This window comes from Mycolicibacterium sp. XJ662, from assembly GCF_053484035.1.
In genome coordinates this window covers 1-57,140 of sequence record NZ_JBEFTL010000011.1, presented here as the reverse complement: position 1 = coordinate 57,140, position 57,140 = coordinate 1, and the positions used below count along the sequence as shown (strand labels likewise).

Genomic DNA, 57,140 nt, shown 5'->3' with positions numbered 1-57,140 from the left:
CAGGCCAAACAGGCCGATGAGGTGGCGCTGCGCCGCGCCGCCGATGCGTGGTTCCTCGACCACGGGCTGCCCGCCGTGCTGCGGCCGGGCGCCCTGGTCCGGCGGGTGTGGCCGCGCTCGGCGCCCGCGCTGGCGGCGTTCGCGGTGTTCATGCTCAACTCCGCGTTGGTCGTGCAGATCACCGGCAAACACACCATCGACATCGACGGCCAGCCGACGCGCACCGAGTGGTTCGTTCTGGCGCTGGTGATCCTGGTGTTGCCGGCTGCTGCGGTGGTCGGCTGGCTGGTGTCACGCATCGCCACGGTGCCGCGCCGCACCGTGGCGGCGACGGTGTCGCTGGCCGTCGCGGTCGTCGGCGGTATCCTCGGCGGCCCCGGCCCGCGGGTGATCGGAGACCTGATCTTCGAGGCCATCGTCATCGCGATCATTCTGGCGGCCACCGCGTGCGGCGCCGGTTCGATCCTGAGCTGGACGGCGCGAATGACGTTGTCGCATCTGGCCGCTGCCGGTTCGCTGGTGGTCCGCGCCCTTCCGGTGCTGCTGCTGACGTTCCTGGTGTTCTTCAACTCGCCGGTGTGGTTGATGGCGGCCAAGATCTCGCGTCAGCGGCTGTGGCTGGCGCTGTTGTTCCTGTCGTTGATCGCCGCGGCGTTCGTGGTGTCGGTGACCGTCGATAGGTTCCGGCCGCTGATGGAAACCCAGGGTCTGCTCGACGGTCGTGAAGCACAGTTGGACGCAACGCCTTTCGAGGCGATGCCCGATCCGCCGGACAGCCTTCCCCTGCGCCGACCCGAGCAGCTCAACGTGATGTTCGTGCTGGCCGCCTCCCAGCTCGCGCACATCTTTGTGGTGGCCGTCGTGACGGCGCTGATCTTTCTGGTGCTGGGGCTGATCGTGCTCTCCCCCGAGGTGCTGGCCGCCTGGACGCAGCACGGGTCAAGCGACGGAACGCTTCTCGGCATGACGATCCCCGTACCCGAGGCGCTGATCCAGGTCACCCTGTTTCTGGGTGCGCTGACGTTCATGTACGTCAGCGCCAAGTCGGTCGCCGACAGCGCTTACCGGCAGCAGTTCCTCGATCCGCTTACCGACGGTCTGCGGGTCACCCTGGTGGCGCGTGACCGCTACCGGGCCTACGTGTCGGCGCGCTGACCCGCCGGAGCCGTCGCCATCACGCACAATGTGGCGGTGTCCGACATGCGGCATGTTCACCAATGGTTCCTGCATCGCGGCCTGCCGCTGGTCCTGACCCGGCGCGTGCGGTCACGGGCGCTGGTGGAGCGCTCCGCGCCGACGGTCAGCGGTATCGGTGCGCTGATCGCGCTGACGTTTCTGCTCGCCGAACTCAGCGACGGCGATCCCGACTTCGGCCTCGTGACCCGCCTGGCGGTGCTGACGTTGCTGCTGATCGCCGCACCGTTCGCCCTGTATGCGCTGCACCGCGCGGGCACCACCCGCTCTGATGCGGGCCGGCGGTCTGCCGCCCTGCTCGTGATGGCCCTGTTCGTGTTCGGGCTGCCGTTCGCCGACAGCGGCTTTACGGGTATCGCGGCGGCGGAGGCGGTGGGGTTCGCGGTCGTCGTGCTGGTGGCGATCTGGCTGACCTACATCGGGTTCGGCGCGATCGCGCTGTGGGCGCTGCGGTTCGCGTCGGTGCAGTTGGGTGCGCTGGGCACGCTGATGAGCCGCGCCCTGCCGCTGCTGATGATCACCGTGGTCGTGTATTTCACCGGCGAGCTGTGGCAGCTGGCCGCCCGGATGACCCGTCAACGGCTGTGGGAGACAATCGGTTTCCTGGCGCTGGTCGCGCTGCTGTTCATGGTGACCACCATCCGCGACGAGGTCCGCGCCCTGCGGGAAGACCGCGCCGAACGAAACGACCCGGCCAAGCTGCTGGCCGGCACCCCGTTGGCCACCCCGAACGGTCACGAGCCCGAGCGCACCCCGCTGTCCCTGGCCGAACAGGTCAACGTCGTCGCGGTGATGGTGGTGTCACAGGCCATCCAGGTGGTGTTCTTCACCGCGGGTATCTTCGCGTTCTTCCTGGCGCTGGGCATCGTCGCGATCCCCGACGACGTGGCCGTGCTGTGGGCGGCCGAGCAGTCCTGTGCCATCGGTCAACCACCGTGTCCAGGAACATGGTTCGGCGTCGACGTGCCTGTGCCGCAGACCGTCGTGCACGTCTCGCTGTTCGTCGCGGTGTTGTCCGGGTTGTACTTCACCGTGAGCACCAGCGTCGACCCGCACTACCGGGAGCGGTTCTTCGATCCGCTGATCGCCGATGTGGCGGTCAGCCTCGCCGGCCGCGACGCGTACCTGGAGCGCGAAACCACCCACCCGCAATAGACGGCGAGCGTGCGTGTCTGAGGGCGACACGCCGGTCATTTTCACGATTTCACGCACGCTGGTCGCGGCGCCGACGCTACGTTCGCGGGTATGCCCGACGACATGACGACGACGACCGACGTGTTCGGAAAGCGCTACGGCGAGATCCTGCTGGTGCGCTCAGGAACCAACGGCCCGGAAGCCACCGTCTACAACACCTTTCCGCTCAACGACTGCCCGGCCGAGCTATGGGAGAAGCTCGACGCGCAAGCCATCGCCGCGGAGAACGGCGCCGTCGCCGCCCTGCTCAACGGGCCGCGCTACTGGCTGATGAGCAGCATCGGCAAACGCGGCCGAGAAACGCTGGAGCACAAGACCTTCGGCGGTATGGAAATGATCCGCCAGGCGACGGTGCAGCTGGCCTCGATGAACCCGGCGCCCTACAACGTCAACCGGGTGGACCGTAAGGCGGTGTTCACCTTCGACGCCGGCCGCGAAGTCTACGAACTCGTCGACCCCGACGGGCGGCGCTGGGTGATGCAGACCTGGAGCCAGACGGTCGACCCGTCGCTGTCGCTGGCGGACCTGCCCGGGTTGGGCTCGCGGCTTTCGCTACCCGCGGGCTGGCGCTACCAGCCGCGGATGCCGACATCGCCTCTGGTGGTCGACACCGCGACCGAGCACGCGTGCGTCACCCAGGACGACCTGGCCAACAGCTACTCGCTGCAGACGGCGTCGGGATGACCCGTCGACGAGCGTGCGCAAAATCGTCCTGCGCACCGGCGTGTCGCCCGCAGACACGCACGCTCGCCCGTATGGCGGCGCTACAGGTACTGGCCCAGGTTGCTCTCGGTGTCGATCGCGCGCGACGCGCTTGAGCTCTTACCGGTGACCAGCGTGCGGATGTAGACGATCCGTTCGCCCTTCTTACCCGAGATCCGTGCCCAGTCATCGGGATTGGTGGTGTTGGGCAGGTCCTCGTTCTCGGCGAACTCGTCGACGATCGAGTCCAGCAGGTGCTGGATGCGCAGACCGGGCTGCCCGGTTTCCAGCACGGACTTGATCGCGTTCTTCTTCGCGCGGTCCACGACGTTCTGGATCATCGCCCCGGAGTTGAAGTCCTTGAAGTACATGACTTCCTTGTCGCCGTTGGCGTAGGTGACCTCCAGGAACCGGTTGTCGTCGATCTCGGCGTACATCCGGTCGACGACCTTCTCGATCATCGCCTTCAGGCATGCCGACCGGTCGCCACCGAACTCGGCCAGATCGTCGGCGTGCACCGGCAGGTCCTCGGTGAGGTACTTGCTGAAGATGTCTTGGGCCGCTTCGGCATCGGGCCGCTCGATCTTGATCTTGACGTCGAGACGGCCGGGCCGCAGGATCGCCGGATCGATCATGTCCTCGCGGTTGGAGGCGCCGATCACGATGACGTTCTCCAGCCCCTCGACGCCGTCGATCTCGCTGAGCAGCTGCGGCACGACGGTGGTCTCCACGTCCGAGCTCACCCCGGTGCCGCGGGTGCGGAAGATCGAATCCATCTCGTCGAAGAACACGATCACCGGGGTGCCTTCCGACGCCTTCTCGCGGGCGCGCTGGAAAATCAGCCGGATGTGGCGCTCGGTCTCGCCGACGAACTTGTTCAGCAGCTCCGGGCCCTTGATGTTGAGGAAGTAGCTCTTGGCCTCGCGGGCGTCGTCGCCGCGGACCTCGGCCATCTTCTTGGCCAACGAGTTGGCCACCGCCTTGGCGATCAGCGTCTTACCGCAGCCGGGCGGACCATAGAGCAGCACACCCTTGGGCGGGCGCAGCGAGTACTCCCGGTACAGCTCCTTGTGCAGGAACGGCAACTCGACCGCGTCGCGGATCTGCTCGATCTGGCGGCCCAGCCCGCCGATGTCGTTGTAGCTGACGTCCGGCACTTCCTCGAGCACCAGATCCTCGACCTCGGCCTTGGGGATGCGCTCGAAGGCGTAGCCGGCCTTGGTGTCGACGAGCAGCGAATCGCCCGGCCGCAACCGGCGGGGCCGGTCGTCGTCGAGGGGGTCGTACTCGTCGGGCAGATCCTCGACGGACACCAGCGGCTCGGCCAACCAGACGATGCGCTCCTCGTCGGCGTGGCCGACCACCAGCGCGCGGTGGCCGTCGGAGAGGATCTCGCGCAGCGTGCTGATCTCGCCGACCGCTTCGAAGTTGCCGGCCTCGACGACGGTCAGCGCCTCGTTCAGCCGGACCGTCTGACCCTGCTTGAGCATCTTGGTGTCGATGTTGGGTGAGCACGTCAGCCGCATCTTGCGTCCGGAGGTGAAGACGTCGACGGTGTCGTCGTCCTGCACGCCCAGCAGCACGCCGTAACCGCTCGGCGGCTGACCGAGACGGTCGACTTCCTCGCGCAACGCCAGCAATTGCTGACGAGCTTCTTTAAGAGTTTCCATTAGCTTGGCGTTTCGCGCCGCCAAGGAGTCGATCCGCGCCTCGAGCTGATGCACATCGCGTGCGCTCCGCAACCCGCTCGCCGGGCCCACCGCGCTCTCCAACTGCTCCCGCAGAACTGCCGCCTCGCGGCGCAGCTCCTCGAGCTCAGCGGCATCGTCGCTGGACATGCCTGATTCCCGGCTGCCGAAACCATCTGGGTAGGCTTCAGAACGCTCGGATTCACTCATGTTGCGCCCCTTCCCGCACCGGAAGTTGGTGCAGTAACAACTTCAACGCTACCGGCGATTCAGCCATTGTGTGCGGTGTAGGAATCCGACACACCAGCACCACTTGTTAACCTCTCTGCTCAGTTGGTCCCATCGAAAGGACAATCGTGACCCTGAAAACCCTCGTTACCGGCATGGCGGCGGCCGCTGTCGTAGCCGGTGCGGCGGCGGGTGTGACTTCCCTTGCATCCAATGGACATTCTGCCGCCCCGGCCGTGCAACCCGTGGTATGGGACATCCCCATGCCGCAGACGCCGGCGCCGGAACTCGAGGGCCCGCTGCTGACGACGCTCAACGCGCTGGCCGGCGGAGGTTCGTTCGGCGGCTCCAAGGAGGCCTACATCCAGGGCGGCATCGGGCGCATCGAGGCCCTCACCGCCGACCGTGCGTTTAAGAACGCGGCGTCCAACGGCGTGTTCCCGCTGTCGTTCAGCCTGTCCGGCATCGAGCAGAACGGGCCGTCGGCGACGGCGAACGTCACCGCCTCGGCCGCCAACGGTTCGGTCGCGACGCAGAACGTCCTCTTCGTTGCGGGTCCGAGTCCCACCGGCTGGCAGCTGTCGAAGTCCTCGGCCATGGCCCTGCTTTCGGCAGCCGGCTGACCGATTCCGGTGCATCGCACCACGCAGTCCGTCGTCCTGGGCGCCGTCGCGATAGCGGCGGCGCTCGGGCTAGGTGCGTGTGGCGCCGACGAAACACCCCGGCCGCCGGCCAACGAGACGCTGCCGCCGATCACCAAACCGCCGACGGTGCCGCCGTCTGAGCCGTCGCCGGCGGTGGCCCCGCTTCCCCCGGACACCGCGCTGACCGACGTGATCTACCGGCTCGGCGACCCCAACGTGCCCGGCGCCGAGAAGCTCACCCTGGTGCAGCACGCCACCCCCGACGACGCGGCCGCGCTGGACAAGTTCGCCCGCGCGCTCGCCGACGGCGGGTTCGCCCCGCTGACCGTGGAGGCGCACGATATGAATTGGTCGCAGGGCGGCACCGGTGACATCGTCGCGCGCATCGTCATCAAACCCGCCGACCCGCAGGGCGGCGACTTCGCGTTTCCGATGGAGTTCACCCCCGGCCCCGACGGCTGGCAGCTGACCCGTCAGACGGCCGACGTGCTGCTGTACGCGGACAAGGAACCGTCGCCGACCCCGACGCGCTGACCGCGATGTGGATCGGCTGGCTGGAATTCGATCTGCTGCTCGGCGACGTGCGGTCGCTGAAGCAGAAGCGCTCGCTGGTCCGACCGGTCATCGCCGAACTGCAACGCCGGTTCAGCGTGTCGGCGGCCGAGACCGGGGCGCAGGAGCTGTACCGCCGCGCCAACGTCGGCCTGGCGGCGGTGTCCGCGGACCGCGGACACGTCGTCGACGTGCTCGACGCCGCCGAACGGTTGGTTGCGGCCCGCCCGGAGATGGAACTGCTGTCCGCGCGGCGGGGTCTGCTACGCAGCACCGACAACTAGTCACCGAGTCGGCGTTTGCGCCGGCTCGGCAGCGGCGCCACCGTCCCCGGCGCCAGCCTGCGCGCGCTGATCAAAAATGCCGTGTGTCCGCGCATCGTGTGTTCCGGACGCACCGCAAGGCCGACGACGTGCCAGCCGCGTTGCATGCCCTCCCAGGCCCGGGGCTCGGTCCAGCACTGCTGCGCGCGCAGCGCCTCCACCGTGCGCGAAAGCTGGGTCACCGTCGCGACGTAGACCATCAGCACCCCACCCGGGATCAGCGCACCCGCCACCGCCTCAAGCACCTCCCACGGCGCCAACATGTCGAGCACCACCCGGTCGACTTCGGCGCCCGCGTAGTCGGCGAGGTCGCCGATCACCAAGTCCCAGTTGTCCGGTCGCTCACCGAAGAAGGTGGCCACATTGCGGGCCGCGTGCTCGGCGTGGTCCTCACGCACCTCGTAGGAGGTGACCCGGCCCTCGGGGCCGACGGCGCGCAGCAGCGAGCACGTCAGCGCGCCGGAGCCCGCACCGGCCTCCAGCACCCTGGCGCCCGGGTAGATGTCGCCTTCGTGCACGATCTGCGCGGCGTCCTTGGGATAGACGACCTGCGCGCCGCGCGGCATCGACATCACGTAGTCCACGAGCAGCGGGCGCAGCACCAGGAACTGGTCGCCGCTGGTTGACTTCACCACGCTGCCCTCCGGCAGGCCGATCACGGTGTCCAGCGAGATGATGCCGCGATGCGTGTGGAACTCACCGCCGGGGGTGAGCAGCATCGTGTAGCGCCTACCCTTTGCATCGGTGAGCTGAACCCGATCGCCGACGGCGAACGGACCGGTCCGCGAGTTGCCTGCCACAGCCGTTCAGCGTGCCAGTCGACTCGCCGCCACGGCTGTCCGGGGTTGTCGGAGCTCAGTCATAGGCTGCCTCTATGACCGACGTGCCGGACGAACGGGCGGCCCGGCGTCCGGCGCTGTCGCCGTCGCGGGCCGCCGACTTCAAGCAGTGCCCGCTGCTGTACCGGTTCCGCGCCATCGACCGGTTGCCCGAGCCGCCGTCGGCCGCGCAGGTGCGCGGTTCGGTGGTGCACGCCGCGCTGGAACAGCTCTACACGCTGCCGGCCGATCAGCGGCGCCCGCAGACGGCGATGACGCTCGTCGTGCCGGCCGCCGAACGGCTGGTGGCCGCCGAGCCCGAGCTCGCCGATCAGATCGACCCGGCGCTGCTGGACGAGGCGCGGGCGCTGCTGGCGGGCTATTACCGACTCGAGGATCCCACCCGGTTCGACCCGCAGAGCTGCGAACAACGCGTCGAGGTCGAGCTCGAGGACGGCACGCTGCTGCGCGGGTTCGTCGACCGCATCGACGTCGCGCCCACCGGCGAGCTTCGGGTGGTCGACTACAAGACCGGCAAGGCCCCACCGGAGGCGCGCGCACACGCCGAGTTCAAGGCGATGTTCCAGATGAAGTTCTACGCGGTGGCGCTGCTGCGCTCGCGCGGGGTGGTGCCCGCCCGGCTGCGGCTGCTGTATCTGGCCGACGGTCAGATTCTGGACTACACGCCCGACGTCGAGGAGCTGCTGCGGTTCGAGAAGACGTTGTCGGCGATCTGGCGGGCCATCCAAACCGCGGGGGCCACCGGCGACTTCCGGCCGAGCCCGTCGCGGATGTGTGACTGGTGCGCCCACCACGCGCACTGTCCGGTGTTCGGCGGGACACCCCCGCCGTATCCGGGTTGGCCGCAGACGCCCGATGAAGGCCGCGGGTCCAGTGACGACGTGGTGCTGCGTGGCGCGGAGCCGGCCGCGTGATCGACTGCTATTTCCGCCGCGTCGGCGTCGACGGCGAGTACGCGGTCTTCGACTCCACCGACGGCACCCGCAGCAACTGGGATCCCGAAATCCAGCACGGCTCTCCGCCGCTGGCGTTGATGACCAAGCACATCGAGGCGCTCGTCGGCGATTCCGGGTTGCGGATCGGCCGGTTGACGCTCGACATCCTCGGCGCGATTCCGGTGGCGCGGGTGCGGGTGCGGGCGTGGGTGGACCGCCCGGGCAGGCGGATCTCGTTGATGGTCGCCGAAATGTCTGCGGCGCAACCCGACGGCACGTACCGGGTGGTGGCGCGCGTCACGGCGTGGCTGCTGGCCACCAGCGATACCGCCGACGCGGCGACCGACCGCTATCCCCCGCTGGTCGAGGGTGAGGCGTTGTCGGTGCCGCACGGGTGGCACGGCGCACCGGGCTACCTCGAGACGGTCAGCTGGCGTCGACAACCCGACACCGGTGACACCGGAAACGTCATCTGGCTCAGCCCCCTTGTGCCGCTTGTGGACTCCGAACCGACGACGGATCTGCAGGCGCTGGCGATGGTCGTCGATTCGGCCAACGGCGCAGGCGCAGCGCTGGATCCCCAGCAGTTCGTGTTCATGAACACCGACACCGCGGTGCATCTGCACCGGCTGCCGGTGGGCACCGACTTCGCGCTGCGCGCCCGCGGTTCGATCGGCCCCGACGGCCTCGGCGTGACCACCGCGGAACTCTTCGACCGCCAGGGTTTCATCGGCACCTCGGCGCAGACGCTGCTGGTGCAACGCCGGCCCTAGATATATGTTGTTGCATCTATATAGATGGGATGCAATACTGCTGGCATGGACGTCTTCGAAGCAGTGGCCGAACCGAGTCGGCGCGCTTTGCTCGACGCGCTCATCGACGGTGAGCGCACCGCGGGCGAACTGGTGGCGACGCTGCCGGAGCTGACCCAGCCGACGGTGTCACGGCATCTTCGGGTGCTGCGCGAGGTCGGACTGGTCGAGGTACGACCGGACGCGCAGCGGCGGATTTATGCGCTGCGCGCCGACGGCCTGGTCGCCATCGACGAGTGGATCGATCGCTATCGGCGCTACTGGGCCGGCCATCTGGACGCCCTGGAACGCCATCTGCACGACGCGCACCGGGACCGGACATGACCGGGAGCGACGGGAAAATCATTGTCGACGGCGACCGCGCGGTGCTCACCTTCGAGCGGCGCCTGCCCTACCCGGTCGACGCGGTGTGGTCGGCGATCACCGACCCCGCCAAGCGTGCGCAGTGGTTCGGTGAGACGACCATCGACGCCCGCGAAGGCGGCTCGATCGAGATGGTCGCGGCCGGCCCACCGCTGCCTCCCGAGCGCAAACGGATGACCGGTCGCATCCTGGTGTGGGATCCACCCAATGTCCTTGAGCACGAATGGAAGCAGCCGATCGTCGAAGACGGCGTCGTGCGCTACGAGCTGATCCCCGACGGCGACGGCACCCTGCTGCGGTTCACTCACCGCGGTCTCGGGGTGCGCAGCGCTTCGGGTTTCCGCAGCGGCACCCACGCCTTCCTGGACCGACTGGAAGCCCACCTTGCCGGGGAGAAGTTGCCGGACTGGGCGACCCGTCGTCAAGAAATCACTGGTTCGACACGGCTGGAGTTCAATTGAGATGAGACACAACGGTTCTGACATCGCAGCGCCCGCACTGACGGTCGCCTACCATTCCGGGTTCGGGCACACCGCGGTGCTCGCCGACGCCGTCGCGGCCGGCGCACGCGGAGTCGGCGCGGACGTCAGGGTGATCGCGCTCGACCGGATGACCGAGACCGACTGGGACGCGCTGGACCGCGCCGACGGCATCGTCTTCGGCAGCGCCACCTACATGGGCAACGTGTCCGCCGGTTTTCAGGCGTTCGCCGAGAAGACCGGCAGGCGCTGCATCGAGGGCGCCTGGCGGGACAAGGTCGCCGCGGGCTTCACCAACTCCGGGGCCAAAAGCGGCGACAAACTCGGCACGCTGACATCGCTAGCCCTGTTCGCCGCACAACACCACATGCACTGGGTCAATCTGGGCCTGCCGCCGGGGTGGAACAGTTCGCGCGGCAGCGAGGACGATCTGAACCGGCTGGGCTTCTGGCTGGGGGCGGGTGCGCAGACCGACGTGGACGCCGGAGTCGATCAGGTGCACGCCTCCGATGTGCAGACGTGCCGTCATCTCGGCGCGCGGGTGGCGCTGGTGGCGTGGCAACTCAACGTCGGGCGCTCGGCTACGTCAGCGGTGTCATCTCCTGCAGCATCGTCGGCACCAACTCGCTGACCGTGGGGTGGATGTGCATCGTGCGCGAGATCGCGGTGTAGGGCTCGTCGGCGGTCATGATGTCGAGGATCGCGTGAATCACCTCATCGCCGCCGACGCCGAGGATCGCCGCACCGAGGATCTTCTCGGTCTCGGCGTCGACCACCACCTTCATGAACCCCTTGGTCTCCCCCTTCTCGACGGCGCGGCCCACCCGGGTCATCGGTCGCTTGCCCACCAACGCCTTTCGGCCTGAGCGGCGGACCTGCTCCTCGGTCATCCCGGCGCGGCCCAGCGGCGGATCGGTGTAGAGGGCGTAGGTCAGCACTCGGTCGCTGACGCGGCGCGGATCGTCGTCGAGCAGGTTGGCCGCGACGATCTCGAAGTCGTTGTAGGACGTGTGGGTGAACGCGCCGCGGCCGTTGCAGTCGCCCATCGCCCAGATATGTGCGACGTTGGTGCGTAGCTGATCGTCGACGACGATGTAGCCGCGCGAGTCGGTGTCGACGCCGGCCCGGTCCAAACCGAGGTCGTCGGTGTTGGGTTGCCTGCCCACCGCGACAAGCAGGTGGGTGCCGGCGATGGGTGGTGCGCCGTCCCGCGGCGTCACCTCAAAACCTCCGTCGCGCTTGGCGAACCGGATCGCGGTCGCGTCGACGACCACCTCGATCCCCTCGGCTTCGAGGATCTCCTTGATGGCCGCCGAGACGTCCTCGTCCTCTCGGGACGTCAACCGCGGGCCCCTCTCGATCACCGTGACGCCGGCGCCGAACCGGCGGTACATCTGCGCGAACTCCAACGCGATGTAGCTGCCGCCGATGATCACCAGATGCTCAGGCACGGTGTCGAGTTCGAGCATGCCGACATTGGTCATGTAGTCGATGTCAGACAACCCGGGCATGTCGGGGGCCACCGCGCGGCCGCCGACGTTGAGGAAGATCCGGTCGGCCTCCAGCACCCGGTCGTCGACCCGGATCGTGTGCGGGTCCTCGAACCGGGCGTGGCCGCGCAGGAACGTACACCCCGACATCCCGGTCAGCCAGGACTCCACACCTTCGCGGTCGTCGTCGACGATGCTGTCCTTGCGGGCCTTGACCTTTCGCATGTCGATCGTGACTTCGCCTGTGCCCACCCCGTATTCGGCTCCGCGGCGCGCCAGATGGGCGGCGTGGGCGCTGGCCACCAGGGTTTTGGTGGGGATGCAGCCGTAGTTGACGCAGGTGCCGCCGACCAGTTTGCGTTCGATCACCGCGACCGTCTGTCCGGCTTCGGTCAGCCGGCCGGCCAGCGGTGGCCCGGCCTGACCGGCGCCGACGATGATCGCGTCGAACTTCTCCGCCATCGGCTGCCGCTCAGATGAGGCTGACGAGGAAGGCGATGAGGAATCCGCCGCCGACAGCGACGATGTCCTCGAGGATGGCGCCGGGGCGGTCCTGGCCGCTGCGCAGCGACGCCAACCGCGCCCTGGCCGCCGCGCCTGCCAGGGTGCCGAGCACCGCGCCGACGATTCCGGCGCCCAGTGCGCTGAACGTGTGGAAGAACGCGCTGCCGATGACGGCGCCTGCGAAGCCGCCCATGATGAGCCGGAAGAGGAACGGAAGCGTCGTCTTGCGGCTCGGTGTCTGCGGCAGTTGGTCGGTGACCAACTCCACCAGCAGGAAGATCGTCAACACCGTGACGGTGATCGGATGCGCCATCCACTCAGACCACTTGTCGCCCACGTCGATCCAGCCCAGTACCGCGCCCCATGACACCACCGCAGGCGCGGTGAACGAACGCAGACCGGCGATCACACCGATCAGCAGCGCGAGCAAGATAACCAGAGCCTGCGTCATGTCGACCTCCGACCGGTGAATACGCCCCTCGGACGCTAACACGGCCCAAGGGCGCCGGCCGGATGAATCAGATGCGGCAGAACCGGATATCGGAGGCCAGGATCGCCTTCGCGCCGATGGCCCCGAGCTGGTCCATGATGGCGTTGACGTCGCGGCGCGGCACGAGCGAGCGCACGGCGACCCACGCCGTATCGGCCAGCGGCGCGATGGTGGGCGATTCCAGGCCGGGCGTGACCGCGATCGCGGCGTCGAGCACGCTGCGCGGACAGTCGTAGTCCAGCATCAGGTACTGCTGGCCCCGCACCACGCCTTGGACGCGCCCGGCCAATTGGTCGCGGGCCGAGCGGTTGTCGTCGGAGGCGTCGACGCGTTCGACGAGCACCGCCTCTGAATCGCACAGCGATGCCCCGAACGCCACCAGGTTGTGCAGGCCGAGGGTTCGGCCCGAACCCACCACGTCGGCGATCGCGTCGGCGAGGCCCAGCTGCACCGAAATCTCGACCGCACCGTCGAGGCGGATCACCGTGGCCTCGATTCCCTTTTCCGCCAGATCTTTTCGGACCAGGTTCGGAAACGCCGTGGCGATCCGCTTACCTGCCAGATCCTCGACCCGCCAGGTGGTTCCGGCCGGCGCCGCGTAGCGGAAGGTCGAGTAGCCGAACCCCAGTGCCAGCCGTTCGCGCACCGGCGCATCGGATTCGGCGGCGAGATCGCGTCCGGTGATGCCGAAGTCCAGCTCACCCGACCCGACGTAGGTGGCGATGTCCTTGGGCCGCAGGAAGAAGAACTCGACGTGGTTGGCGACGTCGACGACCGTCAAATCCCTGGAGTCGGTGCGGCGCCGGTATCCGGCCTCCGACAGGATCTCGGAGGCCGGTTCGGACAGCGTGCCTTTGTTCGGGACGGCGACGCGCAGCATGTCGGTCATAGCTTCGCGTAGACGTCTTCGAGCGTGAGGCCGCGCGCGAGCATCAGCACCTGCGTCCAGTACAGCAGTTGGCTGATCTCCTCGGCCAGCGCCTCGTCGCTCTCGTGTTCGGCGGCCAGCCACACCTCGCCGGCCTCTTCGAGGATCTTCTTACCCACCCCGTGCACGCCGCCGTCGAGCGCTGCGACGGTGCCGCTGCCTGCAGGGCGGGTCCGCGCGCGCTCGGACAGTTCGGCGAACAGCGCTTCGAAGGTCTTCACGGCACGCGATTGTCCCACGCCGCTTGGGTGCGGGTCACGCGGGTTTAGTCAGCACGCGGTTTCGACACCGAAACATCCTGCTGCATATCCTCCAGGTGCTTGCCTTTGGTCTCCGCCACCCAGCGCCAGACGAACACAAACGACAGCACCGCGCACAGCGCATAGAAGCCGTAGGCCCCGCCCAGATGGTCGCGCAGGCCCGGGAACGTCACGGTGATCAGCCAGTTGGACACCCACTGTCCGGCGGCGGCCAGGCCGAGCGCCGCGGCGCGGATGCGGTTGGGGAACATCTCGCCGAGCAGCACCCACACCACCGGGCCCCACGACATGCCGAACGACACCACGAACAGGTTCGCCGCGACCAACGCGATGGGCCCGGACGCACCTTCGAGCACCGGTTGTTCGACGCCGTCGACCACCTCGCTGCCCGCGGTGGCGAAGATCACCGCCATCGTGCTCAGCGTGACCGCCATGCCCGCCGAACCGACGAGCAGCAGGGGTTTGCGCCCGACCTTGTCGATCAGCGCGATCGCGATCAACGTGGTGACGATGTTGGTCACCGACGTGATCACGGTGATGATGAACGCCTGGCTCTCCTCGAAGCCGACGGCCTCCCACAGGATGTTGGAGTAGTAGAAGATCACGTTGATGCCGACGAACTGTTGGAACATCGACAAGCCGAGACCGACCCACACGATGCCGTAGATGCCGCCGGTGGGCTTGCGTAGGTCGCGCCATGACGGCGGCTTCTCGGACTCGAGTGACTTCTGGATGCGGGTGATCGTCAGCTCCAGGTTCTTCTCCCCCAGCAGCATGGTGAGAACCCTGCGGGCTTCCGGAATCCGGTATTTCGCAACGAGATAACGCGGCGACTCGGGAATCGTGAACGCCAGCGAGCCGTAGACGACGGCCGGAATGGCCATCATCAAAAACATCCAGCGCCACGCCTCCATGCCGAGCCAGAGGACTTCGCTGGAACCGCCGGCAAGGTGGGCCAGCAGGTAGTCGATCGCCAACGACAAGAAGATGCCGGTGACGATCGCCAACTGCTGCAGCGAGCCGAGCCGGCCGCGGATCCGCGGTGGCGAGGTCTCCGCGATGTACATCGGGGCGATCACCGAGGCGACACCCACCCCGATGCCGCCGACGATGCGGAACACCACCAGCATCCACAGACCGCTGGGCAGCCCGAGGTAGAGGTCGTTGTTGTCGCCGACGAAGTTGAACGCCAGACCGGTGCCGAACGCGCTGATCAAGAAGAGCAGGGCGGCGATCTTCATCACCGCAAGGCGGCCGATCTTGTCGGCGAGCCCGCCCGCGGTCATCGCGCCGACCGCGGCCCCCAGCAACGCCGATGCCACCGCGAAGCCCAACCCGAGGCCGCCGATTGCGAACTCGTCCTCGATCGCGGCGACCGCGCCGTTGATCACCGCGCTGTCGTATCCGAAGAGCAGCCCGCCCAGTGCCGCTACGGCCGCGATCCGCACGACCCGACCGGCGTGCTCCGTCTCCTCGTAATCCAATCCGGATTCGGGTGCGCCGGCCGGTGAATGACTCATGTGTCGCCCCTCCGCAGCATGCGTGACAAGAGAAACATTGAATCATTGGCGCCCGCGTCAGGCGGGCTGTTCGGCCAACGTCGCGCGGTCAGGCGCTCTGCACTCCTCGTTCGCGCGAAAGCTGCGCGTAGATGCTCCGCAACGCCGCGGCGTCCAAACCCGCGAGCGAGTCGACGTGTCGGCGGCGGGGGCCGGCGGGTACCTCGACGTCGTTGGGTACCACCAGCACCGGGCAGCCGGCGTTCTCGGCCGCGGCGGTGCCGGTGACGGAGTCCTCGATCGCCAGGCACTTCGCCGGTGTCACCCCGAGCAGGTCGGCGGCCCGCTGGTAGGCGTCGGGGGCGGGCTTGCCGCGACGCACTTCGTCGCCGCAGACGGTTGCCGAAAAGTAATGCCCGCCAATACTGTTCAGCGCACGCTCGGTCAGCAGGCGCTGGGTGTTGGTGACCAACGCCATCGGAACAGCCTCGGCGGCAAGCGCTTCCAGCAGTTCACGGGCGCCTTCGCACCAAGCCAGCCCGTCCTCGAACAGCTCGGCGGTGTAGGCGTGCAGCCACCGGTCGGATTCGGCCATCGCGGCCGGGTCCTGGTCGAGGCCGAGGTCGGCGTACACGGTGCGGATGGTGTCTTCGGCCGAGCTGCCCACCAACGACGCTCGGACCTCCGGGCTCAGCTGGCCGCCCAGTTCGGCGTAGAGCGCGGCCAGCGAGATGTCCCAGAGCTTTTCGGAGTCGACGAGCGTGCCATCCATATCGAAAAGCACGCCATGCATGTCCGCGATTGTGTCAGTCCTCGGGGTTGTAGCTGAGGTTGGAGCTCAGCCAGCGCTCGGCTTCCTTCAGCGTCCAGCCCTTGCGGGTGGCGTAGTCGGCGACCTGGTCCTGGGCCACCCGGCCGACCACGAAGTACTGGGACTGCGGGTGCGAGAAATACCAGCCGCTGACGGCGGCGCCCGGCCACATCGCCATCGACTCGGTCAGCTCGATGCCGGTCCGGGTCTGCACATCCATCAACTGCCACAGCGTGGCCTTCTCGGTGTGCTCCGGGCACGCCGGATAGCCCGGTGCCGGGCGGATCCCGACGTAGCGCTCCCCGATCAGTGCCTCGTTGTCGAGCTGCTCGTCGGGCTGGTATCCCCAGAACTCCGTGCGGACCCGCTGGTGCATCCGTTCGGCGAACGCCTCCGCCAGCCGATCGGCGATCGACTCCAGCAGGATCGCGCTGTAATCGTCGAGGGCTGCCTTGAACTCCATGATCTTTTCCTGGCTGCCCAGCCCCGCGGTGACGGCGAAGGCGCCGACGTAGTCGGCCAACCCAGTGTCTTTGGGCGCGACGTAGTCGCCCAGCGAGCGGTTCGGGATGCCTTCGCGGTGCTCACCTTGCTGGCGCAGGTTGTGCAACGTGGTCAACACCTGGGTGCGGGTCTCGTCGGTGTAGACCTCGACGTCGTCGCCGACCGCGTTGGCCGGGAAGAACCCGATCACCCCGTTGGCCGTCAGCCACTTCTCCTTGATCACGGTGTCGAGCATTTCCTGGGCGTCGTCATACAGCTTGCGAGCGGTCTCGCCGGTTGCTGGGTTGTTGAGGATGTCGGGGAAGCGGCCCTTCATCTCCCAGGCGTTGAAGAACGGCTGCCAGTCGATGTACTCGCGCAATTCGGCGAGGTCGTAGTCCAGAAACTCCCGCACCCCGAGTCCCTGGGCGGGCACCGGCGGCGTGTAGCCGTCCCACTCGATCGGCGTCCGGTTCGCGCGGGCCTTGTCCAGCGTCAGCATCGGCCGCTCGTTCTTCTTGGCGTGCCGATCGCGCAGCGCGGCGTAGTCCTTCTCGGTCTCCTCCAGAAGGGCGGGCCGCTGCTTGTCGTCCAGCAGCGCGGCAGCCACCGGCACCGAGCGCGAAGCATCCTTGACCCAGACCACCGGACCGCTGCGCCGCGGCGAGATCTTCACGGCCGTGTGGGCCCGCGAGGTGGTGGCGCCACCGATCAGCAGCGGGATCTCCAGTCCCTCGCGTTCCATCTCGACCGCGAAGTTGGACATCTCGTCCAGGGACGGGGTGATCAGCCCGGACAGCCCGATGATGTCGGCGTCGTGTTCCCTGGCCGCGGCCAGAATCTTCTGTGCGGGCACCATCACACCGAGGTCGATTACCTCGAAGTTGTTGCACTGCAGGACAACCCCGACGATGTTCTTGCCGATGTCGTGGACGTCGCCCTTCACCGTCGCCATCACGATGGTGCCGTTGGTGTCCTTGCCCGTGATTCCGGACTCTTCCTTCTCTGCCTCGATGTACGGCAGCAGGTACGCAACGGCCTTCTTCATCACCCGGGCCGACTTCACCACCTGGGGCAGAAACATCTTGCCCGAACCGAAGAGGTCTCCGACGACGTTCATCCCGTCCATCAGCGGACCCTCGATCACCTCGATCGGGCGCCCGCCCGCCGCGGCGATCTCGGCGCGCAGTTCCTCGGTGTCCGACTCGGCGTAGGCGTCGATGCCCTTGACCAACGCGTGCGTGATCCGCTCGCGCACCGGTTGGTTACGCCACTCGGCCGCGGTGGCCTCGTCGGCTTTTTCGGTGCTGTTGAACCGTTCGGCGATCTCCAGCAGCCGCTCGGCGGCGTCCTCGCGACGGTTCAGCACGACATCTTCGATGCGCTCGCGCAGTTCAGGGTCGATCGAGTCGTAGGGCACCAACGCACCCGCGTTGACGATGCCCATGCTCAGGCCGGCCTTGATGGCGTGATAGAGGAACACCGCGTGAATCGCCTCGCGCACCGGGTTGTTGCCGCGGAACGAGAACGACACGTTGGAAATACCGCCGGAGAGATGCACCCCCGGCAGGTTCTCCTTGATCCACGCGCAGGCCTCGATGAAGTCGATGCCGTACGTCGCGTGCTCCTCGATCCCGGTGGCCAGCGCGAAGCAGTTCGGGTCGAAGATGATGTCCTCAGCCGGGAAGCCGACCTCTTCGGTCAGGACCCGGTAGGCGCGCGCACAGATCTCCTTGCGGCGCTCCAGGTTGTCGGCCTGCCCCTGCTCGTCGAAGGCCATCACGACGACCGCGGCACCGTACTTGCGGCACAGCCGGGCCTCCTCGATGAACTTCTCCTCGCCCTCCTTCATGGAGATCGAGTTGACGATCGGTTTGCCCTGCACGTTCTTCAGGCCGGCCTCGATGACCTCCCACTTGGAGGAGTCGATCATCACCGGGACGCGGCTGATGTCGGGTTCGGAGGCGATCAGCTTGGTGAACCGGTCCATCGCGGCGACGCCGTCGATCATGCCCTCGTCCATGTTGATGTCGATGACCTGCGCACCGACCTCGACCTGCTGCAGGGCCACCGACAACGCGGTGTCGTAGTCCTCGGCCTTGATCAGGTTGCGGAACCGGGCCGAACCGGTGATGTTGGTGCGCTCACCGATGTTGACGAACAGGGAGTCGTCGTCGATGTTGAGCGGCTCCAGACCCGAGAGGCGGGTAGCCACCGGGACCTCCGGCACCTGGCGCGCCGCCTTGCCCTCGACGACCCTGGCGATCTCGGCGATGTGCGCCGGCGTCGTCCCGCAGCACCCGCCGACCAGGTTGACGAAGCCGGCCTCGATGAAGTCGGCGAGGTAACTGGCCTGACGCTCCGGGGTCTCGTCGTACTCGGCCATCGCGTTGGGCAGCCCGGCGTTCGGATAGCAGGACACGAACGTGTCGGCGATGCGCGATATCTCGGCGATGTAGGGCCGCATCTCCGGCGCGCCCAGCGCGCAGTTCAGGCCGACCGCGAGCGGCTTGGCGTGCCGGATCGAGTTCCAGAACGCCTCGGTGACCTGACCGGACAACGTGCGCCCGGACGCGTCGGTGATGGTGCCCGAGATGATCACCGGCCAGCGGCGGCCGCGCTCCTCGAACAGCGTCTCGATGGCGAACACCGCCGCCTTGGCGTTCAGGGTGTCGAAGATGGTCTCGACGAGCAGGATGTCGGCGCCGCCGTCGACCAGGCCGTTGGCCGCTTCGAGGTAGGCGGCGGCGAGCTGGTCGTAGGAGACGTTGCGGGCGCCGGGGTCGTTGACGTCCGGTGAGATCGACGCGGTCCGCGTCGTGGGCCCCAGCACCCCGGCGACGTAGCGGGGCCGCTCCGGGGTGCCGAACTCGTCGCACGCCGCCCGCGCCAGAGCGGCGCCGGTGTAGTTCAGCTCGTAGCTGAGCTCGGCCATGCCGTAATCGGACATGGAGACCGCATTCGCGTTGAACGTGTTGGTCTCCAGAATTTCGGCGCCCGCCTCCAGATATTCGCGGTGGATCGCCTCGATGATCTGCGCTTGCGTCAGGTTGAGCAGGTCGTTGTTGCCCTGCAGATCGCTCGGCCAGTCCTTGAACCGCTCGCCGCGATAGCCGGCCTCGTCGGGCCGGTCACGCTGGATCGCGGTGCCCATCGCGCCGTCGATGACCATAATCCGTTGGCGCAGCGTGGCCGTGAGTTCGTCGGTGCAGTCAGGGCGGATATTGGGCTCAAAATCGGTCATGGGCGCTCCTTCCGTAACGGAAGGCGTCCTTGTTGACCTCGTCGAGCGTGGCGGATACCGAGGGGAACCGCCCCCAGATAGCCGTTGCAACGCCTCTCGACCAGCAAAGTCTACGTCCTAACCTGTTTGGCGTCTCCTCGTCGCTGCGAATCGCCGTGCCAGCGGGTGACAGTCCGCATTAACCGGATTGCAGCCGAACGTATTTCGTCTTGGTGGCTTCGGCTGGCCGGTGGCGGCCGGTTGGGTTACCTCAGCCACCCATACAGGGTAGTGGCCCGTTCAAGTCGGCTCATGTGGCGATGGCGCTCCTCTCCCCCGCGCAGGGCTTACGCTGGCGTTGTGACCCTGTCGGATGCGAGCGGCTCATCTGAAAACCGCCCGGGCCTGCCCGAACTCAACGACACCATCATCGTTGCGGCTTTCGAAGGCTGGAACGACGCCGGTGACGCCGCCAGCGACGCGCTGGACCACTTGGAGGCGATCTGGGGCGCCGAACCGCTGGTGGAGATCGACGATGAGTCCTACTACGACTACCAGGTCAACAGGCCGGTAATCCGCCAGGTCGACGGCGTCACCCGGGAGTTGGTGTGGCCCTCGATGCGCATCTCGCACTGCCGGCCCCCGGGCTCGGAGCGCGACATCGTGCTGATGAACGGGGTGGAGCCCAATATGCGGTGGCGCACGTTCTGCGCCGAGCTGCTGGCGATCGCCGACAAGCTCAACGTGCAGACCGTGGTGATCCTGGGCGCGTTGCTCGCCGACACCCCGCATACCCGGCCGGTGCCGGTGTCCGGGGCGGCCTACTCGTCGGACTCCGCGGAGACGTTCGGGCTCGAGGAGACCCGCTACGAGGGCCCGACCGGTATCGCCGGGGTGCTTCAGGACGCGTGCGTGCAGGCCGGTATCCCGGCGGTGACGTTCTGGGCGGCGGTGCCGCACTATGTGTCGCAGCCGCCGTGCCCCAAGGCCACGGTGGCGCTGCTGCGCCGCGTGGAGGACGTGCTCGACGTCGAGGTGCCGCTCGGCGACCTGCCCGCCCAGGCCGAGGAATGGGAGCAGGCGGTCTCGGAGATGACGGCCGACGACGACGAGATCGCCGAGTACGTGCAGTCGCTGGAGCAGCGCGGTGACGCCGAGGTGGATATGCACGACGTGCTCGGCAAGATCGACGGCGACGCGCTGGCCGCCGAGTTCGAGCGCTATCTGCGCCGCCGCGGCCCGGGTTTCCGCGGCGGCTGACCCGCTGGCGTGGGGTTTGCTGCCGCCACGTGTGCTGCGCGGGTCGCAACATAACGCGAATTATCTAAACGGCCATGTGATGACGGAAGCAGAAATGCACTACGAGCTGGGAAATCGGCTTCGCGAACGGAATTCTTTGCGCGGCTGAACCGCCCGAATTCGAGTAGTCGAGTACCCCAGCGATCACGCCGACGGAGGAGTACAAGTAGTCCATCCGACGTGCGGCTTCCTGGAGGGACCTATGGGGGAATCACGACTGCAAGCGATGCGGTTTCTGCGCCATGTGCCACGCCCTCACCGGTTCCAACGCTAGGGGCCTGGCGACCGGCCTAGGCTGCGCCATCCCGATTCGAGTTCGACATGGCATCCGGGCCAGAGCGCTTTGCTGATCACGGCTGCGCGCAGGCCCTCGACTGCATCGCGGAAGTGATCGGCCTTGAGGACAGCGGCTCGGCGCGGACGCGCGGTTTGATGCTGCTGTGCCGCTTCGGCGCCGCCATGGTGCAGGCCACCGCGGCCGGCCACATTCGGTTGCAGGCCGACTCGGGCCTTTCGCACTGGTGCATATGCTCCAGCGATCACCCCGATCGGCGCGTATTCGATCAGCAGTTGGAAACACCTGCCGCGCCCGGGCGGGACTGGTGGGTCATCAGCGTCACCAGGCGCCGGGTGTACGAAGCGTTGGGCGCCGGGCACCTCGCCGAGTTGCCGTTGCGCACCGACACCCGATCGCCGAGCTTGATCGTGCTGAAGCGGACCCGGCCGTTCGACGACTCCGACAGCGAGGTCCTCGTGGCATCCCGGCCCGCACTGTTGCTCATCGAGGAGCTTGTCGATCGCCTCTTCCCCTGCCGCACACCGCCTTCGAATGCCGAAGCCGGCTATGCCGTGCTGCTGACCGCCCGCGAGCGCGAAGTGCTCGAGATGCTGAGCGAGGGGCTGCTGGCCCGATCCATCGCCGCACGCCTTGAGGTCTCCGAACGAACCGTGCATAAACATCTCGGCAGCGTCTACCGCAAGTTGGATGCACACGACCGGCTGCTGGCCGTACGACGGGCGCAGTCGTTGGGTCTGCTGAAGTCCGGCTCACCGCCTCGCGAGCCGGTGCCCGCCGGGTAGTAGTTCTACGCATAGTCGCCGGGCGTCGCCGCGTTGGACACTTCCTGCCGTGAAGCACCACTTGGTGGTGAAGATGCGACGCCGAATCCCCGAGCCGCCGCACATTCCGGACTGGATCTCGTTCATCACCGACAAGTCCAGCTCGGTGACGTCGGTGAACGCCGAAGTCGACGCGGTGCTGCACGCCGCGGGCCGGTCGTTCTGGGTGACCCACGAGTATGCGCCCGCGCTGGACGGCTGGGCGGCCCTGGAGGTCCACCACGGATTGGACCGCACCTACCGCCTGGTGATGCAGCAGGAGCAGACGCGGCTGCCCGACGATGCGCTGCTTCGCCTGACTTCGCTGCCTTCGGTGGAAAGCGTTCATCAACTCGAGGTCGGCGGTGCGCAGATTCCCGCTCCGCGTCCGGCTTTCGACGCGACCGCGCAGAGCACCGGGTACGGCGACTCCGACCTCGTCGGCCTGGACTTCGCCCGTGCACTCACCCGGGGGCACCGCGATGTGCGCATCGCGGTCCTCGACACCGGCATCAACCTCGATCACCCCGAGCTGCGCGGAAAGATCGTCGCCAAAGCTGATTTCGTGAATCTGACGGGCCTGGACACCTCGTCGTTCGTCGGTGACTTCCTGGACGCCGACAACGATCCAGAGGATGAACTCGGGCATGGAACTCACGTCGCCGGGATCATCGCCGCCGAAGGCCTGCGCATGAACCCCGGTATCGCACCGGACTGCCGACTGATGGCGGTTCGGGTGTTGGCGACCCTCGATGTCGACGGTCGTAAACAGGGCGCCGGGGTGGTCGACAACATCAACCCCGCCATCAAATGGGCGGTGGATCATCGCGCCGACGTGATCAACATGAGCCTCGGCATTCGCCACACCGGCGGTGGCCTACCGCACGAGGACGTGATCCGCTACGCGCTCGCGCGTGGGGTCAGCGTCGTGGCCGCCAGCGGGAACGACGGCACCGACACCAAGTATTACCCAGGCGCGCTGCCCGGGGTGGTCGCGGTCGGCGCGGTCGACGACGACGGCAACGTCGCGTCGTTCACGTCCTATGGTGCCCGCATCACCGTGGTGGCGCCCGGCGTGAACATCTTGTCCAGCTTCGCCGGCGGGCACTATGCGGTGGCATCGGGCACCTCGCAGGCCGCGCCGTGTGTCGCGGGCGCGGTGGCGCTGCTCAAATCGTTCGCCCGCGAGAACGGATTCGGCCTCGGCGTCGACGACGTCATCAAGATCCTCCGTGCGACCTCCGACCGGCCCGACCGCCGTCTTCGGACACCACACGCCGGCTACGGCGTGATCAACATGACCGATGCCTTCAAATGGCTTATGGCGTCGCTGAATTGACGGCCCAAACCGCACAACCAATCGACACGGCACGCAGGAGATTCCCATGACGACACTGACCGGTTCCGAGTTCGAGCCGCGCGTCATCGCACCGCAGGGATTTCGGATTCGACGTGCCAACGCCACCATGACGGGCTTCGCCCCGGCAGTGGATTCCTTCGCCGAGGACCGACTCGCCGAACTCGACGCCTTGCTCAGGAAACAAGTCATCAACCCCGAAGAAGGGGGCAACGATGTACTCGCGGCCCTGCTCGAGGCGCCGCTGACACCGCGGCGTGCTTCATCGGGTGTCGGCAAGTGGGCCGACGGCAGCCTCGCCGACCGACTGCGCGACCAGCGACCACACGCAGGTGAGCAGACCCTACAAGAGGTCATCGACAAGGACCCGGTCCTGGCGCGCATGCGCTACCGGTTCGACGAAAGCCTCGAGGAACGCCGAAGCGACCTCGACTTCAACACCCGCACCGCCCTTGATCTCGCGAGCGTGCGAGACCTGCTTGTGCTGCGTGCGGCATTGACACTGGGCATCACCCAGCAGGCGGCGCTGCTGAACTACGTGTTCACCCGACCGGCCGGTGTGCAGGAGATCGTGCGTTACACCGTGGTGAGCGCCTCCCGTGACCACATCCACGATAAACGCCTGCGGGTCAAGGGAATCGACGATGACGACAGCGAGGTGGTGGCTGCACTGGCCGGGCTCAGCATGTCCGAGGATTCGCTGGGCGCGGGCGCGATCGACGTGGCGACGTCGTTCATCGACAGCTCGAAGTACGACGAGCTGATCGAAGAGGGCACCAAGCTCAAGATCACCGACATTCCCGCCGAGATTCGGCCCCGCCTGGTGCAGTACATCAAAGAGTCCACGGTGGAAATCACCAAACAAAACGCACCGTTCATCCTGCCGATGTACCTCGCGAAGGCGGCCACGACCACGACCACGTCCAGCGGCGGAACGACCGACGACCCGTTCGCCGTCAGCTTCTTCGTGGAAGACAGCGCGTCGCTGCAGGTTTCCACTGCCGCGGTGAAATGCGCCGCGCAGCTCTACTACGTCATGGTGCTCGGTGAAGAACTCGGGGTGTTCGATGCGGTGCGCTTCTTCACCCACCGCTACCTGTTCCGCGAGGGCTTCGCGGTGGAGGACCCGCAACTGCGCCGTGATCTCGAGAACTACGTCTTCTCCGAGCAGTTCCCCGGTATCGACCGTGAAACCGGGCAGGAGCGGACCATGCGCTGCACACGCGATGGTGAACGGCGTTCGTTCTACCGTCAGGTCTTCGACCAAGGCACCGAACCGGTTCCCGGCGAGGGCATCCCGAATACCGAATTCGGTCGGCTGTGGAAAATCCTCATGCTCGAATCGGCGCGATATCTCGAACGCGCGCAGTCCAGCCCGCACCCGGACAACTACGTGTCACGGCAAAATGTCATGCAGGCCGTGGAAGACCTGCAGTACAACTTGTCGGTCACGTGCGTCGGCATGTCGACGGTCATGACGCCGTTGATGTACGCCGAACTCGACTTCGTGGTCAACCGGATACTCGGTCACACGGAGGTTCGCAAGCATCTGGTGCCGTCCGGCGGTTCCTGGTGGAAGGTTGTCGAAAAGCTCCAGGCCGGTCAGGGCCGTCGGACCCGGGCTTCGGTGTTGCACAACAAGGCTCGCCTCGGCTACTCGCTGATCCGGGCGATCTCGGAGTACACGCCGTCGCGGTTCGAGCAGGACGCGCCGTTCGCGGAGTTCATCAGCAACGTCGACGCGTTCATCACGACACAGTCGATCCTTCAGGAGGAAGCCGGGGGAAGCACCGGCGCCGGCGACGAGCGCCCAGGCGGCTCGAGCTATGAGGACGGCTACGGCGATGGGTACGGCAACGGCCACCCGGCCGGTATGCCGGATGTAGCCAAACTGCCCGGCATGCCCAGCATTCCGGGCCTGAGCGCACCCTGGCCCGGCTCGTCGAACGGCAGTGCGCCCGGTGCAAACGGCAACGGACAGCCGGCCCCGACGCACGCCGCCGACGGTTCGGGCGACGAGTGGGATTTCTAGGTGAGACGTCACGAAGGTATGGAGACGGAAATGACCGACATCGTGACCCCGGACGGCGAAATCCTCGGCCAGGCCCGCAGCATCGCCCAGAGTTGGCTCGCCGAGAGCCCGGCGTTCGCGAACCTCGCCTGGCATGACCAACAACGGGTCTACTTCGATACCGTGCGGCGCGAGGCCGACAACCTACTGCGCCAGCAGGGCCGACCGCCGGAGTACTCGGTGCCCACCGCCACCGACTCGGGTAAGGAGATGGGATTCAAGGGTTATGACCCTGGCTTTCAAGGCTCCACGCAGGCGTTCAACGATCTCGTCGACTCCGTCGACTTCCCGCAATTCGTGGCCGACCTGCTCAAAGCGGTGTTCAACGCCAACCTGAAGGTGATGAAGGAACAGACCGATTCCTACATCAAGCTGATGAAGGAATGCACGAAATCCACCGCCGACTTCATCAAGAAGATCAACGACGACGACACTTTCGCCAAGCTCGCAGAAAGCAAGAGCGATCAGTTCAACGTCAGCACCGAGCAGCAGCCGGACGGCTCGATGAAGCTGTCGCTCACCGACCCTCAGGGAGAAAAGGTCGACACCGAAGATTCCGAGGTCAAAAAGGCGATTCTGGAGACCAAGCTGAACATGGCCAAGGAGCATCGGGCCGCGCTTCGCGAAGTGTTGCTCATGGGTGTGACCCGGCTGGTGGTCGACAAGGGCACTGTGGAAGCCGGCGTCGAATTCATGATCACTGCCAACCGCAAGAGCACGGCGATGCACCAGGACCAGAACATCAACACGACCACGCTGGCCATGGAATACGATCCGCCGCTGTTCGGGATTTTCGGCGGTCCCAGCGGGTCGATGTCGATGACCAACACCAACATTCAGATCAACACTTCCCAGAAGGAGGCCACCGACACGCTGTCGGCCAAGCTCACGGGCAAGGTGAACATCCAGTTCAAGACCGACTACTTCAAGCTCGACAACTTCGCGAACATGTACGCCGATGGCGGTGTCGCCGCCATCAAACCGCCGGGCACCCCCGGCGCGCCTGGCGCCAACGCGTTGCCTGCCGGCCGTTAACCCATGAACTGCCATGGCACTTGCCATCTTGCGATTGGACGACAGCGACGACACCGGCGTCACCTTCATCGCCGACACCGGCACGAGCAGCTACTACCGGATCAATTTGGGCAAGGAGGTCCGACGTGAGGATGGACTCGATCTCATCGACGGCCCCTACTGGTCCTCGCCCCTGCAACGCAACCCCAAGGCCGGTCGACACGTGGACACCAGGACGACGGTGCGGCTGCCGGCCGATGCCATCGACGAGCGCGGCACGCTGGCGCAACTCGAGACGTGCCGCCAACCAGACGGCCGTGGTCCGGCCTATTCGAGGCCGGTTCGGGTTCCCGCTGTCGTCCGCGGCGCCACTTCCGCTCGTCGTCGGGAACGGGCGCTGAGCATGTCCGCGCCGACCCCCGTTGGGCCGATACCGGTTCGTCGGCCCGCCCGCACGGTGCCTGTCTACACCGCGAAGTCGCGCTTCAGCAGAACCGCCACCGTCGCGGATCTGATCGGCGCCGTTTCGCAGGCCGCTGCACCTGTCCTACTCGAACCGACCACGAAAGGTTCTGGTGGGCTGGCGGTCCCAGCCCTGCTCGCCGAAATCCTGCGGATCGTGCTCGGTGCGCTCGCGCCGTCACCGCCGCCATCTGCAACTCCGGCCTTGGCGCGTGCGGCGTCGGCACGGCAGCGACCTGCGAACCGGTTCGTCGCCGACGCCTACACCCGACCGATGATCTTCGGCATCGACGACGCGTTGTTGGCCGCGGTCGCCGGTCCACTGGTGCAGGCCCTTCCGCAGCTGTTGAACGCGGCCAACAAAGCCAAGCAGGATGATCAGGCGAAGACCGACAAGCAGGTCACCGATCTGTTGTCGGAGGTCAACCGGACCATGCTCATGCAGCAGTTGATCTCCGCGCAGAACCAGCCGGTCAACCCTGGCGTCACATCCTCCGATTTGGCCGCGATCGGATCGCTGCTCCAGCAGCTGACGAACATCCCCGCGCCGGTGGGCACGCCCGCGACTGCCGTTTCCCGTCCGGCGAGTACCGTCGACGCAGCGGCCGCCCCGATCGCCAGCCGCGCGGTGCTGGCCACGGTCACCGCGCCCGCCGTGACCGTACTGGGCGGTCCTCGGGTGGCGTTCCTGCATGATCAGTCGACCATCCTGCGGTACCGCCTCGACGCCGGGTCCGGCGGTCCTGCCGGGGCATTGCGCCGCGCCATCCTGACCGTCTGCCTGCGAGAACCCGGCGGATCGACCGACCTGTGTCGGCGCAGCGAGAAGTTGACGGACCTCGTGCCGGGGACCGAGATCAAGGTCGCGCTGACGACCGAGGAACGCGACGCGCTGCCAGAGGACACCGACCTCGAGGTGGTGGCGTGCCTGCGGTGGAAAGGCGCGAAAGGCACCTATCAAGCCACCTGCGCCCACCGCATCATGTTGACCTCGCGCGTTTCGGTCCGCGACCGCGGAGAGATCGTGGGCGGCCCGGTGGAGCTCACCGATATGAACCGGTTCCGGTTGTTCTGGAACAAGGTGTGGGAGTCGGCGACCCGCGGCGCGAGCACGGGGAGCCTTCCGCTTTGGGGCCTTGATGCCGCGCTGCGCTATTCGGTCGTGACGGTCAGCGGCGCGCACGGTAACGGCTTGATGCAGACCAGAATCCGCCAGCAGCCGACCGACGAGGGCTTGCGGGACCAGACCACGGGCCGGATCAAGAGCGGGATCGAAGTCAGCGTCGCGGAGCTGAACAAGTTGCTGCCGTTATGGCCTGGGCGACAACCGGTTTCCGATGCCGACCTTGCCGCGTTCAATGCTCCCGGCTGGCTTGCCGGCCACGGCGGTGACGCCGTCACCGAAGTCAGGATGCAGGGTAAGCGCGGCACGCGCGGCGTGCTGTGGGTGGTTCCGGTTCTGCGTCTGCGAGCGTTCACGCTGGCGGCTGCGACCGACGTCGATCCCTACGGGCAGCTCGTCGCGACGCAGGATCGCGTCGTGCACTTCCCGGTGATCGAGAGCATCCGAGTCATCGGCCTGGGTTCGCTCCGCGAAGGAGCCGACCCCGGTGAGCCGGCCCGGATCGACGGCACCCAAGACGCGTCGGGGGCACCGGCGACCTACCAATTCGACGGATATGACGTTGTGTTGCAATCCCTCGTCGGGCTGGAACCGGCGCTGCCGATTCCACGGGCGAACGGGTGAGCGCAGTGGACGAAGCCTTTCTTCCCCTCGCCGAGCTGCTGCCGGGACTGCTACCGGCGCTGCCCGACCTTTACGACTCCGACGCCGGTGTGCGCTCGCGAGTGACCGGCCTGGAGGTCGAGACCCCTGTCGAGTTGGACATCGCCGTCGCCGCAGACGGTCGGGTCCGGCTCGGCGCGGTGCCGCCGCTCTACCACCTGGAAACCAGCGTGCTACCGGTGTTTCACGCGGTCCGGCTGGTTGCGGTGCGCGACGGGTACGACGAGAAGGGCGCGAAGTGATGGTCGCAGAAGCCCTCTCGAACGACCTCGGCGACGACGGCTCCAACAATGCCGCCTGGCGACTTGAGGACTTCGTCGATTCGCTGGTTGTCGAGCTGGACAAGACCCGGGAAACCCTCGCGGTCAAGGCGATCAACAAACCGCTCAGCTATTCGGTGAAGGAGGTCGCGCTCGACGTGAACGCCTTCCCCGTGTACGACGGCGACGCGGTGCGGTTCACCACCGCCCAACCGGGCCAGGACGGTGCATCCAAGCTGACCATCCAACTGGGTTCGATCACCGATCAGCAGGTTCGGGCCACCACCAAACACCGTGCGGGGGAAGCAGAACAGAACCTCGCCGAACTAGGCGTCGACGACAACGTCCGGTCCCGGCTGCGCAGGATCGGGGTGAACTCCGTGGACGATCTCAAAGACCTCGAGGCACGCAAGGTCGACCTCAAGGCGGTGACCGACAGCGATATCGACTACAGCAGCCTGGCACGAAAGATCAACCAGTCTCGCCGAGCCAAGGCCGCGCCCGCGATCGAGGGTGTCAGCTTGTCGAAGTCCGAGGGACAGCCGTGCCTGCTCATCGAGGGCCGAAACCTCGGCCTCGATCCGACCTTCCCTCCCGTTGCGGTGCTCAACAACCGACTCACCGACGTGTTGTCCAGTGGGCCAGGCCATTTGACCATCCGGCTGGAGCAGGAGAACTCCCTCCGCGAGGACAACGAGGTCGTCCTGACCCTCGACCCCTACGCGGTCGTCAAGGTGAACGTGAGGGCGTGAGGTTCATGTATGGACGATCAGTAACCCGCGACAGCGACTTCAACTCGTTGATCCGGACGAGGTACGGCTCGCCGAGCGCAGGCAAAGCTAAGACCGGCACCAGACGCGCCGTCGTGATGACCGTCGACGCCGCGACCGAGGTCATCAGCCAGCCGGGGACCGGCGCGGGCGAAGATTTCGTCGAGTACGTCGTCGACCGCATCCCGGTGACCCCGCCCCAGCCGCCCGAACCACCACCGACACCACCACCGGCACCCGCATCAGCGCCGGCTCCTGCACCGGCACCTGCACCGGCTCCGCCGCCGGAAGCGCCGATCGCTCAGCGCCCGCCCCAGGTTGACCCGCCGCCCGCGCCTGCGCCGGCGCCGAGCACCGACGAGGCGGTGCTGCCCGCCTCGATCGCCGGTTCGCCGTTGACCGACGCCGACCTCGCCAACGACATCCGGACCATCCTGGCGGGCGGCCCCGCCGCATCGGATGCCGCGACCGCGGCGCCGATGTCCGACCCCGGCCGGCCCACCGATACCCCGAACACCCAAGAGATCTTCGACAAGATCCGCGACAGCATGGAGTACTCCAACAGCTTCAACCTCGGGACCCATAACCTCAAACGGTTCGAGGAGTTCGAACGCAACGCCGCGGCGGCGGCGCGCCGCCCGGCACCGAAGCCGGTCGCACCCGTGTCCCGGCCGCCCATTGCCGCCGAAGCGCTTTCGGGTGTTGCGCTGGTCCCCGGTTGCGCGGGCGCAGCCCTGACGATGGCCCTGGCGCCTGAACGCAGCGTGGCGATGTATGACACCGGCGAGCACGTGCTGTCAGCTGGCGACCTCTACCCCGACCAGTTGACGGTCGGCAGCGGCGCCGGGGTGGCCTTCTCGTACGGGCAGCTGGTCGCGATGGGCGACTTCTACGCCACGGTAGACGATTTAAAGAACGCCGACCCGGCCGAACTGGCACAACTGAAGGCACTGATTTCCCGCAACACCGCGTTCTACCGCAAGCCCATCGGCGGCCGGGCAAAAAACGACCCCGACGATATCTCGCACAAGGAGTGGAACAAGGCAACGGGTAAGCGCTATCTGTCGCTCGCCGACGACAACTACGCGCACTTCTCGCCGCCGGAGTTGCTCGGCCTCACCGAGCACATCACCACACCGACAAACCAATCGGAATGGGAGAAGTACCACGAGCGCGCCATTGCCGAGATGAAGGCACTGGTGGCCGAACACCCGAATGCATCGGTCGTTCCGTTCGGTCCGCTGGCCACCAACGCCTTCGGCGATCACTTCCTCACCGATGCGTTCGCAGCCGGACACCTGGTCAACAAGGAGGTAGTGGTCAACCGCTTCCGCCGCGCGTTCTATCAAGGCACGAACACGTTGACCCCGGCGGCGCGGAAGTTTCTGGCCAAGCTCGCGGCGGCCGCGTGGGCGCGGCCCAAGATTCGCGAGACCTTCTCTCCGCTGGAACTACCGACGCGGGATGCCGACAAGCTCTGGATCAAGTGGAACATCGACACCGAGAACGCGTTTCGCGAGTTGCTCGTTCAGATCGCCGAACGCGAGCCGGCCAAGGTCGAAAATCTGGTGGCCAAGACCCTTCACGACCATCTGAACGAGACCGGCGTCGAGGTGGTCAACGACAACGGCGACGGGCCGTGGAAGCTGCGCGGGGACTATTACCTCGGCGAGCCGACCATGTCGATCATGCGCAAGGCCGTTCAGCAGTCTGTCGACAACATCCTCAGCCCCGACATTCTGGTCAGCCAGGCTGATTCCGGTCCCCTGTCGGCTTCCCACCATGGCGCCTTGCTGGCCAAGGTCTGGAAGTACGTGCCCAAGCCGACCGCCGCCGGCCGGGCCCAGGTGCTCAAGGCCATCGACGACTTCACCGACCTCAATTCGCAGACACTGCTCACCGCTGCCACCGACCTGCTCGAACGGCAGCGCACGCTGATCGCCGACGAGTTGGTCGATCGCAAGTTCCTTGCGCACGAGTGAAACCAGGAGGTTGTGATGAGCACCGTGACCGTCAACCGGTTCGTCGACACCCGGCGTTATTACGGCGGGCCCAACACACTCGGTCAACGCAGCACCGGTCGGTCCTTCGCCCGGGCCGCGTCCGCCGCCGATCGCACGCTGATCGTGCTCATTGAAAACGGGGGCGTCGACCTCGGACTGCCGGACCTGGTCGACCGCTTGATCAGCGAGATACCCGACGCGTCCTCGATCATCAGCGAGGGCATGCGGGAACAGATGGTGACCTCGCTGCGCGGATGGTTGCAGACGACCACCGACAACCTCATCGAATCCGCCGAACTCACGCTGAACCGGTACGCGGCGACGAAGCCGGCGACGTACGGCGATGTCGTGGTTCTGCGGAACTCGTCGGCCACCTTTGCCGAGCTGAAGAATGCCCTGTTCACCGCCTCCCGGGCCGGGCGGGTCATCGACCTGATGATTCTCACCCACGGCCGGGACGACCACATCGCGGCCGACGGCGGCATCGACAGCGCTCGAATACGTTCCCTGACAAAGGATTACGGTGGACCGCTGAACATTCGCACGGTCTACATGATGAACTGCGTGGGCGCCAGCCTGAACCAGGCCTGGCTGGATATCGGTGCACGAGCCAGCGCGGGCAGCCACGAGAACAACTACCTGCCCGAACCGACCACCTACTTCTTCTTCTCCGCATGGAAGAACGGCCAGACGTTCGAGACCGCCGTCACTTCCGCGTACCGCCGCACCATCGACGAGATCAACGCCGCGCTGCGCGCCATCATCACGGCGATCGCACCGCTCGCCGGGGCGGTACTCGCATCGAAGATTGACGTCAGCGGCCTGTCGTTCGTGGTCGCCAGCCGCCCCGAGGTCGTCGGTGCGGGCGACATCACGATTTCGTCGGACGTGCTGCCACCCCCGCCGGCCGGGACGTCGAAGGGCCAGAGCCTGGTCACCACCGTGATGCCCGCCGGCTCGCGCGCGTGGACCAGGCAGATGTCGGTGCCGCGTTCGGTGTCGCCGAGCGGTCGCACGTTCATCGGCCGATGGGAGCTCCCGGGCCCGGAACTGGACCACCGAATCGCCGCGGTGGAGACGTTTCTCACCGACCGCGTCGCCACCGCCCTGACCCAGCCGCAGATCGACGCGCTCGCCAGTTTCGGTGTGGGCATCGGCGCCGCGGCGCTGTTGCGCTCGACGCTTCTGAAACTCCTCGACGCGGGCAATCTGCAGGAGGTGCCGGTCGAGATGCGCAAGTGGACCAAGCTGCGTCAAGACGGCCGGATCGTCGACGACGAGCGCCTGGTCGAGCGCAGGCAGGCCGAGGCTGAGCTCTTCGGCGGCGGGCCGACCCCTGTCGCCGTACCCGCGTCGCGCGAGGTACGCGAGTACTCCTACCAGCAGAACCCCGCGGCCGCGGCTATCGGCCTGGCTGAGGTGGTCGAGTGGGGGCTGGCAGCCGGAGCGATCGTGCAGGCCGGAGTCCAGGACGCGTCGGGTTCGTTCAGCCTGACCTACGACGATGCGCATCGGTTGCTCACCCCGCAGGGCAGGTTGGGCATGCCCGGTGTCGCGGCGGCAACTCAGAACTACCGCCGGCGGTTCCTCGTCGTGCCGCAAATCCGGGTGGGCACTGCGAACGCCGCCATCGACGTGGTGTGGAGCGGCAATGCGTACGGCGAGATCACGTCGGTGGTGTTCGAACGCGTGCTGACCGAATCGAGCGACTGGTCGAAGTCAGACCTGCGCATCACCGTCAACGCGATGAGCCGTATTCCGGTGAGCCGTGATCCGCGCGAATGGCCGATCACCTTCCGCTACCAGGGCGCCTATGACCCGCTCGGCAACGGGCACTTCGAGTTCCAGGGCGAGATCGAGGTCAACGCGTTCGGCGGTATCCGCTGGATCAGCCCGCATCAGGTGGTGTCGCGGTCATTTTCGGACGTGTTCATCTCGGGCAAGCCGGAGGACTGGGTGCAACGAGGTCCCGACGTGTGGCCCGCGACGCCGGCCATCCCCGACGAGCAGGCGAAGTTCCTGCGCGAGAACGTCCCGACGTGAAACTAGGCCCGCACCACCTGGGGCGGCTTCCACGTGCCGTTCAGCGCGTCGGGCTTGGGCCAGTACAGCCGCAGGATCAACTGGAACGGGCCCTTGGGGGCCGGAAGCCAGTTCGATTCCTTGTCTGGTCCGGGTGACTCGTTCTGCACGTAGATGGTGTATCCGCCGTCGGGACCGGGCACCACGCTGGGCAGCATCGGTGAGTTGATCAGATGGCGCTGGATCGGGTTCTCCACCAGCAGGCTCTGCGGCATCTCGTACATCGTCAACGACCAGAACGCATTGACCGGCGGCAGCTGGCCGCCCGGGAACTTCACGACGTAGTTGTCGGCGCCGGTCAACGCCGCCCCGGTGGAGTCGACCGACAGCACCGGATAGAGCGCCTCGGCGGCGGTGTTGCCGAAGATGCCGTATACCGCGCCCGCCATCCGGTAGAGGTAGTTGCCGTTGAGGTCCTTGGCGCTGCCGAACAACTGCGACGTCGGAACCTCGCCGGTTTGGATCTTGTCCTTGGTCAGCTTGTCCAGTTCTGCCCAGGCATCGGCCATGCCAGCCTCCACGGCCGACCGCATCTCCGGTGCGAGCTTGTCGGCGCGGAAGTCGCCGTCTGGGCCGATCCCGATGGACGCGAACCGCTTACGCAGTTCGGTTTCCTGGGGCAGCGCCGGCATGGAGCGCAGCGTGAAGCCGAGGATCTCGAAGAACTGTGGTGAGGTCCGCTCCTGATCCGGGGTGAGCGGAGGCACGAAGTCGATCGGCGGGGCCGGCGCCGGGGCCGGTTGGTTCAGGTACGCCGACAGCGGCGTCGCGGCATATCCGGCCTGGATCTTCTCCACGTTGCCCAGATCCGACGGGCCGAACAGTTGGGTGCGGTAGATCACCAGCCCGGTCTCGGTGTCGAACCGGATGATCTCGTCGACGCCCTCGGGTTTCTCACCGTCCCAGCCGGGCCCGGCCACCAGGTATTTCCCGCCGCCGTTGCCTGTGGTGCGGCTGCCGACATAGGCGACGTTGTAGGTGTAGCCGTCGATGAACTGCAGCGAGTAGTAGCGGTCCTGTTCGACCGCAGGGACCGTCAACACCAACGGTTCGGTGCGCAGGTCCAGGCCGACCGTCGAATACGGCGTGTCGGCGTTCGGCGTCTGCACCGTTTTGTCCGCGGGCGTCAAAAGCCTTGCGGTGCTGTGAACTTCGTTGAACCCACCCATGTACTCCGGATCTTGTCTGTCGACGAAGTACGAGTACCGGATGCGGTAGCTGTCGACCAGCGGAAAGCCGTAGATGTAGGCCTCTTTGGCGATCGCCCGCGCGTCCTGCGGGCTCACCGGCGCGGCGCTGCCCGACGGCGCCTGCGACGTCGTCGTCTCCTTCTCAGATCCCGTCGTACTGCACGCCGCCACCACCGCCGCGGCGAAGACCAGTACCGCGACCCGGCGGATCACCGGTTTTCCAGCGCCTGGGTGCGCGCGCTCATCGAGCGGCCCAGCGCGGCCACCTCGGCGTCCATCTGCGGCAGCAGTTCGGGAACCGACTTCGTCATGAGCCGCTCGACCGGCGGCGTCGACAGCAGCGGCTTGAGCCACCGCAGCAGCCCGACCCAACGCGGGCAGTTGATCTGGCGCCTGCGTTCCTCGATGCCCTTGACGAAGATCTCGCCGCACTCCTGGACCGACGTGGTTTTGCTCAACGGTCCCGGCAGCCTGCGCAGCGTCTCCCGGAAGGCCGCCGACTCCGCCTTGCCCTCACGCACCAGCGGGGTGTCGATCCACAGCATGTGCGCTGAGCCGACGTCGACACCGCGGTGGGCGACCTCCTGGCGCAGCGCGTTGGCGAAGTGCTCGACGCCGGCCTTCGAGGCGTCGTACGGGGCCATGCCGGCCGCCGCGGCGTAGGCGGCCGCCGACGACACGATCAGCACATAGCCGCGTCTTTCGAGGACCGACGGCAGCGCGGCGCGCACGGTGTGGAACACCCCCACCACGTTGACGTCGATCAGCGTCTGAAACGCGTCCGGGTCGACGGCCAGCACCGATCCGGTGGTCGCAATGCCCGCATTGGCGACCACGATGTCGATGCCGCCGAACCGTGCGACACCCTTGTCCACCGCGGCCTGCATCGCAGTCAGGTCGCGGACGTCGGCGACGGCCGTCAGCACCCGCTCACCGCCGAGGCGTGCGGCCACCTGCTGCAGTTGCGCATCGTCGAGGTCGGTCAGCACCAGGCTGGCGCCCTTGGCGTGCAGGCGCTGCGCCACTTCGGCCCCGATGCCGTTGGCGGCCCCGGTGATCAACGCTACTTTTCCGTTCACAGAGCTCATGCGCACAAATTACCCGGGGCTGGTTACAGCGCGACACCCAGCAGCGCGTCCACCGCGCCGGCCACGGTGCGCGGGGCTTCGGTGTCGTGGCCGCCGTACTCGAGCGCGTCGGTGGCCCAGCCGTCCAGCGCGGCGAGCGCCTTCGGGGTGTCCAGATCGTCTGCCAGGTAGCGACGCACCCGCGCCACCACGTCGGTGGCGTCGGGACCGGCGGGCAGCGCTGCCGCCGTGCGCCAGCGGTGCAGCCGCTCCTTGGCCTCGGTGAGCACCGCGTCGCTCCAGTACCGATCGGCGCGGTAGTGCCCGGCAAACAGGCCCAACCGGATCGCGGAGGGGTCGACGCCGTCGGCGCGCAGCGCCGAGACCAGCACCAGGTTGCCGAGGCTCTTGCTCATCTTCTCGCCGTCCCAGCCGATCATGCCCGCATGCACGTAGTGGCGCGCGAAACGCCGCTCCCCCGTGACGGATTCGGCGTGGGCCGCCGAGAACTCGTGGTGCGGGAAGATCAAGTCGCTGCCCCCGCCCTGGATGTCCAGGCCGGTGCCGATGCGGCTCAGCGCGATCGCCGAACACTCCACATGCCAACCGGGCCGTCCCGGTCCGAACGGCGATGGCCAGCTGGGCTCACCCGGTCGGGCCGCCCGCCACAGCAGCGCGTCGAGCTCGTCGCTCTTACCGGACCGCTCGGGGTCGCCGCCGCGCTCGGCGAACAGCTCCAGCATGGTGTCGCGGTCGTAACCGGACTCGTAGCCGAACTGCCGGGTGGCGTCGGCACGGTAGTAGATGTCGCGATACTCGGGATCGTCGACGACGTACGCCGCGCCGGAGGCCAGCATCTTCTCGACGATCTCGATCACCTCGGCGATGGCGTCGGTGGCCGCCACGTAGTCGTGCGGCGGCAGCACCCGCAGCGCCGCCATGTCCTTGCAGAACAGCTGGGTCTCGCGTGCGGCGAGCTCACGCCAGTCGATGCCGTCGCGCTGCGCGCGTTCGAGAAGCGGATCGTCGACGTCGGTGATGTTCTGCACGTAGTGCACCCGGTGTCCCCCGTCGAGCCAGATCCGGTACACCAGGTCGAAGGCGAGGTAGGTGGCCGCGTGGCCCAGATGCGTCGCGTCGTACGGGGTGATACCGCAGACGTACATGGTGGCGGTTTCGCCGGCACCCACCGGGCGTACCTGCCGGTCGGCGCTGTCGTAGAGGCGCAGTTGCGGACTGCGACCCGCGATCGCCGGAACGACGGGCGCCGGCCACGATTTCATGGTCTCGACTCTAGGCATCGACGTGACCGACAACGCAGGGGGCCGTTTCATTCCCGGTCAGTTTCGAAACCGGCTGCGGTAGGCCGACAAGATGCCCTCGAGCAGCACGTCGCGCAGTTCTGTTCGACACATCAGCAGGTCGGGCAGGTACGGGTCGCGCCGGTTGTAGATCAGCTCGGAGCCGTCGAGCCGGGACGCGTGCAGGCCGGCCGCCTGCACCACCCCGGCCGGCGCCGCCGAGTCCCACTCCCACTGACCGCCCGCGTGCAGGTAGGCGTCGACGTCACCGCGCACCACCGCCATCGCCTTGGCGCCCGCGGACCCGATGGCGACCAGTCGGATGTCCATCCGCTCGCGCAGCCACCACAGCACCGCCGGTGGGCGGTTGGAGCTGGCGGTGATGACGATGGGGCCGTCGGCGCGCGGCGGGGGCGGGGTGACCGTGTCGGTGCGGTACACCTCACCGCGTCCGGGCAGCGCGACGGCGGCGTCGGTGATGGCCCCGTTGGGTCCGCCGTCGCGGCGCCACAGCGCGATGTGCACCGCCCAGTCGGTGCGGCCGGGGATCGAGAACTCGTGGGTGCCGTCGACGGGGTCGACGATCCAGACCCGGTCGGCGTGCACCCGCGACAGGTCGTCGACGGCTTCCTCGGACAGCACCGCGTCGTCGGGCCGGGCCCGGCGCAGACGGTCCAGGATCAGCACATTGGCGCGCTTGTCACCGAGGTCGCCGAGGTCGTAGGGGTCCCAGAAGCCGATCTCCGCACGGATGCCCAGCAGCATCTCGCCGGCTTCGGCGGCCACCTCGGCCGCCAGCGCCGCATCCGTCAGGCTCACCGGCTCAGTAGACCACGAGCCGGGGCCGTCAGAACGCGGGCCATGGGATCGGGCGGTGCCGGTCGGGTGTCGGCATCACCGGATTGGCCAGCAGCTCAACGGCTCTGGCTTCCAGCGCGGCGATCTCGCGGCGGGTGATGTGTTCAGACAACTGCTCGCGCAACCCGTTTCGCAGCTCTTCGCGTAGCCGGTTGACCGATTCGAGCATCTGATCATCCACGGGTTTACCAGCCCATCCCCACAGTACGGTGCGCAGCTTGTCCTCGACGTGCAGGCTCACGCCGTGGTCCACGCCGTACACGTGCCCGTCGACACCGCACAGGATGTGCCCGCCTTTGCGGTCGGCGTTGTTGATCAGCACGTCGAAGACGGCCATGCGCCGCAACCGCACATCGTCGGCGTGCACCAGGGTCACCTCGTCGCCGGCGTAGTCGTAGGCCCGCAGCACCGGCAGGTAGCCGGGCGGAATGTGTCCCACCGGCAGCAGATCGATGAGGTCGGGACCGGACACCGGTTCGTCGTCGTCGGGGTCGTCACCGGGCTGGTCCACCCATAGCTGCAACATCCCGCGCCCGGCGGGCCCGTCGCGAATAATGGTGTAGGGCACAATGTTCCAGCCGAGCGCCACCGATACCAGGTACGCGCCGAGTTCCCGGCCCGCCAGCGTGCCGTCCGGGAAGTCCCACAGCGGCGCCTCACCCTTGATCGGCTTGTACACGCAATGCGCCTGCCGTTCACCGAGATGCGCCTCGCACAAGAACGTGGCGTTGCTGGCCGAGCGGATACGTCCGATGACGGACAACTCACCGCGGCGCAGCACCTCCGATGACCCGCTAGATGTCGGGGTCATCGTCGGACTCTGCGAAGGCGCCGCGCCGGTAACCGTTGGTGCGTACGCAGAAATGACCCTCCGGATCCAGCGGTTCGTCACACAGCGGGCACGGCGGCCGGCCTGCCGAGATGACCCGGTTGGAGCGCGTCGCGAACTCGCGTGCCGACTCGGGGCTCAAAAACACCCGCACGGCGTCGGGCCCGTCTTCGGCGTCGTCGAGCACCACCGACGCGTCGAACTCGGTTTCGGAGACCGCAAGTAGTTCGACGACGACGGTCTGGGCCTCCGAATCCCAGCCCAGCCCCATGGTGCCGACCCGGAACTCGGCGTCCACCGGCGTGATCAGCGCGTCCAGGTCCTCCACCTCACCGGTGTCCGGCGGCACCGGTGTGCCGAAACGACGGTTGATTTCGAGCAACAACGCAGAGATGCGTTCTGCGAGCACGGCAACCTGCTGCTTCTCCAGGACCACCGACACCACCCGCTTGTCGTGGACGGCCTGCAGATAGAAGGTGCGGTTGCCCGGCTGCCCAACCGTTCCGGCCACGAAGCGGTCGGGGGTGCGGAAGACGTGAATTGCGCGGGCCATGGTCTCTCCCAAAATACCGGCAACGATTCGCCAGCCGTAACCGCTACTAACCGGTGGATCCCCCGACGACGGCGTCGTCCGGCGGCACCTCGTCGTCGGATCCTTCGGCCTTCGGCGGTTTGGCCAACAGTGCGGAGGTCAACTGAGCGCCAGTGTGGTTGACGTGGATAACAAAGGGCCGCACCGGGGTGTAACGGATCACGCTCATCGATGCGGGGTCGGCGGTGATGCGTTGAAAACTGTCCAGATGGGTGCCGAGCGCATCGGCGATCACGGCCTTGATCACGTCGCCGTGCGTGCAGGCCACCCACAGCGCGTCGCCGTCGTGGCGTTCGGCCAGCCGGCGGTCGTGCTCACGCACCGCGGCCACCGCGCGCGCCTGCACCGCGGCCAGGCCTTCGCCGTCGGGAAACACCGCAGCGCTGGGCTGCTGCTGGACGACGGCCCACAGCGGCTCCTTGACCAGTTCGCCGATCTTGCGGCCGGTCCAGGCGCCGTAGTCGACCTCGCTGATCCGCTCGTCGACGATGACGTCCAAACCGAGCGCGGCGGCCAGCGGTTCCACCGTGCGCTGGCAGCGCAGCAGCGGTGAGCGCACGACCGCGCGGATCGGCAGTTCGCCGATCCGGCTCACCAGCGCCTGGGCCTGCTCGCGGCCCCGGTCGTCGAGGTCGACGCCGTCGGAGCGGCCGGCCAGGGTGTGGGCGGTGTTGGAGGTGGAGCGCCCGTGGCGCAGCAGGATCACCGTCATGTCGCCGACATCACCCCCGTACCCAACAGGATCAGCACCAGCGTGCCCAGCGCGATCCGATACCCGACGAACCAGTACATGCTGTGGCGGACCAGGAACCGCAGGAACCACGCCACCGCGGCGAAGCCGACGACGAACGCGATCAGCGTCGCGACCAGCAGCTGGGGTCCGCTGGCGCTCATCCCCTCACCGGAGGGATGGAACGCGTCGGGCAACGAGAACAGCCCGGAGGCGAACACCGCCGGGATCGCGAGCAGAAAGCCGAAGCGGGCCGCGACCTCACGGTTGAGCCCGAGGAACAACCCGGCCGAGATGGTGGCGCCCGAGCGCGAGGTGCCCGGCAGCAGCGCCAGGCACTGCGCCAGCCCGACGATGATGCCGTCCTTCCAGGTGAGCTGATCGATCCGGCGGGCCTGGCGGCCGAAGTACTCGGCGGCGGCGATCACGAACGAAAACGCCACCAACGCGATCGCGATCGCCCACAGATTCCTTGCGCCCGTGCGGATTTCGTCCTTGAACACGAGGCCGATCACGCCGATCGGGATGGTGCCGATGATGACGTACCAGCCCAGCCAGTAGTCGGCGGTGCGTTTCGCGCCTGCGAACAATCCGGCGAACCACGCCTTGACGATGCGGACGATGTCCCTGGCGAAGTAGAGGAGGACGGCGAACTCGGTGCCCAGCTGGCTGACCGCGGTGAAGGATGCGCCCGCGTCGTCGTCGAAGAACAACCGGGAGGCGATCGCCAGGTGACCTGACGACGAGACCGGCAGAAATTCGGTGAGGCCCTGCAATATCGCGAGAACGACGACCTGCAGCCACGACATCGCCGCCACGTCAGTCACGACGACGACCGTACCGTGGGACCGGTCAGCGTCCGTTCCGCGCTACCGGCTGCGCGGCGGCCACCGCGTCACGCACTGCCGCCGACAGGCTGCGCTTGTCGGTGAGGTCGATGTCGGTGAGCTTGTGGCTGCCCAGGGCGACGATGTCCTCTTCCTGGGGTACCAGGGCGGTCAGCCGGGGGCGGTACACCTCCACGACGAGCATCTGACGTTCGATCCGGAAGGAAAAACTTCGTCCGTCCCCGACTTGGCCAAACCCGCTGGCGTGTACACCAGTCGAGATGTCCTCGATAGCAAACTCTTGGTGGCCCAGGTCCCGTTCCGCCGCGAGGGTCATGCCCGCACCATACCGCTGTTGAATCCAAAGTATGCGCACCCCCGCCGAGCGGGCGGGGCGTTGCCGGGAGCAGTCTGCATAGACTGACCTTTCGATCGGGATCAACGTCGCACGAACCGAGAGCTACCCCTTGCCGTCTTCTGTAAACGTGTCAGTGCAGGTCTTTCGCATATGCGCTTTGCTACTGGCTATTTTTTCGTTCTCGGGATGTTCGTCCAACCCGGTCGACGCGCCGCCTGCGACCATCCCCCCGGCGCAGGCCGCGCACTCCCCGCCGGTCACCGAAGAGCCCGCCGGCGTGGTGTATCCGCTGCGCGGCGATGCGTATGCCGCAGAGTTCGACCCGGCGACGGAGTCGTTGGCGGTGCTGAGTTCGGGGGCGTCGGCACTGACAGTGATGGCGTCGACGGGCGCGATCCGCGAGGTGGCGCTGCCCGGTGCGGCCACGGCCATGACCGGCGACGGCGACGGCCGGATGTATCTCGCGACCCGGGGTGGCTACCTCGACGTCGACCTCGCCACGGGCGCGACCACGCCGGTCACCGTGGAAGGTCAGCAGGACACCGACTTCACCGCCATCGCCCGGCGCAGCGACGGCAGGTTCGTGCTGGGCAGCGCCGACGGCGCGGTGTACACGCTGGACGCCGATGCGGGCGTCGCCGCCGAGTTCAAGACCTTCGCGCGGGTGGATGAGCTTGTCACACAGGGTAATACGGCCATCGTCCTGGACCGCGGACAGACGTTGGTGACGACCTTGTCCGACGACGGCAGCCAGGCCGGGCAGGCACTTCGGGCCGGCGAGGGCGCGACGTCGATCGTGGCCGACCCCGTCGGCCGCGTCCTGGTCACCGACACCCGCGGCGGCGAGTTACTGGTATTCGGCATCGACCCGCTGATCCTTCGCCAGCGCTATCCAGTGCACGACGCGCCCTACGGGCTGGCCGGCTCCTCGACGCTGGCGTGGGTGTCGCAGACCGCGAGCAACACCGTCGTTGGCTACGATCTGGCCACCGGCATCCCCGTCGAGAAGGTGCGATATCGAACCGTGCATCAACCGAACTCCCTGGCCTACGACGAACGGTCTGGCACGCTGTATGTGGTGTCGGGCTCGGGAGCAGGTGTGCAGGTGATCGCGAATGCGGCGGTGCGCGGGTGAGCGCCATGCACCGCGGTCGGATGCCGCCTGGTTGGGACCAGGATCTGTCCGACGATTACGAGTGGATTCCGCTTCGGCTGCCGCCGGACGTGACCCGGGTCAGCGCTTCGATCCGGCTGTCGATCGAGGCCGAATACCGCGGGTGGGAGCTGACGCGGGTCCGGCTCTACAACGACGGCTCGCGGCGGGTGCTGCTGCGCCGAAAAAAGACACCGGCGGACCGGTTGGGTATCGCGGAGCAGCCCGCGCTGTGAGGCGCTGATGTACCGCGCGCTGCGGCGGGCGCTGTTTCTGGTCGCGCCCGAACGCATTCACACCTGGGTGTTCGCCCTGCTGCGCGGGATCACCCATCTGCGTCCGACGCGCCGGGCCCTGACGGCGTGGCTGGCGCCGCACGATCCGGTGCTGGCCAGCACGGTGTTCGGGGTGCGTTTCGCCGGCCCGCTCGGCCTGGCCGCGGGGTTCGACAAGAACGGAAGCGGGCTGCGCACCTGGGGTGCGCTGGGGTTCGGCTACGCCGAGGTCGGCACGGTGACCGCGCAGGCCCAGCCCGGCAACCCGGCGCCGCGGATGTTCCGGCTGCCCGAGGACCGCGCGCTGCTCAACCGGATGGGGTTCAACAATCACGGCGCCGGCGAGCTGGCGATGAAACTGGCCCGCCACGTTCCCGACGTGCCGATCGGGGTGAACATCGGCAAGACCAAGGCGACTCCGGCCGAGGACGCGGTCGACGATTACGCCGAAAGCGCCCGGCTGCTCGGGCCGTTGGCGTCGTATCTGGTGGTCAACGTCAGCTCGCCGAACACGCCCGGGCTGCGCGACCTGCAGGCGGTGGCCTCGCTGCGGCCGATCCTCGCGGCGGTGCAGGCGCAGACGTCGACGCCGGTGCTGGTGAAGATCGCACCGGACTTGTCCGATTCGGACGTCGACGAAATCGCCGACCTGGCAGTCGAATTGGGGTTGGCCGGCATTGTGGCCACCAACACCACGGTGTCGCGCGACGGGTTGCGCAGCTCCGGCGTCGACGAGCTGGGGCCCGGCGGCGTGTCGGGTCCGCCGGTGGCTCGCCGGGCCACCGAGGTGCTGCGCAGGCTCTACCGCCGCGTCGGTGACCGGCTGGTGCTCATCAGCGTCGGCGGGATCGAGACGGCCGACGACGCGTGGGAGCGCATTACTTCGGGCGCCTCGCTGCTGCAGGGCTACACCGGGTTCGTGTACGGCGGCGGGCTGTGGCCCAAGCGCATCCACGACGGCATCGCCGCGCGCCTGCACGACGGCGGCTTCGCGTCGCTGGCCGATGCCGTCGGCTCGGCTCTTAACCGCGAGCCTTTTGGCCGCGAGCAGACGTAGAAGGCCCCCTTTTCGGCTGAATTTGGGGCCTTCTACGTCTGCTCGCGGGTGGTGGTGGTGCGTGTGGTGGTGGGAAGGGCTACTTCTGTTCGTAGGTGCCGTGGATGACGGCGCGGGCGATCGCGTTCGAGAACAGGTTGAAGCCCAGGTAGGCCGGGGTGGCGTCGCCGTCGAGCTCGAGCTTTTCCACCTTGACCGCGTGCACGGCGATGAAGTAGCGGTGCACACCGTGTCCGGGCGGCGGGGCGGCGCCGAGGTAGCGCTTCAGGCCGGCGTCGTTGGCCAGGGTCAGCGCGTCACCGGGCAGTCCGCTGCCGTCGCCGACGCCGGCAGGCAGGTCGGTGACGGTGGCGGGCAGGTTGGCCACGGCCCAATGCCAGAAACCCGAGGCCGTGGGCGCGTCGGGGTCATAGACGGTGACGGCGAAGCTGCGCGTCTCTTCGGGGAAGCCCGACCAGCTCAGCTGCGGTGAGACGTCGGAGCCGCCGGCGCCCATGATTCCGCTCACCTGATCGTTGGCCAGCGGCTGGCCGTCGGTAACCGACTCGGAGGTCAGCGTGAACGACGGCAGCTCGGGCAGGAATTCGTAGGGGTTGTAGTCAAACGCCACGGGAGAACCCTTTCTTTGGTTGGAATCAGCAGTTCAGCAGGAAGTGCTCGAGTACGCGGGTACCGAACTTCAGCGCGTCAACGGGTACCCGCTCGTCGACGCCGTGGAACAACGATGCGAAATCCAGATCCGGCGGCAGCTTCAGCGGCGCGAACCCGAAGCAACGAATTCCCAAGCGCGCGAAGTGTTTTGCGTCGGTACCGCCCGAGAGCATGTAGGGCACGGTGCGGGCTTCGGGGTCGGCGGACAGCACCGCGGCGTTCATGGCCTCCAGGAGGGCGCCGTCGAAGGTGGTCTCGTATGACGGCAGGTTGGTGATCCACTCGCGGGTGACGTCGGGGCCGATGAGCTCGTCGACCTCGCGTTCGAAAGCGGCCATCCGACCCGGAAGCACCCGGCAATCCACCACCGCCTCGGCCGAGCCGGGGATGACGTTGGCCTTGTACCCGGCCTTGAGCATCGTCGGGTTGGCCGTGTCGCGCAGCGTCGCGCCGACGATCTTGGCGATCGGGCCGAGCTTGGCGATCGCACCCTCGATGTCGGGTGACGTGGTGTCGAACGTGTAGCCGGTTTCCTCGGCGACGGCCGACAGGAACTGCTCGACGGAGTCGGTCAGCACGATCGGGAACTGGTGGCGGCCCAGTTTGGCGACCGCCTCGGCGACGGCGGTGACGGCGTTGTCATCGTTGATCATCGAGCCGTGGCCCGCGCGCCCGCGGCCGGTCAGCCGCATCCACATCATCGCCTTCTCGGCGGTCTCGATCAGGTACAGCCGGCGTTCACCGCCGTCGCGGCGCGGGATGGTCAGCGAGAAGCCGCCGACCTCGCCGATGGCCTCGGTCACGCCGTCGAAGAGGTCGGGCCGGTTGTCGACCAACCACTTGCAGCCGTAGTTACCGCCGGCCTCCTCGTCGGAGACGAACGCGAAGACGATGTCGCGCGGGGGCACGATGCCCGAGCGTTTGAAGTGGCGGGCGACGGCGATCATCATCCCGCACATGTCCTTCATGTCGATCGCGCCGCGGCCCCACACGTAGCCGTTCTCGACCGCGCCGGAGAACGGGTGCACGCTCCAGTCGGCCGGTTCGGCGGGCACGACGTCGAGGTGGCCGTGCAGCATCAGGGCGCCGCGCGTGCGGTCGGCGCCCTCGAGCCGGGCGAACAGGTTGCCCCGCCCCGGTGCGCCTGCCTCGATGTATTCGGTCTGGTAGCCGACGTCCTGCAACTGCTGGGCCACCCAGTGGGCGCACTCGGCCTCACCCTTGGTGGTTTCCGGCTCACCCGTGTTGGAGGTGTCGAACCGGATCAGGGTGCTGACGATGTCAACTACTTCGGCTTCGGCTGGCGAGGGCGCGGACACGTCACCATTCGTACCATTGTGGTGATGGGTTGGGTTTGGGTCCGGCATCGGTGATCCGATAGCCTTAGCTGCCCAGAACTGGTCCGAGTGGCGGAATGGCAGACGCGCTAGCTTGAGGTGCTAGTGCCCTATTAACGGGCGTGGGGGTTCAAGTCCCCCCTCGGACACATCCGGCGACACGACTCAGGTCGGCCGTCGCCTTGACCCGTCGCAGGTAAGGGTTGTAGTCAAGACGCAAACCCAGGCTTGAATATACCTGCGCGCGTTCCGCCCCGGTTGCCTCACCAAGCACCGCTGCCAGTCCGCCCAACTCCTCGACCAATTCGCTGATCTGCGCGGCAGACATGGCGAGGGGTCTTTCGGCTCGTTCAAGGCGAGCCCTCAGCTCATCGCGCTCCGCGGTGCGGCGACGCAATGCAGCGGTCAAATCCTCAACGGCCACGCCAGACTCCACTGCGTTAACCAAAGCAGCGACCTTCCTATTCACCTCGCTGAGCTCGCGCTGCAAGGCGGCATAGCCAGTTCCAGCTGTCGGGTCCGCGTCCTGTCCGCGTGCGAGCTCATCCGGATCGGCCAGGGTGGCGATCCATCCGGCTCCGATCGGCAGGGCTACTTCATCCTCGGTACCCGTGTGCTGCGCAATCGCGTCGGCACCGCCGCGCGCCGAACTGCGGAACAGGTGACGATGGTCAGGCCAGCGGTCTTTTCGGAACTGCATGCGGCGGAACAGGATCGACGCCGACGTTGTAGATCCGCCAGTGGTCAACCGACAACCATGGCGGGTCATCCAGATCAGGGCAGCGCTGCACTGTCACGAAAATTGTCGATTGTGGGAGCACCACGCTCTCGGCGTAACGGATGAGCTCACCCGTGTCGGGGGGCAGTCGCAGGTGTGCGATATCGGGCGCAGCGTAGGAAGGCCGCGAATACAGGGCACGATCGGTGAGAAGTTCACGCACTGCGTCCACTTCGGCGCGACAGCCAGCCAAAACGTCCGGGACCACGAGCGCCGGCAGCTTGGTTTCGAGCTCTTCAGGGCTGCCCAGCATCAGCAGACGATGCAGATGCGCATAGAGCGTGACCAGGGGGCGATGCCCTTCAGCTTCGACGTGACGCCGGAAATCCTCAGCTTGCCCGGGCAGATAGTTTGCACCTTGTTCGCGGCGGCGAGCTAGCACCTTGATCGCTTCGACCGGCGTGTATACGTACACGTTCGGATACGTGATCTGCTGCACAGCCCGGTCACCGCTAATCAGCATCGCGGCGTCACCGTCCTGATATAGCGCTACCAGGAAGTCATCTTCTGAATCTGCGCAGATCCGAGGAATCTGCTCAGATCGGCGATCGTCCACCCACTCCGCCAAGAGGGTCACGCCGTCGACGTAGGCGTCGGCCTCATCCTGAGAGATTCTCTTCCGCAGGTGGGGACGCCCCAAAGTGTCGGACAGCTCGTCGATCAGCCCAGTGCAGGCGAGAACAGTGATCTCGCCCGATTGGGCTGCTGCGAGGAGAACTCCTGATGCACCCTGCGGTGAGCCGATGGCGGCAGACACCAGGACGTTGGTGTCCAGGACGACGCGGAGCATCTAACGTCAGCGGGTGCTGACGTTGTGGTGTGAACGACGTTCGGCCCGCATGGTCGCCATCTCGTCCTCGACGAACCTGTTCACCGCCGAATCGTCGACCGCCGCGGACAGATCTGCCGCGGGACTGTTTAGCGCTTCGTCGACGAGTTGATCGTCTGATGCGGGGCCGCCACCGCGGCGCGCCAAGAGACGCGTGCGTGCTGCATCCTTCTGCCGCCGGCCTGCGTCCATATATCTAGTTTAGCCCGCCATCCTGCCCATCACCGACGACAACAACACGACCATTGAACTTGCCGACCTCACCGTCGGGGTTGCCGGCGAATTCTCACCTTTCGAACAAACACACGGATTCAGCATCGGTGGTGTCGACCTCTCCACCGCTGCCTTACCCGAGGGTTGGAAACCGCCTGGTCGAAGTCCAGAACGCCAACACCGCCGCTCCTCCGGTCATCCCCAATTCATCGGTTTGCCTGGATAAAGAAGACCTGTGCGTCGCCAAACTCTGCGCATTCTGCCCCAAGGACCAGAACTTCGTTCAGGCGCTTCATCCAAGAGCATCTTGTGGACCCCGTCGTGATCACTGACCGATTAGGCACCGTCGACGCCCGCTGCACCTCAGCTATCGGGACGACCACCCGCTGGTTGGCGTACCAAATCGACGACGGGCCATCCTGAAGATCGACATCCCGCCTGAGATGTATGGCGCCAATCCCGAATCAACGCCCTCTGAAGAACCATCCAACCTACAGACGGTTAGGAACGATCCCCCGACATCGCCAACACTGCCGATTGCCGAGGCTAGCTGCCGGACACACGGCGAGCAAACTCGATGAGCAGCGTGAGGTCACTCGCCTTTCGGCCACGCCTTGCCTGGGGGCCAGGGGTCCGGGAGCCCGAAGAACTCTCCAGCAGACGGATCTGGAAGAGCCTCCGAAAGCTCGCCGTTATCAAGGGCGACGACATGTGCGGGGAATCCCAGCTCATCGGGTAGCCCATGAATGGGGCTCGGGTGCCGCCACAGCGTAACCTCAGCGCGCTGGACGTAATATGGCATGAGTTGGTTAACGAGCAGCACCCCAGACACATTGCGGTTCTGCCAATCGAGTGGCGTCCCGAAGTAGCCGTCGGCTTGCCGGATCGCGCGGGTGGGCGGCTCCCCATCTGAATTCGGGTCGAATTCGAAAGCAAGCTGCCCGTACATCGCATTACTGGCGTGCCACCGGTCGCTATCCATCATGTACGTGCCGATCGCGATGACGAATGGCGCGTCGAGGTCGCCGTACTCGTGATGCTTGGCAGCGAGGGCCTTGCGGATAGCGGGCGCGTCGTCGACCATGTTCACGCCCATATGCCCGTAGATCCCGATCGCTTGGCTGCCAGCTCGTAGCCCTCGGGCTTCGAGCTTCTTCGGCATTGCCTTGAGCCCGGCCTCCCAGCCATCCTCCCGCCAGTCATACCGCGGCGCAGCGTCGGCCGTCCATGGCGCGTCAGGATCGAGCCGGCGCAACCACTGTCCCAGTTCTGCTCGCAGGTGTGCCGCCTTGGGCGGCCGCGGCCCGTCCACAAAATGGTCAAGCCAAAGAATGAAATTCGGATCTTGGAGCCGATTCACCGTATCGAACAGAACCGCCCGACGTCTTGCCGCAGCCTTGGCCGCCGCGGTCGAACCAGGCGCAACCGCCTCGACGTAGAGCCGCTCATCGCCGCAGACGGCCAAAAAGTCGGGCTGGCGGTTCGTACCCGGCACCTCCGGATGAACCCGAATCTCGTAGCCGGCCCGCAGGAGCGACTCATGGAGGTACAGCTCCAAGTAAGCGCTGCGGAATTGCTCGTCGTCTCCCGATCGGAAGCGTTGGCACAGGTCGTTGTAGCTGATTTCATCGTTGATGCGGTCCATCCACTGCTGCATCAACGCACGCGGATGGTCCCAATAATCGCCCGCGATCCTATTCAGGAAGGCAAAGGTTGACTCCTGGAAGCCGGCCACCGACGTGTCGTCACGGTGAGCATCATCGAACAGCAGCTCGCGACTCTTGACCATGCACGTAGCGTGCCAGCAACCTCCGACAAGCCCGCGCCTCGGGCCCGTCCATATCAACTCATACCAACGGCCTCGACTCACCAACCGGCGAGCTACGAGCTCTGTCGGTCGCATCGGGCAGACTGATCGCGGACAGTGAGGTGAGTTTGGCATGCCAGTTTCAGAAGACTCCGGCGCGCGAGACCTGTCCTTGCCGCCGACCAACGAGCTGGGGTGGGAGCAATTCGAGGACTTCACCGAGGCCGTGCTGAGCGCACACCGGTTCGCCAACAGGTCAGGGCGACGCATCGCACGCGTCTCGCGATGGGGGCGCCGCGGCGACAAGCAAGATGGAATCGACTTCGAGGGCGAATGGCGTGACGGAACCACCTCCTCCTGGCAGTGCAAGGCTTACGACAGGCTCCAACCGGCGGACGTTCGAAGCGCAGTTCAAGCATGCAGCTTCGATGCCGACACCCATCACCTCGTCTACTCCGGGCTCGCCTCGCCAGCGGTAAGGCAGGAGATCCAGAAACACGCCGACTGGACGTTGATCGACCGACGCGACCTCAATCAGCTACTTGCAGATGTGCCTCTTCACCGTCGACGCGAGATCCTCGACTCAACATGGGACCGCACCACGCGCAAACGACTCCTCCGCATGCCGGGAGCCGACGCCTTCGAATCGGTGGACGCGCTCGGTGAAACACGTATCTGTCTTCCTGTACTGAATGACGCCGGCGCCATGGTCAATCGGACGGCCGAATTGCAAGCTCTTCATGCGGCTGTACGGGGAGACACTCGGATCATCCTGATATCGGCGCCCGGCGGAATGGGCAAGACTCGGCTCGCCGTCGAGGTGCTTCGTGACCTGCAGAACGAGAATCCAACCGTTCCCGTCCTGAGCCTCATCCCGGCGCACCCGCTAAGTGCCGATAGTCTCGACGAGCTGCCCCACTCGTCTGCAGTCCTTTTTGTCGATGATGGACATGAGCGACCAGACGCAGTGCATCGGTTGCTCGAATACATGCTGAGGAATGACCACACCAAACTCGTTGTCGCAGCGCGAAAGAACGGCGTCACGCCCCTCCTCGATACGTTCATGATGGCCGGCTTCCCGATCAGCGATGTCGCGACCATCGAATTGTCACCACTCAATCATCGCCACGCGTACGAGCTGATTAATTCCCTCGCCGAAGGACTCGACGTCCAGCTCACTTACGGAACGAAAGTAAATATTGCACGTTTAGCAGAAGAAGCGCCCTACCTCGGCGTGCTGGCCATCAACGCAATCCGAAACGGCACGCTAACCGGCAGCCTCAACCTCAGTACCGACCTTCGTTCGGCGGTGCGGTCCAGTTATCGCCAGTCCATCACCGCCGCGGTCAACGAATTCGACCCGGCGCTTGTCGAACGCTTCCTCGCTACGTGTGCCGCTACCGGTGGCGTCATAGACCTGAACAACACCGAAGCGCGAGCTGCCGTCAACGGGTTCTGCGGGTTGTCCGACGAGGAGTCGAATCGACTCTTGAGTGCGCTGATCCGGGCTGACGTCATGGTTAAGACCGAATCGATTTTGAGGCTGGTCCCTGACCTACTCGCAGACATGATGCTAGAGACCGAGAGTGTCACTGAATCACTCGGTCAGAGAACTGATTTCGTCCCCGAAGTGTGGCGCTCCCTATACCCGTTCTTCGGCGCACAACTACTCAGGCGCCTCACTGATCTGGACTGGCGACTCCGCCGCCAAGATCTTCCAGGGGTTGTCGACGGAATCTGGCAGACACTTCGAGACGAGATCGCTTCCACCGACGTGATTGGCCTACATGAAGCGGTACAACGCCTTGCCGCCCTGAGCTACACCCAGCCTCATGGGCTCATGCGCCTACTCGCGGAGGTTCGCAACCGCCTCGCTGACCTCGTCAGTTTGGGTGAGGTCCCGTCCCCCAAAAGGGGTCCGCTGACCGCAACCCATTTCGAACGGGAGGAGAGAAGGACACTGCGCCTGCGCGAACTGGCGGCCGCGGATGTGGAGACCGACATGGCACCCCTGCTCGCTCAGTGCGCACGTACAGCACCCGAACTACTCGAGCAGGCACTCGACGGACTATGGGCACTTCACCGCAAACTCGCACCTATTCCGGCCATGCGCCCCGACGCGGCAACGAACGCCATAGAAGTCTTGGCCGAACTCGGCAGGCTCCCCGACGAGACTGTGCCACAACGAATCATAGACCGCGTCAGAACCTGGCTCCCGACCTACGCACCGACACCGAAGGCATATCCGCTGTTCGCACTAAAGCCGCTCCTCAGCAAACAAGGCGAGACCGCCGGCCAGACCGCACCACGCGTTATCAGCTTCAATACCTATCTGATCAACGCCGATTGGGCGCGCCCGACGCGAGACGCAATACGCGAGATCCTCCTCGAATGCGCGACGAGCGACCAAATCGGACTAGCAGCCGAGGCCGTGCGCATACTGAAGTCCGCGCTGAGACCGCCTCAAGCCCTATACGGGTTCAACCCGACCGCCAAAGACCTCCAAGCATGGGACTCAGACGACCTAGCGACAATCAACACCTTGGCAACAATTACGGCCGAAACCACATCACCGGTTATCCGCCGACTGGTCCGCGAATCCGTATCTTGGCAAGCGCAGCACGCAAGTTGCCTTCAAATCCGTTGTTTAGCAATCGAAATCGCAACAATTCTCGACAACCACGGCGACGAGCTCGCAAATGCGCTTATGGGCTCACATCACTTCGGCCTACCGGATCGATACGGACAGACCGCACCGAGCATCGCAGACCTTGAAAGCGGTCTTGACGTGGGCACCTCAAGGCCTGATAACGGGGACATTGTCGACTACATCGACCGTGAGCGCGACGCGCTGCTAGCACGCTGCTGGGCCAATTTATGGCGAGTCGGAGACATCCCCGACGTGCTAGATCGCCTTGAGCACACGGTATTTGAAGTATCATTGGCGGACAGCAGTCAATCTGTGCCGTTCCTCTTCCTGGGAAGTTATCTCGCAACCAACTACGCCGAACAGTGTTGCGCAGTCGTTAAAAACATCGCTGCGCGGCCTCCAGGGCCTCTCGACGATCTTCTCGTCTACGCTCTAGCTGGCTGGAACGCATTCGACAAGAACGAGTTTGGTAACTGGCTGGACGATAGCCCACATCAACGCGACGCGGTTCGATCAGCAATCGGTGATGCGATCAACACCAACTCCTGGACCGACCTCGGCGGCCCCCATCTCGCCGCGTATTCCAGAGGTGTGCTGGACGCCGTCCCGGCAGTGCGCGCGAAATTTCACGCCGGCGCGCATCGCTTGCTCGCAGAAGACCCCGTGAGCACTACGCAGTCTCTCATCGCGACAGGTATTGATCAGGTAACGGCGACGCGCTTGATCGAGTCCGCCTGCAAATTCGGTAGAGCGGACTGGATACAGGAACTGGACGAATCCGCCATGACGGCGATCCTCGCTCTCGCAAGGCGTTCAGACCTGAGCGCCTACGGCGTGCAGGCAACCCTCGCGTGCATCGCACGACGCTTCCCACGCGAAGTACTGACCTTCCTGCTGACGTGTTGCCGCGAGGATGGCGAAGTCCTAGTGGACCGGTGCGGTGACTTTGCAGAAGCGTTCAACGGGCAGTCCGAAGCAGTGGCGAGGTGGGTCTTCGACCAAATAGCCTGCGAGACAGATGGAATCGGCGATGTTCTGAAGACTGCGGTGGGCGAAACGCTATACAGCGAAGTTGCGGACGCACTCGCTGTGAATATGGCACATCGCAACATCGACGAGATCCGCGGCATCCTTGAGGTATTCGGGCCACTTGAGTACTGGCCTCTCCACGCTCCCTTGCTGGCCGAAGAATTGATTACTCGGGCCAGGGAGGTCGACGCCTCTTATGTCGAAAACGTACTCGCGGCACTTCGCACTTCGTGCGAAGTGCGGATGATCACGTGGGTGAACGGCCGGTCCGAAGAGCTTGAACATCTCTTCGACCTCGCGAAGAAGCTTTCGGATGCGGAGTTCTTGGACACCGAGTTATGCACCATCTACAGGTCCTCGGCCGACGAGATCCGCCGAGAGATCGCAGAAATTGCGTCCCGCTATAACAACGACTACGACTAACAGCACAGGTGCCTGAGTCCACGGGGCATGCTCGCTGTGATACCAGTGCTGGCATCGCGAACAATCAGCCTGACAACGGTGGTCGCGGGTCGCATCTTTCCGAACCTTCCCAGCTGCATTTTAGGCGCCGACGACGCCCGATCGAGGCGGTGATGACAGGTCATTCTCAAATGGCGACTCGCCGGGAAACGCTCACCAGCTCCCGAGGCGCTGGTCACCGACTGAGTTGAAAGGTCTCAACTCGTGTCGCAGATGGCCAAGTCCCCCTCAGACACAATCTTGTTCGCTTGCTGTGTGGCAAATCCGCTCCAACATTGGCTTGAGCGGATTTTTATGTTTGCTGATGCCGGTTCCACTCCGACACGAACCCCCATAACAAACGTCTGCCGGACAAGCACCGCGACAAAGTGCTCACGACGGTGACCACCGAGGTCACACGCGATCAGGCCTGCCGATTAGCCAACAGATTTAAGAGCACCTTGCGCCGTATCACTCGTTGTATCTCGCGGCGAGATCTTCCGTCAGACCCCGAATCCTCCATCGGGTCTCTTTGCGCATGAACTCGTCGCTCTGGGCCTCTCGCCGGAGAGGTAGATGGCGCGAGGCCCCTTCCGACGATGACGATGCCGAGGAAATCGGAGAGGTTGTCACCGCCGTCCGCCGAGCGACTCCATCAGAACGTCAAGGAAATGTAGAGCCGGTGCATCGGCTCCCTCGGCGAGCATTGTCTGCCCAACCACTAATTCGAGACTTCGCCCACATCGTCGAACACATCACCGGTCAGTTCCTCGTCGCTCGAATCGTCATCTTCGCCCAGCTGCGTGTCGAATCGGCGCACAGCTTCGAAGTACTCCTCCACCTCCTGCGCCGAGAACAGACGCTGGTTCATCTCTGTCACGACGTAGCCGAGTTCTTCCCAAGCGCGGATATACGCCGGATCAAGGCCTGCCTCCTCTGCCACTCGATACAGTGCCGCCCAGTTCTGCGCTTCGGATTCCGGCCGCATTGGAACCGGCTCGTCAGAATTCGGATCAAAAAAGATGGGGTCCTCGGGACCCGGCTCGCGCCCAAACTTCGCAGTGAACGCGTCCAACTGGCCCTGCAGCGCATCGTGCATCTGTTTGCCCGCTTCGGACTCACGGCTCCAGGAAAGAGTCCGTCCGGTTTCCGTACGGTCCTGCTGCACGAATCGCGGATCCCCTTGACGCTCGAAGACCAGTCGGACATGAGCTTCGCGCCGCCGTTCAGCGGCAGCTTCGCGCCGCCGCAACTCCGCTTCGTGCTTTTTGGTCTGCCTGCTCTGGTTCGACTTGCGCTTCTTTGCCACCGGACCCCCGACTCGTCATCTGGCCACCGAAAGACCCCCACTTGTACGCGACCACGGACGCTCCGGTGAACCCGACACGTCGACGCCGACGGCCCATAGGGTTCTGCGAGCCGGCCACCTACGGTGTCTAGGCGTGCGCTGAGCGTATCCTAGGGAATGCCCTGAACTGCGGATTTGTTGAAGAAATGTCACGTTCCCGCTAAAATCTGGAGAATGACGGCCATGACCAGCACACCAGCGATGGCAATTCGCCGCGCCGCGCCGCGGTCATTTGTGCACGTCTCAGACCTACCTGGTAGCAATGAAGCCGCCCGCAAGGCAGCGTCGCGCGCTGTGGAGAGCGGCGACTTGGTCCGCGTACGACGTGGGCTCTATTTCAAGGCGCCCGGAGCTACCCGCTACGGACCGGTCAAGCCCCGCGTCGAAGAGATCGCTCGGGAGATTTTCCGTGGACCCCACTCTGGCTTCGGACCCGCCGGTTATTCCGCGGCGCGCGGTCTCGGGCTCACGACCCAAGTGCCCGCCAAGTTCGAGGCGGCAGCGTTGCGCAAAGCAGACCCGCCCGTTCCTGGCGTCGTGCTACATGTGCGCAGTAATCCGGCTAGGGCTGCACTCAACGAACAGGAGATCGCAGTTTTGGAAGTTCTCCGCTCACCCGAACACTTCGTCGACGGCGGCATGACGATGCTTGCCCGCAAGGTCAGCGAACTGGCCGCCGCTAAAGCAGTGCGACTGCGCGCCCTCGGCAAGGCGGTTGCCGGAGAGACAGGACCGGTGAAGGCTAACCACGCACGACTGGTCACTGCACTTAGCTCGGTGGCGTAACGCGCGAGCTGTGACATCACCGCGCCTGCGCGAAAGCCTCAATGATCTCGATGCCCTGCTGGGGCGAGCGGCCGATGCGTTGAATCGACCGTTCGCATTCCTTGAGAAAGACTTCTGGGCGATGGAGGTTCTTCGCATTGCGGCGCGCGATCGCCCCATCACTCTAAGAGACGGCACAACGGGAACCGTGCGAACTGTCTTCAAAGGCGGGACCAGCCTAAGCCGGGTCTACGGTCTCATCGATCGATTCTCCGAGGACATCGATCTGCTCGCGATCTTCCCGGATGTGGGCGGCGGACCCAGCGAGAACCAACGTGACAAGCTCCTCAAGGTGATCCAGGCTGAGGTTCATAACCACCTCGGCACCGACGTCGTCCGCGAGCAACTTCTACGCTCAACCCGGGGTGTGAAGCGAGATATCAAGTACCACTACCCGATACGCGAGGCAGCGCACACCGCGCTATCGGAAGGCGTGACACTAGAAATGGGGTCGCGTGGAGGCGCAGAGCCGGCAGAGCAGCACCATCTTCGATCGATCGTCGCAGACTATGCCATTACAGAACTAGGGGAATCAGACGATCAGTGGGTAGAGTTCGCAACATTCGACGTGAATGTCCTTGGGGCAGAACGAACTCTTTTCGAGAAGCTCGCGGCTGTCCACACGATAGCTTCAGGCGCCGCTGCCGCCGCGCCCGCTGGTTGGGGCCGTCATCTCCATGACATCTATTGGCTCCTCAAATCCGAGGCCGTCCTTGCAAAACTTGCCGCACTCGGCCCTGAGGGCCGCGATCAACTCGTCGACGACATTGAACAGCGCAGTGCCGCCGCCAACTGGCCCAGCGCCCCACGGCCAGCCGAGGGGTACGCGTTGAGCCCGGCATTCGATAGCGCCGCACCAGGTGCAGCGAAAGTGGTCGAAGCCTACGAGAGCGTCACGGATTTGATGTACGGCCCGGTGGTCCCGATTGACGAGTGCAGGCAATCAGTCCACCAATGGGCGGAATACATCTAAAACGCGACCGCTTACCTTGAGCAGATCTGCGGGTAACTCCCGCCACCAGGTGGCCTCCAGCGCGCACTCCGACAGATCATGTCGGAGACTCGCTGTTCAGACGCTCGGTTGAAAGGTCGCAACCCGTGTCGTGGGGGTTCAAGTGCCCCTTCGCCCACACATGTGATGAGTCGGGTCAT

The 57,140-nt window shown here is 66.0% G+C and carries 52 protein-coding genes and 1 tRNA gene (1 of these 53 running past the window's edge); 28 read left to right on the top strand and 25 right to left on the bottom strand.

The genetic code is table 11. The features are described from left to right. The 3 genes from ABQE93_RS22840 to ABQE93_RS22830 all read left to right on the top strand — a co-directional run. A protein-coding gene (locus ABQE93_RS22840; protein WP_448410721.1) for a hypothetical protein crosses the window boundary here: on the top strand, nt 1–1,155 show its 3' portion. It extends 15 nt beyond the left edge of the window; the window shows 1,155 of its 1,170 coding nt (coding positions 16–1,170); its start codon lies beyond the left edge, outside the window; its stop codon occupies nt 1,153–1,155. Between the two features lie 45 nt (nt 1,156–1,200). Further along, complete coding sequence (locus ABQE93_RS22835; protein ID WP_448410841.1) at nt 1,201–2,349, top strand: hypothetical protein; 1,149 nt, start codon at nt 1,201–1,203, stop codon at nt 2,347–2,349. A 90-nt stretch (nt 2,350–2,439) separates the two neighbouring features. Next, nucleotides 2,440–3,072 (top strand): hypothetical protein, encoded by a 633-nt coding sequence (locus ABQE93_RS22830; protein WP_448410720.1) that lies wholly within the window; start codon nt 2,440–2,442, stop codon nt 3,070–3,072. Nucleotides 3,073–3,152: 80 nt separating this feature from the next. On the opposite strand, the gene arc is transcribed toward ABQE93_RS22830, so the two are convergent. After that, nucleotides 3,153–4,988 carry a proteasome ATPase gene (arc, locus tag ABQE93_RS22825; protein ID WP_448410719.1) on the bottom strand — a complete coding sequence of 612 codons (1,836 nt, stop codon included), beginning with the start codon at nt 4,986–4,988 and terminating at the stop codon, nt 3,153–3,155. Nucleotides 4,989–5,134: 146 nt separating this feature from the next. On the opposite strand from arc, the gene ABQE93_RS22820 reads away from it, so the two are divergent. From ABQE93_RS22820 to ABQE93_RS22810, 3 genes are read left to right on the top strand one after another with little or no spacing between them, the layout of a single operon-like run. Beyond that, nucleotides 5,135–5,629: an MTB12 family secreted protein gene (locus tag ABQE93_RS22820; protein WP_448410718.1), complete on the top strand. Its 495-nt coding sequence runs from the start codon at nt 5,135–5,137 to the stop codon at nt 5,627–5,629. Between the two features lie 9 nt (nt 5,630–5,638). After that, on the top strand, nt 5,639–6,184 hold the full coding sequence (locus ABQE93_RS22815) for a lipoprotein LppK (protein WP_448410717.1): 546 nt from the start codon (nt 5,639–5,641) through the stop codon (nt 6,182–6,184). Nucleotides 6,185–6,189: 5 nt separating this feature from the next. After that, the gene (locus ABQE93_RS22810; RefSeq protein WP_448410716.1) at nt 6,190–6,486 is read left to right on the top strand and encodes a DUF503 domain-containing protein; all 297 of its coding nucleotides are present in this window, start codon (nt 6,190–6,192) and stop codon (nt 6,484–6,486) included. Here the strand turns inward: ABQE93_RS22810 and ABQE93_RS22805 are convergent. Beyond that, nucleotides 6,483–7,325: a tRNA (adenine-N1)-methyltransferase gene (locus ABQE93_RS22805; protein ID WP_448410715.1), complete on the bottom strand. Its 843-nt coding sequence runs from the start codon at nt 7,323–7,325 to the stop codon at nt 6,483–6,485. The genes ABQE93_RS22810 and ABQE93_RS22805 overlap by 4 nt on opposite strands. 74 nt (nt 7,326–7,399) lie before the next feature. Between ABQE93_RS22805 and ABQE93_RS22800 the strand changes: the two genes are divergently transcribed. From ABQE93_RS22800 to ABQE93_RS22780, 5 genes are read left to right on the top strand one after another with little or no spacing between them, the layout of a single operon-like run. Further along, nucleotides 7,400–8,278: a RecB family exonuclease gene (locus ABQE93_RS22800; protein ID WP_448410714.1), complete on the top strand. Its 879-nt coding sequence runs from the start codon at nt 7,400–7,402 to the stop codon at nt 8,276–8,278. Further along, nucleotides 8,275–9,072 carry a thioesterase family protein gene (locus ABQE93_RS22795; protein ID WP_448410713.1) on the top strand — a complete coding sequence of 266 codons (798 nt, stop codon included), beginning with the start codon at nt 8,275–8,277 and terminating at the stop codon, nt 9,070–9,072. The genes ABQE93_RS22800 and ABQE93_RS22795 overlap by 4 nt, the downstream gene beginning before the upstream one ends. 45 nt (nt 9,073–9,117) lie before the next feature. Beyond that, nucleotides 9,118–9,435: an ArsR/SmtB family transcription factor gene (locus ABQE93_RS22790; RefSeq protein WP_448410712.1), complete on the top strand. Its 318-nt coding sequence runs from the start codon at nt 9,118–9,120 to the stop codon at nt 9,433–9,435. Then, entirely contained in the window at nt 9,432–9,935 is a 504-nt protein-coding gene (locus ABQE93_RS22785) for an SRPBCC family protein (protein ID WP_448410711.1), read from the top strand. The genes ABQE93_RS22790 and ABQE93_RS22785 overlap by 4 nt, the downstream gene beginning before the upstream one ends. Before the next feature lies 1 nt (nt 9,936). Continuing rightward, nucleotides 9,937–10,584 (top strand): flavodoxin family protein, encoded by a 648-nt coding sequence (locus ABQE93_RS22780; protein ID WP_448410710.1) that lies wholly within the window; start codon nt 9,937–9,939, stop codon nt 10,582–10,584. Here the strand turns inward: ABQE93_RS22780 and ABQE93_RS22775 are convergent. From ABQE93_RS22775 to metH, 7 genes are all read right to left on the bottom strand, one after another. Beyond that, nucleotides 10,535–11,905 (bottom strand): FAD-containing oxidoreductase, encoded by a 1,371-nt coding sequence (locus ABQE93_RS22775; protein ID WP_448410709.1) that lies wholly within the window; start codon nt 11,903–11,905, stop codon nt 10,535–10,537. The two genes, ABQE93_RS22780 and ABQE93_RS22775, sit on opposite strands and share 50 nt — an antisense overlap. A 10-nt stretch (nt 11,906–11,915) precedes the next feature. After that, nucleotides 11,916–12,398 (bottom strand): DUF4126 family protein, encoded by a 483-nt coding sequence (locus tag ABQE93_RS22770; protein WP_448410708.1) that lies wholly within the window; start codon nt 12,396–12,398, stop codon nt 11,916–11,918. A gap of 67 nt (nt 12,399–12,465) precedes the next feature. Next, nucleotides 12,466–13,317, bottom strand: a complete 852-nt coding sequence (hisG, locus tag ABQE93_RS22765) for an ATP phosphoribosyltransferase (RefSeq protein WP_448410840.1) — start codon at nt 13,315–13,317, stop codon at nt 12,466–12,468. A 5-nt stretch (nt 13,318–13,322) separates the two neighbouring features. Beyond that, a complete protein-coding gene (locus ABQE93_RS22760; protein WP_448410707.1) occupies nt 13,323–13,604 on the bottom strand; it encodes a phosphoribosyl-ATP diphosphatase in 282 nt (93 codons plus the stop codon). Between the two features lie 26 nt (nt 13,605–13,630). After that, on the bottom strand, nt 13,631–15,145 hold the full coding sequence (locus ABQE93_RS22755; RefSeq protein ID WP_448410706.1) for a sugar porter family MFS transporter: 1,515 nt from the start codon (nt 15,143–15,145) through the stop codon (nt 13,631–13,633). 88 nt (nt 15,146–15,233) lie between these two features. Beyond that, nucleotides 15,234–15,917 (bottom strand): HAD family hydrolase, encoded by a 684-nt coding sequence (locus ABQE93_RS22750; RefSeq protein WP_448410705.1) that lies wholly within the window; start codon nt 15,915–15,917, stop codon nt 15,234–15,236. A 13-nt stretch (nt 15,918–15,930) separates the two neighbouring features. Further along, on the bottom strand, nt 15,931–19,662 hold the full coding sequence (gene metH / locus ABQE93_RS22745) for a methionine synthase (RefSeq protein ID WP_448410704.1): 3,732 nt from the start codon (nt 19,660–19,662) through the stop codon (nt 15,931–15,933). Between the two features lie 291 nt (nt 19,663–19,953). Here metH and ABQE93_RS22740 point away from each other — a divergent pair, with 291 nt between their 5' ends. From ABQE93_RS22740 to ABQE93_RS22695, 10 genes are all read left to right on the top strand, one after another. Continuing rightward, nucleotides 19,954–20,901 (top strand): PAC2 family protein, encoded by a 948-nt coding sequence (locus tag ABQE93_RS22740; RefSeq protein ID WP_448410703.1) that lies wholly within the window; start codon nt 19,954–19,956, stop codon nt 20,899–20,901. 360 nt (nt 20,902–21,261) lie between these two features. Continuing rightward, nucleotides 21,262–22,020 carry a helix-turn-helix transcriptional regulator gene (locus ABQE93_RS22735; RefSeq protein WP_448410702.1) on the top strand — a complete coding sequence of 253 codons (759 nt, stop codon included), beginning with the start codon at nt 21,262–21,264 and terminating at the stop codon, nt 22,018–22,020. A gap of 49 nt (nt 22,021–22,069) precedes the next feature. Continuing rightward, on the top strand, nt 22,070–23,377 hold the full coding sequence (locus tag ABQE93_RS22730) for a S8 family peptidase (RefSeq protein WP_448410701.1): 1,308 nt from the start codon (nt 22,070–22,072) through the stop codon (nt 23,375–23,377). Nucleotides 23,378–23,423: 46 nt separating this feature from the next. Further along, nucleotides 23,424–25,427: a hypothetical protein gene (locus ABQE93_RS22725; protein WP_448410700.1), complete on the top strand. Its 2,004-nt coding sequence runs from the start codon at nt 23,424–23,426 to the stop codon at nt 25,425–25,427. Nucleotides 25,428–25,457: 30 nt separating this feature from the next. Next, on the top strand, nt 25,458–26,501 hold the full coding sequence (locus ABQE93_RS22720) for a hypothetical protein (protein WP_448410699.1): 1,044 nt from the start codon (nt 25,458–25,460) through the stop codon (nt 26,499–26,501). 13 nt (nt 26,502–26,514) lie between these two features. Then, nucleotides 26,515–28,689: a hypothetical protein gene (locus ABQE93_RS22715; RefSeq protein ID WP_448410698.1), complete on the top strand. Its 2,175-nt coding sequence runs from the start codon at nt 26,515–26,517 to the stop codon at nt 28,687–28,689. Continuing rightward, a complete protein-coding gene (locus ABQE93_RS22710) occupies nt 28,686–28,970 on the top strand; it encodes a hypothetical protein (RefSeq protein ID WP_448410697.1) in 285 nt (94 codons plus the stop codon). The genes ABQE93_RS22715 and ABQE93_RS22710 overlap by 4 nt, the downstream gene beginning before the upstream one ends. After that, a complete protein-coding gene (locus ABQE93_RS22705; protein WP_448410696.1) occupies nt 28,970–29,740 on the top strand; it encodes a hypothetical protein in 771 nt (256 codons plus the stop codon). The genes ABQE93_RS22710 and ABQE93_RS22705 overlap by 1 nt, the downstream gene beginning before the upstream one ends. Continuing rightward, nucleotides 29,737–31,740 (top strand): hypothetical protein, encoded by a 2,004-nt coding sequence (locus ABQE93_RS22700; RefSeq protein ID WP_448410695.1) that lies wholly within the window; start codon nt 29,737–29,739, stop codon nt 31,738–31,740. The genes ABQE93_RS22705 and ABQE93_RS22700 overlap by 4 nt, the downstream gene beginning before the upstream one ends. A gap of 15 nt (nt 31,741–31,755) precedes the next feature. Continuing rightward, the gene (locus tag ABQE93_RS22695; protein WP_448410694.1) at nt 31,756–33,804 is read left to right on the top strand and encodes a glycoside hydrolase family protein; all 2,049 of its coding nucleotides are present in this window, start codon (nt 31,756–31,758) and stop codon (nt 33,802–33,804) included. A gap of 2 nt (nt 33,805–33,806) precedes the next feature. Here the strand turns inward: ABQE93_RS22695 and ABQE93_RS22690 are convergent, their stop codons facing one another. The 9 genes from ABQE93_RS22690 to ABQE93_RS22650 are packed head-to-tail and all read right to left on the bottom strand — an operon-like array spanning nt 33,807 to nt 41,574. Beyond that, nucleotides 33,807–35,246: a DUF1254 domain-containing protein gene (locus ABQE93_RS22690; protein WP_448410693.1), complete on the bottom strand. Its 1,440-nt coding sequence runs from the start codon at nt 35,244–35,246 to the stop codon at nt 33,807–33,809. Then, nucleotides 35,243–36,121, bottom strand: coding sequence for an SDR family oxidoreductase (locus ABQE93_RS22685; protein WP_448410692.1), 879 nt, complete (start codon nt 36,119–36,121; stop codon nt 35,243–35,245). The genes ABQE93_RS22690 and ABQE93_RS22685 overlap by 4 nt, the downstream gene beginning before the upstream one ends. Before the next feature lie 23 nt (nt 36,122–36,144). Then, nucleotides 36,145–37,383: a cysteine--1-D-myo-inosityl 2-amino-2-deoxy-alpha-D-glucopyranoside ligase gene (mshC, locus tag ABQE93_RS22680; protein WP_448410691.1), complete on the bottom strand. Its 1,239-nt coding sequence runs from the start codon at nt 37,381–37,383 to the stop codon at nt 36,145–36,147. Between the two features lie 57 nt (nt 37,384–37,440). Beyond that, nucleotides 37,441–38,220, bottom strand: a complete 780-nt coding sequence (locus ABQE93_RS22675; protein ID WP_448410690.1) for a 3'(2'),5'-bisphosphate nucleotidase CysQ — start codon at nt 38,218–38,220, stop codon at nt 37,441–37,443. A 28-nt stretch (nt 38,221–38,248) separates the two neighbouring features. Next, nucleotides 38,249–39,070: an Rv2133c family protein gene (locus ABQE93_RS22670; protein ID WP_448410689.1), complete on the bottom strand. Its 822-nt coding sequence runs from the start codon at nt 39,068–39,070 to the stop codon at nt 38,249–38,251. Beyond that, the gene (locus tag ABQE93_RS22665) at nt 39,054–39,641 is read right to left on the bottom strand and encodes an Rv2134c family protein (protein WP_448410688.1); all 588 of its coding nucleotides are present in this window, start codon (nt 39,639–39,641) and stop codon (nt 39,054–39,056) included. Before ABQE93_RS22665 ends, ABQE93_RS22670 begins: the two co-directional genes overlap by 17 nt. A 46-nt stretch (nt 39,642–39,687) precedes the next feature. Continuing rightward, nucleotides 39,688–40,392: a histidine phosphatase family protein gene (locus ABQE93_RS22660; protein WP_448410687.1), complete on the bottom strand. Its 705-nt coding sequence runs from the start codon at nt 40,390–40,392 to the stop codon at nt 39,688–39,690. Then, nucleotides 40,389–41,219, bottom strand: coding sequence for an undecaprenyl-diphosphate phosphatase (locus ABQE93_RS22655; RefSeq protein WP_448410839.1), 831 nt, complete (start codon nt 41,217–41,219; stop codon nt 40,389–40,391). Before ABQE93_RS22655 ends, ABQE93_RS22660 begins: the two co-directional genes overlap by 4 nt. Before the next feature lie 43 nt (nt 41,220–41,262). Continuing rightward, on the bottom strand, nt 41,263–41,574 hold the full coding sequence (locus tag ABQE93_RS22650) for a hypothetical protein (RefSeq protein ID WP_448410686.1): 312 nt from the start codon (nt 41,572–41,574) through the stop codon (nt 41,263–41,265). A gap of 178 nt (nt 41,575–41,752) precedes the next feature. Here ABQE93_RS22650 and ABQE93_RS22645 point away from each other — a divergent pair, with 178 nt between their 5' ends. From ABQE93_RS22645 to ABQE93_RS22635, 3 genes are read left to right on the top strand one after another with little or no spacing between them, the layout of a single operon-like run. Next, on the top strand, nt 41,753–42,730 hold the full coding sequence (locus ABQE93_RS22645) for an NHL repeat-containing protein (protein WP_448410685.1): 978 nt from the start codon (nt 41,753–41,755) through the stop codon (nt 42,728–42,730). Nucleotides 42,731–42,735: 5 nt separating this feature from the next. Continuing rightward, on the top strand, nt 42,736–42,984 hold the full coding sequence (locus tag ABQE93_RS22640) for a DUF5703 family protein (RefSeq protein WP_448410838.1): 249 nt from the start codon (nt 42,736–42,738) through the stop codon (nt 42,982–42,984). 7 nt (nt 42,985–42,991) lie between these two features. After that, nucleotides 42,992–44,080 carry a quinone-dependent dihydroorotate dehydrogenase gene (locus ABQE93_RS22635; RefSeq protein ID WP_448410684.1) on the top strand — a complete coding sequence of 363 codons (1,089 nt, stop codon included), beginning with the start codon at nt 42,992–42,994 and terminating at the stop codon, nt 44,078–44,080. 79 nt (nt 44,081–44,159) lie between these two features. Here ABQE93_RS22635 and ABQE93_RS22630 read toward each other — a convergent pair whose 3' ends face one another. Both ABQE93_RS22630 and ABQE93_RS22625 read right to left on the bottom strand, forming a co-directional pair. Next, nucleotides 44,160–44,690, bottom strand: coding sequence for a YbhB/YbcL family Raf kinase inhibitor-like protein (locus tag ABQE93_RS22630; RefSeq protein WP_448410683.1), 531 nt, complete (start codon nt 44,688–44,690; stop codon nt 44,160–44,162). A 25-nt stretch (nt 44,691–44,715) separates the two neighbouring features. Next, on the bottom strand, nt 44,716–46,098 hold the full coding sequence (locus ABQE93_RS22625) for a M20/M25/M40 family metallo-hydrolase (protein WP_448410682.1): 1,383 nt from the start codon (nt 46,096–46,098) through the stop codon (nt 44,716–44,718). A 33-nt stretch (nt 46,099–46,131) separates the two neighbouring features. Here ABQE93_RS22625 and ABQE93_RS22620 point away from each other — a divergent pair. Further along, nucleotides 46,132–46,217 (top strand) — tRNA-Leu (locus tag ABQE93_RS22620). Here ABQE93_RS22620 and ABQE93_RS22615 read toward each other — a convergent pair. The 4 genes from ABQE93_RS22615 to ABQE93_RS22600 form a co-directional block, all read right to left on the bottom strand. Next, complete coding sequence (locus ABQE93_RS22615) at nt 46,199–46,768, bottom strand: hypothetical protein (protein WP_448410681.1); 570 nt, start codon at nt 46,766–46,768, stop codon at nt 46,199–46,201. The genes ABQE93_RS22620 and ABQE93_RS22615 overlap by 19 nt on opposite strands. Next, nucleotides 46,740–47,636 carry a putative toxin-antitoxin system toxin component, PIN family gene (locus ABQE93_RS22610; protein WP_448410680.1) on the bottom strand — a complete coding sequence of 299 codons (897 nt, stop codon included), beginning with the start codon at nt 47,634–47,636 and terminating at the stop codon, nt 46,740–46,742. The genes ABQE93_RS22615 and ABQE93_RS22610 overlap by 29 nt, the downstream gene beginning before the upstream one ends. A gap of 6 nt (nt 47,637–47,642) precedes the next feature. Further along, nucleotides 47,643–47,867, bottom strand: coding sequence for a hypothetical protein (locus ABQE93_RS22605; protein ID WP_448410679.1), 225 nt, complete (start codon nt 47,865–47,867; stop codon nt 47,643–47,645). A gap of 613 nt (nt 47,868–48,480) precedes the next feature. Continuing rightward, nucleotides 48,481–49,677: a hypothetical protein gene (locus ABQE93_RS22600; RefSeq protein ID WP_448410678.1), complete on the bottom strand. Its 1,197-nt coding sequence runs from the start codon at nt 49,675–49,677 to the stop codon at nt 48,481–48,483. Nucleotides 49,678–49,828: 151 nt separating this feature from the next. On the opposite strand from ABQE93_RS22600, the gene ABQE93_RS22595 reads away from it, so the two are divergent. Continuing rightward, a complete protein-coding gene (locus ABQE93_RS22595) occupies nt 49,829–53,797 on the top strand; it encodes an ATP-binding protein (protein WP_448410677.1) in 3,969 nt (1,322 codons plus the stop codon). A 739-nt stretch (nt 53,798–54,536) separates the two neighbouring features. Here the strand turns inward: ABQE93_RS22595 and ABQE93_RS22590 are convergent. After that, nucleotides 54,537–55,124, bottom strand: coding sequence for a hypothetical protein (locus ABQE93_RS22590; RefSeq protein WP_448410676.1), 588 nt, complete (start codon nt 55,122–55,124; stop codon nt 54,537–54,539). Nucleotides 55,125–55,337: 213 nt separating this feature from the next. Between ABQE93_RS22590 and ABQE93_RS22585 the strand changes: the two genes are divergently transcribed. Together ABQE93_RS22585 and ABQE93_RS22580 are read left to right on the top strand one after the other, a co-directional pair. Beyond that, nucleotides 55,338–55,949, top strand: coding sequence for a DUF6088 family protein (locus tag ABQE93_RS22585; protein ID WP_448410675.1), 612 nt, complete (start codon nt 55,338–55,340; stop codon nt 55,947–55,949). Nucleotides 55,950–55,959: 10 nt separating this feature from the next. Further along, a complete protein-coding gene (locus ABQE93_RS22580; protein WP_448410674.1) occupies nt 55,960–56,961 on the top strand; it encodes a nucleotidyl transferase AbiEii/AbiGii toxin family protein in 1,002 nt (333 codons plus the stop codon). The last annotated feature ends 179 nt before the right edge of the window (nt 56,962–57,140 follow it).

What these genes read in the sequence shown, in the direction of transcription:
- ABQE93_RS22785 (WP_448410711.1), top strand. Translation starts at nt 9,432, where the DNA reads ATGACCGGGAGCGACGGGAAAATCATTGTCGACGGCGACCGCGCGGTG.
- ABQE93_RS22800 (WP_448410714.1), top strand. Translation starts at nt 7,400, where the DNA reads ATGACCGACGTGCCGGACGAACGGGCGGCCCGGCGTCCGGCGCTGTCG.
- metH (WP_448410704.1), bottom strand. Translation starts at nt 19,662, where the DNA reads ATGACCGATTTTGAGCCCAATATCCGCCCTGACTGCACCGACGAACTC.
- ABQE93_RS22650 (WP_448410686.1), bottom strand. Translation starts at nt 41,574, where the DNA reads ATGACCCTCGCGGCGGAACGGGACCTGGGCCACCAAGAGTTTGCTATC.
- ABQE93_RS22695 (WP_448410694.1), top strand. Translation starts at nt 31,756, where the DNA reads ATGAGCACCGTGACCGTCAACCGGTTCGTCGACACCCGGCGTTATTAC.
- ABQE93_RS22715 (WP_448410698.1), top strand. Translation starts at nt 26,515, where the DNA reads ATGGCACTTGCCATCTTGCGATTGGACGACAGCGACGACACCGGCGTC.
- ABQE93_RS22605 (WP_448410679.1), bottom strand. Translation starts at nt 47,867, where the DNA reads ATGGACGCAGGCCGGCGGCAGAAGGATGCAGCACGCACGCGTCTCTTG.
- ABQE93_RS22775 (WP_448410709.1), bottom strand. Translation starts at nt 11,905, where the DNA reads ATGGCGGAGAAGTTCGACGCGATCATCGTCGGCGCCGGTCAGGCCGGG.
- ABQE93_RS22790 (WP_448410712.1), top strand. Translation starts at nt 9,118, where the DNA reads ATGGACGTCTTCGAAGCAGTGGCCGAACCGAGTCGGCGCGCTTTGCTC.
- ABQE93_RS22685 (WP_448410692.1), bottom strand. Translation starts at nt 36,121, where the DNA reads ATGAGCTCTGTGAACGGAAAAGTAGCGTTGATCACCGGGGCCGCCAAC.
- ABQE93_RS22595 (WP_448410677.1), top strand. Translation starts at nt 49,829, where the DNA reads ATGCCAGTTTCAGAAGACTCCGGCGCGCGAGACCTGTCCTTGCCGCCG.
- ABQE93_RS22740 (WP_448410703.1), top strand. Translation starts at nt 19,954, where the DNA reads ATGTGGCGATGGCGCTCCTCTCCCCCGCGCAGGGCTTACGCTGGCGTT.
- arc (WP_448410719.1), bottom strand. Translation starts at nt 4,988, where the DNA reads ATGAGTGAATCCGAGCGTTCTGAAGCCTACCCAGATGGTTTCGGCAGC.
- ABQE93_RS22655 (WP_448410839.1), bottom strand. Translation starts at nt 41,219, where the DNA reads ATGTCGTGGCTGCAGGTCGTCGTTCTCGCGATATTGCAGGGCCTCACC.
- ABQE93_RS22835 (WP_448410841.1), top strand. Translation starts at nt 1,201, where the DNA reads ATGCGGCATGTTCACCAATGGTTCCTGCATCGCGGCCTGCCGCTGGTC.
- ABQE93_RS22705 (WP_448410696.1), top strand. Translation starts at nt 28,970, where the DNA reads ATGGTCGCAGAAGCCCTCTCGAACGACCTCGGCGACGACGGCTCCAAC.
- ABQE93_RS22660 (WP_448410687.1), bottom strand. Translation starts at nt 40,392, where the DNA reads ATGACGGTGATCCTGCTGCGCCACGGGCGCTCCACCTCCAACACCGCC.
- ABQE93_RS22750 (WP_448410705.1), bottom strand. Translation starts at nt 15,917, where the DNA reads ATGCATGGCGTGCTTTTCGATATGGATGGCACGCTCGTCGACTCCGAA.
- ABQE93_RS22725 (WP_448410700.1), top strand. Translation starts at nt 23,424, where the DNA reads ATGACGACACTGACCGGTTCCGAGTTCGAGCCGCGCGTCATCGCACCG.
- hisG (WP_448410840.1), bottom strand. Translation starts at nt 13,317, where the DNA reads ATGCTGCGCGTCGCCGTCCCGAACAAAGGCACGCTGTCCGAACCGGCC.
- ABQE93_RS22780 (WP_448410710.1), top strand. Translation starts at nt 9,937, where the DNA reads ATGAGACACAACGGTTCTGACATCGCAGCGCCCGCACTGACGGTCGCC.
- ABQE93_RS22720 (WP_448410699.1), top strand. Translation starts at nt 25,458, where the DNA reads ATGACCGACATCGTGACCCCGGACGGCGAAATCCTCGGCCAGGCCCGC.
- ABQE93_RS22610 (WP_448410680.1), bottom strand. Translation starts at nt 47,636, where the DNA reads ATGCTCCGCGTCGTCCTGGACACCAACGTCCTGGTGTCTGCCGCCATC.
- ABQE93_RS22640 (WP_448410838.1), top strand. Translation starts at nt 42,736, where the DNA reads ATGCACCGCGGTCGGATGCCGCCTGGTTGGGACCAGGATCTGTCCGAC.
- mshC (WP_448410691.1), bottom strand. Translation starts at nt 37,383, where the DNA reads ATGAAATCGTGGCCGGCGCCCGTCGTTCCGGCGATCGCGGGTCGCAGT.
- ABQE93_RS22665 (WP_448410688.1), bottom strand. Translation starts at nt 39,641, where the DNA reads ATGGCCCGCGCAATTCACGTCTTCCGCACCCCCGACCGCTTCGTGGCC.
- ABQE93_RS22770 (WP_448410708.1), bottom strand. Translation starts at nt 12,398, where the DNA reads ATGACGCAGGCTCTGGTTATCTTGCTCGCGCTGCTGATCGGTGTGATC.
- ABQE93_RS22625 (WP_448410682.1), bottom strand. Translation starts at nt 46,098, where the DNA reads ATGCCGGACCCAAACCCAACCCATCACCACAATGGTACGAATGGTGAC.
- ABQE93_RS22600 (WP_448410678.1), bottom strand. Translation starts at nt 49,677, where the DNA reads ATGGTCAAGAGTCGCGAGCTGCTGTTCGATGATGCTCACCGTGACGAC.
- ABQE93_RS22830 (WP_448410720.1), top strand. Translation starts at nt 2,440, where the DNA reads ATGCCCGACGACATGACGACGACGACCGACGTGTTCGGAAAGCGCTAC.
- ABQE93_RS22615 (WP_448410681.1), bottom strand. Translation starts at nt 46,768, where the DNA reads ATGCAGTTCCGAAAAGACCGCTGGCCTGACCATCGTCACCTGTTCCGC.
- ABQE93_RS22810 (WP_448410716.1), top strand. Translation starts at nt 6,190, where the DNA reads ATGTGGATCGGCTGGCTGGAATTCGATCTGCTGCTCGGCGACGTGCGG.
- ABQE93_RS22735 (WP_448410702.1), top strand. Translation starts at nt 21,262, where the DNA reads ATGGCATCCGGGCCAGAGCGCTTTGCTGATCACGGCTGCGCGCAGGCC.
- ABQE93_RS22670 (WP_448410689.1), bottom strand. Translation starts at nt 39,070, where the DNA reads ATGACCCCGACATCTAGCGGGTCATCGGAGGTGCTGCGCCGCGGTGAG.
- ABQE93_RS22585 (WP_448410675.1), top strand. Translation starts at nt 55,338, where the DNA reads ATGACGGCCATGACCAGCACACCAGCGATGGCAATTCGCCGCGCCGCG.
- ABQE93_RS22635 (WP_448410684.1), top strand. Translation starts at nt 42,992, where the DNA reads ATGTACCGCGCGCTGCGGCGGGCGCTGTTTCTGGTCGCGCCCGAACGC.
- ABQE93_RS22755 (WP_448410706.1), bottom strand. Translation starts at nt 15,145, where the DNA reads ATGAGTCATTCACCGGCCGGCGCACCCGAATCCGGATTGGATTACGAG.